The 55,267-nt window shown below is 70.6% G+C and carries 53 protein-coding genes and 1 riboswitch; of the genes, 25 read left to right on the top strand and 28 right to left on the bottom strand.

Annotated elements, in window-relative coordinates; translation table 11 throughout:
• Positions 1-20: 20 nt before the first annotated feature.
• The 3 genes from ACFWPQ_RS11910 to ACFWPQ_RS11920 are packed head-to-tail and all read left to right on the top strand — an operon-like array spanning position 21 to position 2,738.
• Complete coding sequence (locus ACFWPQ_RS11910; RefSeq protein WP_384032426.1) at positions 21-980, top strand: ABC transporter substrate-binding protein; 960 nt, start codon at positions 21-23, stop codon at positions 978-980.
• 31 nt (positions 981-1,011) lie between these two features.
• Positions 1,012-1,941: an amino acid ABC transporter permease gene (locus tag ACFWPQ_RS11915; RefSeq protein WP_384032428.1), complete on the top strand. Its 930-nt coding sequence runs from the start codon at positions 1,012-1,014 to the stop codon at positions 1,939-1,941.
• Complete coding sequence (locus ACFWPQ_RS11920) at positions 1,938-2,738, top strand: amino acid ABC transporter ATP-binding protein (protein WP_383714407.1); 801 nt, start codon at positions 1,938-1,940, stop codon at positions 2,736-2,738. Before ACFWPQ_RS11915 ends, ACFWPQ_RS11920 begins: the two co-directional genes overlap by 4 nt.
• A gap of 86 nt (positions 2,739-2,824) precedes the next feature.
• On the opposite strand, the gene ACFWPQ_RS11925 is transcribed toward ACFWPQ_RS11920, so the two are convergent.
• Entirely contained in the window at positions 2,825-3,631 is an 807-nt protein-coding gene (locus ACFWPQ_RS11925; protein WP_384032430.1) for a class I SAM-dependent methyltransferase, read from the bottom strand.
• 100 nt (positions 3,632-3,731) lie between these two features.
• On the opposite strand from ACFWPQ_RS11925, the gene ACFWPQ_RS11930 reads away from it, so the two are divergent.
• A complete protein-coding gene (locus ACFWPQ_RS11930; protein ID WP_361290040.1) occupies positions 3,732-4,373 on the top strand; it encodes a CGNR zinc finger domain-containing protein in 642 nt (213 codons plus the stop codon).
• Here the strand turns inward: ACFWPQ_RS11930 and sodX are convergent.
• Positions 4,265-4,711 (bottom strand): nickel-type superoxide dismutase maturation protease, encoded by a 447-nt coding sequence (gene sodX / locus ACFWPQ_RS11935; protein WP_361290451.1) that lies wholly within the window; start codon positions 4,709-4,711, stop codon positions 4,265-4,267. The two genes, ACFWPQ_RS11930 and sodX, sit on opposite strands and share 109 nt — an antisense overlap.
• Before the next feature lie 145 nt (positions 4,712-4,856).
• On the opposite strand from sodX, the gene sodN reads away from it, so the two are divergent.
• Positions 4,857-5,252, top strand: coding sequence for a superoxide dismutase, Ni (gene sodN, locus ACFWPQ_RS11940; RefSeq protein WP_055634112.1), 396 nt, complete (start codon positions 4,857-4,859; stop codon positions 5,250-5,252).
• Positions 5,253-5,373: 121 nt separating this feature from the next.
• Here sodN and ACFWPQ_RS11945 read toward each other — a convergent pair whose 3' ends face one another.
• The 5 genes from ACFWPQ_RS11945 to ACFWPQ_RS11965 all read right to left on the bottom strand — a co-directional run bounded on the left by ACFWPQ_RS11945 (position 5,374) and on the right by ACFWPQ_RS11965 (position 9,777).
• The gene (locus ACFWPQ_RS11945; protein WP_384032433.1) at positions 5,374-5,853 is read right to left on the bottom strand and encodes a GNAT family N-acetyltransferase; all 480 of its coding nucleotides are present in this window, start codon (positions 5,851-5,853) and stop codon (positions 5,374-5,376) included.
• Positions 5,854-5,868: 15 nt separating this feature from the next.
• Positions 5,869-7,233 carry an MATE family efflux transporter gene (locus ACFWPQ_RS11950; protein WP_384032435.1) on the bottom strand — a complete coding sequence of 455 codons (1,365 nt, stop codon included), beginning with the start codon at positions 7,231-7,233 and terminating at the stop codon, positions 5,869-5,871.
• A gap of 208 nt (positions 7,234-7,441) precedes the next feature.
• Positions 7,442-8,344: a polyphosphate kinase 2 gene (gene ppk2, locus ACFWPQ_RS11955; protein WP_384032437.1), complete on the bottom strand. Its 903-nt coding sequence runs from the start codon at positions 8,342-8,344 to the stop codon at positions 7,442-7,444.
• Between the two features lie 33 nt (positions 8,345-8,377).
• A complete protein-coding gene (locus ACFWPQ_RS11960; protein ID WP_384032439.1) occupies positions 8,378-8,608 on the bottom strand; it encodes a hypothetical protein in 231 nt (76 codons plus the stop codon).
• A gap of 14 nt (positions 8,609-8,622) precedes the next feature.
• Complete coding sequence (locus tag ACFWPQ_RS11965; RefSeq protein ID WP_384032441.1) at positions 8,623-9,777, bottom strand: anion permease; 1,155 nt, start codon at positions 9,775-9,777, stop codon at positions 8,623-8,625.
• 106 nt (positions 9,778-9,883) lie between these two features.
• Between ACFWPQ_RS11965 and ACFWPQ_RS11970 the strand changes: the two genes are divergently transcribed.
• The 4 genes from ACFWPQ_RS11970 (at position 9,884) to ACFWPQ_RS11985 (ending at position 12,383) form a co-directional block, all read left to right on the top strand.
• The gene (locus tag ACFWPQ_RS11970; protein ID WP_089098831.1) at positions 9,884-10,282 is read left to right on the top strand and encodes a helix-turn-helix transcriptional regulator; all 399 of its coding nucleotides are present in this window, start codon (positions 9,884-9,886) and stop codon (positions 10,280-10,282) included.
• A 132-nt stretch (positions 10,283-10,414) separates the two neighbouring features.
• Positions 10,415-10,834 carry a VOC family protein gene (locus ACFWPQ_RS11975; protein ID WP_361290020.1) on the top strand — a complete coding sequence of 140 codons (420 nt, stop codon included), beginning with the start codon at positions 10,415-10,417 and terminating at the stop codon, positions 10,832-10,834.
• Between the two features lie 18 nt (positions 10,835-10,852).
• On the top strand, positions 10,853-11,593 hold the full coding sequence (locus tag ACFWPQ_RS11980) for a VOC family protein (protein WP_384032443.1): 741 nt from the start codon (positions 10,853-10,855) through the stop codon (positions 11,591-11,593).
• A 223-nt stretch (positions 11,594-11,816) separates the two neighbouring features.
• Entirely contained in the window at positions 11,817-12,383 is a 567-nt protein-coding gene (locus tag ACFWPQ_RS11985; RefSeq protein ID WP_384032445.1) for a dihydrofolate reductase family protein, read from the top strand.
• Positions 12,384-12,423: 40 nt separating this feature from the next.
• Here the strand turns inward: ACFWPQ_RS11985 and ACFWPQ_RS11990 are convergent, their stop codons facing one another.
• The 4 genes from ACFWPQ_RS11990 to ACFWPQ_RS12005 all read right to left on the bottom strand — a co-directional run bounded on the left by ACFWPQ_RS11990 (position 12,424) and on the right by ACFWPQ_RS12005 (position 15,796).
• Positions 12,424-12,771, bottom strand: coding sequence for a DUF952 domain-containing protein (locus ACFWPQ_RS11990; protein ID WP_384032447.1), 348 nt, complete (start codon positions 12,769-12,771; stop codon positions 12,424-12,426).
• 9 nt (positions 12,772-12,780) lie between these two features.
• Entirely contained in the window at positions 12,781-13,005 is a 225-nt protein-coding gene (locus ACFWPQ_RS11995) for a hypothetical protein (protein ID WP_384032448.1), read from the bottom strand.
• A gap of 170 nt (positions 13,006-13,175) precedes the next feature.
• Positions 13,176-14,276, bottom strand: a complete 1,101-nt coding sequence (locus ACFWPQ_RS12000) for a family 2 encapsulin nanocompartment cargo protein polyprenyl transferase (RefSeq protein ID WP_384032450.1) — start codon at positions 14,274-14,276, stop codon at positions 13,176-13,178.
• Positions 14,277-14,389: 113 nt separating this feature from the next.
• A complete protein-coding gene (locus ACFWPQ_RS12005) occupies positions 14,390-15,796 on the bottom strand; it encodes a family 2B encapsulin nanocompartment shell protein (protein ID WP_384032451.1) in 1,407 nt (468 codons plus the stop codon).
• A gap of 319 nt (positions 15,797-16,115) precedes the next feature.
• On the opposite strand from ACFWPQ_RS12005, the gene ACFWPQ_RS12010 reads away from it, so the two are divergent.
• Together ACFWPQ_RS12010 and ACFWPQ_RS12015 are read left to right on the top strand one after the other, a co-directional pair.
• On the top strand, positions 16,116-16,706 hold the full coding sequence (locus ACFWPQ_RS12010; RefSeq protein WP_384032453.1) for an N-acetylmuramoyl-L-alanine amidase: 591 nt from the start codon (positions 16,116-16,118) through the stop codon (positions 16,704-16,706).
• Positions 16,707-16,739: 33 nt separating this feature from the next.
• Positions 16,740-17,621, top strand: coding sequence for a 1-aminocyclopropane-1-carboxylate deaminase/D-cysteine desulfhydrase (locus ACFWPQ_RS12015; protein WP_384032455.1), 882 nt, complete (start codon positions 16,740-16,742; stop codon positions 17,619-17,621).
• Between the two features lie 31 nt (positions 17,622-17,652).
• On the opposite strand, the gene fxsT is transcribed toward ACFWPQ_RS12015, so the two are convergent.
• Together fxsT and ACFWPQ_RS12025 are read right to left on the bottom strand one after the other, a co-directional pair.
• Positions 17,653-20,526: an FxSxx-COOH system tetratricopeptide repeat protein gene (gene fxsT / locus ACFWPQ_RS12020; RefSeq protein WP_384032456.1), complete on the bottom strand. Its 2,874-nt coding sequence runs from the start codon at positions 20,524-20,526 to the stop codon at positions 17,653-17,655.
• Positions 20,527-20,617: 91 nt separating this feature from the next.
• Entirely contained in the window at positions 20,618-22,213 is a 1,596-nt protein-coding gene (locus ACFWPQ_RS12025) for a Na+/H+ antiporter (protein ID WP_361289994.1), read from the bottom strand.
• 61 nt (positions 22,214-22,274) lie between these two features.
• Here ACFWPQ_RS12025 and ACFWPQ_RS12030 point away from each other — a divergent pair, with 61 nt between their 5' ends.
• From ACFWPQ_RS12030 to ACFWPQ_RS12040, 3 genes are all read left to right on the top strand, one after another.
• Positions 22,275-22,535, top strand: coding sequence for a UBP-type zinc finger domain-containing protein (locus ACFWPQ_RS12030; protein ID WP_089098840.1), 261 nt, complete (start codon positions 22,275-22,277; stop codon positions 22,533-22,535).
• Positions 22,536-22,807: 272 nt separating this feature from the next.
• Positions 22,808-23,221: an anti-sigma regulatory factor gene (locus tag ACFWPQ_RS12035; RefSeq protein WP_004925829.1), complete on the top strand. Its 414-nt coding sequence runs from the start codon at positions 22,808-22,810 to the stop codon at positions 23,219-23,221.
• Complete coding sequence (locus tag ACFWPQ_RS12040; protein WP_384032459.1) at positions 23,218-24,330, top strand: RNA polymerase sigma factor SigF; 1,113 nt, start codon at positions 23,218-23,220, stop codon at positions 24,328-24,330. Before ACFWPQ_RS12035 ends, ACFWPQ_RS12040 begins: the two co-directional genes overlap by 4 nt.
• A 79-nt stretch (positions 24,331-24,409) precedes the next feature.
• Here ACFWPQ_RS12040 and ACFWPQ_RS12045 read toward each other — a convergent pair whose 3' ends face one another.
• Positions 24,410-24,850, bottom strand: coding sequence for a hypothetical protein (locus tag ACFWPQ_RS12045; RefSeq protein WP_384032461.1), 441 nt, complete (start codon positions 24,848-24,850; stop codon positions 24,410-24,412).
• A gap of 116 nt (positions 24,851-24,966) precedes the next feature.
• On the opposite strand from ACFWPQ_RS12045, the gene ACFWPQ_RS12050 reads away from it, so the two are divergent.
• On the top strand, positions 24,967-25,935 hold the full coding sequence (locus ACFWPQ_RS12050) for a diacylglycerol kinase family protein (RefSeq protein WP_361289985.1): 969 nt from the start codon (positions 24,967-24,969) through the stop codon (positions 25,933-25,935).
• Positions 25,936-26,255: 320 nt separating this feature from the next.
• Positions 26,256-26,513, top strand: a complete 258-nt coding sequence (locus tag ACFWPQ_RS12055; protein ID WP_010353616.1) for a WhiB family transcriptional regulator — start codon at positions 26,256-26,258, stop codon at positions 26,511-26,513.
• Between the two features lie 202 nt (positions 26,514-26,715).
• Here the strand turns inward: ACFWPQ_RS12055 and ACFWPQ_RS12060 are convergent, their stop codons facing one another.
• A complete protein-coding gene (locus ACFWPQ_RS12060) occupies positions 26,716-28,191 on the bottom strand; it encodes a sensor histidine kinase (protein ID WP_384032463.1) in 1,476 nt (491 codons plus the stop codon).
• A 622-nt stretch (positions 28,192-28,813) separates the two neighbouring features.
• Here ACFWPQ_RS12060 and nagB point away from each other — a divergent pair.
• Positions 28,814-29,599, top strand: coding sequence for a glucosamine-6-phosphate deaminase (gene nagB / locus ACFWPQ_RS12065; protein WP_384032465.1), 786 nt, complete (start codon positions 28,814-28,816; stop codon positions 29,597-29,599).
• A gap of 143 nt (positions 29,600-29,742) precedes the next feature.
• A complete protein-coding gene (locus tag ACFWPQ_RS12070) occupies positions 29,743-30,279 on the top strand; it encodes a GNAT family N-acetyltransferase (protein WP_384032467.1) in 537 nt (178 codons plus the stop codon).
• Positions 30,280-30,299: 20 nt separating this feature from the next.
• On the opposite strand, the gene ACFWPQ_RS12075 is transcribed toward ACFWPQ_RS12070, so the two are convergent.
• From ACFWPQ_RS12075 to ACFWPQ_RS12090, 4 genes are all read right to left on the bottom strand, one after another.
• The gene (locus ACFWPQ_RS12075; RefSeq protein ID WP_384032469.1) at positions 30,300-31,808 is read right to left on the bottom strand and encodes a glycoside hydrolase family 3 protein; all 1,509 of its coding nucleotides are present in this window, start codon (positions 31,806-31,808) and stop codon (positions 30,300-30,302) included.
• Positions 31,809-31,817: 9 nt separating this feature from the next.
• The gene (locus ACFWPQ_RS12080; RefSeq protein ID WP_384032471.1) at positions 31,818-32,660 is read right to left on the bottom strand and encodes a carbohydrate ABC transporter permease; all 843 of its coding nucleotides are present in this window, start codon (positions 32,658-32,660) and stop codon (positions 31,818-31,820) included.
• Entirely contained in the window at positions 32,657-33,631 is a 975-nt protein-coding gene (locus ACFWPQ_RS12085) for a carbohydrate ABC transporter permease (RefSeq protein WP_384032473.1), read from the bottom strand. Before ACFWPQ_RS12085 ends, ACFWPQ_RS12080 begins: the two co-directional genes overlap by 4 nt.
• A gap of 175 nt (positions 33,632-33,806) precedes the next feature.
• Complete coding sequence (locus ACFWPQ_RS12090) at positions 33,807-35,093, bottom strand: extracellular solute-binding protein (protein ID WP_384032474.1); 1,287 nt, start codon at positions 35,091-35,093, stop codon at positions 33,807-33,809.
• A 359-nt stretch (positions 35,094-35,452) separates the two neighbouring features.
• On the opposite strand from ACFWPQ_RS12090, the gene ACFWPQ_RS12095 reads away from it, so the two are divergent.
• The 3 genes from ACFWPQ_RS12095 (at position 35,453) to mctP (ending at position 38,274) form a co-directional block, all read left to right on the top strand.
• A complete protein-coding gene (locus tag ACFWPQ_RS12095; protein ID WP_089098851.1) occupies positions 35,453-36,217 on the top strand; it encodes a GntR family transcriptional regulator in 765 nt (254 codons plus the stop codon).
• A gap of 174 nt (positions 36,218-36,391) precedes the next feature.
• Positions 36,392-36,667 (top strand): DUF3311 domain-containing protein, encoded by a 276-nt coding sequence (locus tag ACFWPQ_RS12100; protein WP_384032475.1) that lies wholly within the window; start codon positions 36,392-36,394, stop codon positions 36,665-36,667.
• The gene (mctP, locus tag ACFWPQ_RS12105) at positions 36,664-38,274 is read left to right on the top strand and encodes a monocarboxylate uptake permease MctP (protein WP_384032477.1); all 1,611 of its coding nucleotides are present in this window, start codon (positions 36,664-36,666) and stop codon (positions 38,272-38,274) included. Before ACFWPQ_RS12100 ends, mctP begins: the two co-directional genes overlap by 4 nt.
• Before the next feature lie 30 nt (positions 38,275-38,304).
• Here the strand turns inward: mctP and ACFWPQ_RS12110 are convergent, their stop codons facing one another.
• Entirely contained in the window at positions 38,305-41,928 is a 3,624-nt protein-coding gene (locus ACFWPQ_RS12110; RefSeq protein ID WP_384032479.1) for an ATP-binding protein, read from the bottom strand.
• A 175-nt stretch (positions 41,929-42,103) separates the two neighbouring features.
• Between ACFWPQ_RS12110 and ACFWPQ_RS12115 the strand changes: the two genes are divergently transcribed.
• The 3 genes from ACFWPQ_RS12115 to ACFWPQ_RS12125 all read left to right on the top strand — a co-directional run bounded on the left by ACFWPQ_RS12115 (position 42,104) and on the right by ACFWPQ_RS12125 (position 46,295).
• Complete coding sequence (locus ACFWPQ_RS12115; protein WP_384032481.1) at positions 42,104-42,610, top strand: GNAT family N-acetyltransferase; 507 nt, start codon at positions 42,104-42,106, stop codon at positions 42,608-42,610.
• Between the two features lie 77 nt (positions 42,611-42,687).
• Positions 42,688-42,766, top strand: a riboswitch (cobalamin riboswitch).
• 146 nt (positions 42,767-42,912) lie between these two features.
• On the top strand, positions 42,913-45,282 hold the full coding sequence (locus ACFWPQ_RS12120) for a ribonucleoside-diphosphate reductase subunit alpha (RefSeq protein WP_384032483.1): 2,370 nt from the start codon (positions 42,913-42,915) through the stop codon (positions 45,280-45,282).
• Positions 45,282-46,295, top strand: a complete 1,014-nt coding sequence (locus ACFWPQ_RS12125; protein WP_384032485.1) for a ribonucleotide-diphosphate reductase subunit beta — start codon at positions 45,282-45,284, stop codon at positions 46,293-46,295. Before ACFWPQ_RS12120 ends, ACFWPQ_RS12125 begins: the two co-directional genes overlap by 1 nt.
• 15 nt (positions 46,296-46,310) lie before the next feature.
• Here the strand turns inward: ACFWPQ_RS12125 and ACFWPQ_RS12130 are convergent, their stop codons facing one another.
• Together ACFWPQ_RS12130 and ACFWPQ_RS12135 are read right to left on the bottom strand one after the other, a co-directional pair.
• Entirely contained in the window at positions 46,311-46,460 is a 150-nt protein-coding gene (locus tag ACFWPQ_RS12130; RefSeq protein WP_384032487.1) for a hypothetical protein, read from the bottom strand.
• 32 nt (positions 46,461-46,492) lie between these two features.
• The gene (locus ACFWPQ_RS12135) at positions 46,493-46,687 is read right to left on the bottom strand and encodes a hypothetical protein (protein WP_361289939.1); all 195 of its coding nucleotides are present in this window, start codon (positions 46,685-46,687) and stop codon (positions 46,493-46,495) included.
• Between the two features lie 93 nt (positions 46,688-46,780).
• On the opposite strand from ACFWPQ_RS12135, the gene ACFWPQ_RS12140 reads away from it, so the two are divergent.
• Positions 46,781-47,746, top strand: coding sequence for a helix-turn-helix domain-containing protein (locus ACFWPQ_RS12140; RefSeq protein WP_384032489.1), 966 nt, complete (start codon positions 46,781-46,783; stop codon positions 47,744-47,746).
• Positions 47,747-47,785: 39 nt separating this feature from the next.
• Here ACFWPQ_RS12140 and ACFWPQ_RS12145 read toward each other — a convergent pair whose 3' ends face one another.
• The 6 genes from ACFWPQ_RS12145 to ACFWPQ_RS12170 form a co-directional block, all read right to left on the bottom strand.
• Entirely contained in the window at positions 47,786-49,165 is a 1,380-nt protein-coding gene (locus ACFWPQ_RS12145) for a cytochrome P450 (protein ID WP_384032491.1), read from the bottom strand.
• Positions 49,162-50,247, bottom strand: a complete 1,086-nt coding sequence (gene cyc1, locus ACFWPQ_RS12150) for an epi-isozizaene synthase (RefSeq protein WP_384032493.1) — start codon at positions 50,245-50,247, stop codon at positions 49,162-49,164. Before cyc1 ends, ACFWPQ_RS12145 begins: the two co-directional genes overlap by 4 nt.
• A gap of 304 nt (positions 50,248-50,551) precedes the next feature.
• Positions 50,552-51,202, bottom strand: a complete 651-nt coding sequence (gene def, locus ACFWPQ_RS12155; RefSeq protein WP_384032495.1) for a peptide deformylase — start codon at positions 51,200-51,202, stop codon at positions 50,552-50,554.
• A 123-nt stretch (positions 51,203-51,325) separates the two neighbouring features.
• Positions 51,326-52,306 carry a tetratricopeptide repeat protein gene (locus ACFWPQ_RS12160; RefSeq protein WP_384032711.1) on the bottom strand — a complete coding sequence of 327 codons (981 nt, stop codon included), beginning with the start codon at positions 52,304-52,306 and terminating at the stop codon, positions 51,326-51,328.
• A gap of 114 nt (positions 52,307-52,420) precedes the next feature.
• Positions 52,421-53,632: an HD-GYP domain-containing protein gene (locus ACFWPQ_RS12165; RefSeq protein ID WP_384032713.1), complete on the bottom strand. Its 1,212-nt coding sequence runs from the start codon at positions 53,630-53,632 to the stop codon at positions 52,421-52,423.
• A 179-nt stretch (positions 53,633-53,811) separates the two neighbouring features.
• Positions 53,812-55,242: an HD-GYP domain-containing protein gene (locus ACFWPQ_RS12170; protein WP_384032497.1), complete on the bottom strand. Its 1,431-nt coding sequence runs from the start codon at positions 55,240-55,242 to the stop codon at positions 53,812-53,814.
• Between the last annotated feature and the right edge of the window lie 25 nt (positions 55,243-55,267).

Genomic DNA, 55,267 nt, shown 5'->3' on the forward strand with positions numbered 1-55,267 from the left:
CACCGCCGGAGGAACCCACCATGACCGCAAGCTCCACCCGTCGTACCAGCACCTCGCGCTCCAGGATTGCCGCGGTCGGTGCGATCGCGGTCGCCGGCACCCTGATCCTCACCGGCTGCGGTGACCAGACCGACAAGGGCGGCGACGGCGGCTCCTCCTCGACGTCCTCGGCCCCGCTGGCGAGCAAGCTGCCGGCGGACATCCGCAAGGCCGGCGTGATCAAGGTGGGCTCCGACATCGCCTACCCGCCGGTCGAGTACATGGAGAACGGCAAGGCCGTCGGCGTCGACCCGGACATCGCGGACGCGCTGGGCAAGCAGCTGGGTGTCAAGTTCGAGTTCCAGAACGGCAAGTTCGACCAGCTCATCGTGGGTCTGCAGGCCAACCGCTTCAACGCGATCATGTCGGCGATGAACGACACGAAGTCCCGCCAGGACGGCGTCGACTCCGACACCGGCCAGAAGGTCGGCAACGGCGTCGACTTCGTCGACTACTTCACCGCCGGCACCTCGATCCTGGTCCAGAAGGGCAACCCGAAGGGCGTCCAGTCCCTGGACGACCTGTGCGGCCAGGTCGTGGCCCTGCAGAAGGGCACCACGTCCGAGGGCATCGCCAAGGCGCAGAGCACGAAGTGTACGAAGGACGGCAAGAAGGCCATCACGCTGCAGACCTTCGACACCGACCCCGAGGCGCTGCTCCGTCTGAAGCAGGGCGCCTCCGTCGCCGACCTGAACGACTTCCCGGTGGCCGCCTACAACGCCAAGACGTCCGGCAGCGGCAAGGACTTCGAGGTCGTCGGCGAGCAGATCGAGGCCGGCCCGTACGGCATCGCGGTCAGCAAGGAGAACACCCAGCTGCGCGACGCGATCCAGGCCGCCGTGGCCGCCATCATCAAGAACGGCGACTACCAGAAGATCCTGGAGAAGTGGAACGTCACGCAGGGCGCGGTGACCGAGTCGAAGATCAACGGCGGCTCCTGACCACCCCGGTCGCGACTGAAGGGCCGTCACTGTGACTGACACGGTCGACAAGACTCCGGCGCCGTCCGTGCCGCCGGAGCAGATCAAGGCGATCCCGGTGCGCCACTACGGGCGCTGGGTGGCCGCCGCGGTGGTCATCGCCGTCCTGGTGCTGATCGGCATCGCGTTCTCCAACGCGGACATCAACTACGGGATCATCCCGGACTACGTCACCGACGGGACGATCCTGTCGGGTGCCTGGCACACGCTGTACATCTCGGTACTGGCCATGGTGCTGGGCCTGGTCCTGGGTGTGATCCTCGCGATCATGCGGATGTCGTCGAACCCGGTCACCAGCACGGTGTCCTGGTTCTACATCTGGTTCTTCCGGGGCACCCCGGTCCTGGTCCAGCTGCTGCTCTGGTACAACATCGCGCTCGTGTTCCCCATCCTCAACCTGGGGTTCTACAAGGACGAGATGAACCAGGTGATGACGCCGTTCCTGGCGGCGCTCCTGGGCCTGGGCCTGAACGAGGCCGCGTACATGTCGGAGATCGTCCGGGCCGGCATCCAGTCGGTCGACGAGGGCCAGACGGAGGCCTCGCACGCGCTGGGCATGACCCAGGCCCAGACGCTGCGCCGGGTGATCCTGCCGCAGGCGATGCGGGTCATCGTGCCCCCGACGGGCAACGAGTACATCAACATGCTGAAGACGTCGTCGCTGGCGTCCGTGGTCCAGTTCCCCGAGCTGATCAAGCGGGCCACGGACATCTCCAGCACCTCGCTCGCGGTGGTCGAGATGTATTTCGTGGCGTGCATCTGGTACCTGTTCCTCACCACGATCTTCAGCATCGTCCAGTACTACATCGAGCGCCATTACGCCCGCGGTTCGTCGCGCAGCCTGCCGCCGACGCCGCTGCAGCGACTGCGGAAGAACCTGTCCCGGTGGGGCTCGTTCCGTCGCCCGGAGGTGGCCCGATGAGCGGTCTCGCGAAGGACATCACCCCGCCGAGCAGCGGGGCGCCGATGGTCAAGGCCGAGGGCGTGCACAAGTCGTTCGGTCTTGCGCACATCCTCAAGGGCATCGACCTGGAGGTGCTGCCGCGCGAGGTGTTCTGCCTGATCGGCCCGTCCGGTTCCGGCAAGTCCACCTTCCTGCGGTGCATCAACCACCTCGAGAAGATCAGCGCCGGCCGGCTCTACGTCGACGGCCACCTGGTCGGCTACCGCCAGCACGGCGACAAGCTCTACGAGCTGAAGGAGAAGGAGGTCGCGGCGCAGCGGCGGGACATCGGCATGGTGTTCCAGCGCTTCAACCTCTTCCCGCACATGACGGCCCTGGAGAACGTCATGGAGGCGCCGGTCCAGGTCAAGCGCGAGACCAGGGCGGTGGCCCGGGAGCGGGCGCAGCGCCTGCTCGACCGGGTCGGCCTCGGCGACCGTACCGGGCACTACCCGGCGCAGCTCTCCGGCGGCCAGCAGCAGCGCGTCGCGATCGCCCGCGCGCTCGCCATGCAGCCGAAGCTGATGCTCTTCGACGAGCCGACCTCCGCGCTCGACCCGGAGCTGGTCGGCGAGGTCCTGGACGTGATGCGGGACCTGGCCGAGGACGGCATGACGATGATCGTCGTCACCCACGAGATGGGCTTCGCCCGCGAGGTGGGCGACAGCCTGGTCTTCATGGACGACGGCGTGGTGGTCGAGTCCGGCCACCCGCGCGACGTCCTGACCAACCCCCAGCACGACCGGACGAAGTCGTTCCTGTCGAAGGTGCTGTAGCCGTACGACGCGGAAGGGGCGGTACGAGACTGCTCGTACCGCCCCTTCGGTCCGTCTGCCCGAGAGCTGCTCGGGGCTACTCGGGGCTACTTGAGGGCGAGCAGCAGCGTGTCCGAAGGCGAGCACCACACCGCCCGGGCCTCCTCGAACCCCTTCTCGCGCAGCACGCGCGCGTGCCAGGCCGCCGAGGGCATGTCGCCGTCCGCGTGCTCCCCGTAGATCCCGAAGCGGCGGGCCGTCGGCCCGGCGAGCGCCGGGTCCTGCGCCGCCAGCTGCCACCACTCGGCCCAGTCCAGCGCCCCCGCCGCCTTGGCCTGATCCATACGCAGATGCCGCTGCGCCCGTTCCGCCGCATTGATCCGGGGCGTGCTGTCGTCGATCATGTGGTCCGCGTTCATGAAGAGACCACCGTCGCGGACGAGTCCCGCGACCTGACCGTAGAGGGCCGCGAGGGGTTCGCTGTGCAGCCAGTGCAGGGCCGTGGCGGTGAGGACCGCGTCGTACGAGTCGTACGGCAGCCTCGCGGTCCACTCCGGGTCCTTGAGGTCGGCGGTGACGAGCGTGACCCGGTCGTCGCCCGCGAAGGTGCCCTCGGCGATGGCGAGGAGGGCCGGGTCGAGGTCGACCCCGGTGCTCAGCGCGTCCGGGAAGCGGGCGAGCAGCCGGGCGGTGATGCTGCCGGTGCCGCACGCGAGGTCGAGGACCCGCGGTGCCGTACCGACGAGCGCCTCCACCATGTCGAGCATGATCCGGAACCGCTCCTCACGGTCCGGCATGTACCACTCCTGCTGCCGGTCCCAGCTCTCCTGCCAGGCACCCCAGTCGGTCCCGGCCCCGGCCCCGGCGCCGGTCGTGCTCGTAGTCGTGGTCGTGGTCGTCGGCGCGTCCGTCATGGCAACCCTCCACCGCACAAGGCTCGTAATACCCTGGAAGCACGACCGGCTATTACCCGACCGCACGACCGACCATAGAGTGCCCGCGTAAGGACTACAAGTGGAATTGGCCTATTACTCGGATTACGCCGTCCGGCTCGTCAACAGCGAGGAACCGGCCCGGGGCAAGGACTCCCTGACCTCGGTCGAGGCCGTCCGCGATCTCTTCGGCGGCAACCAGCAGGCAGCCCGGCGTGCCACCGACGCCGACCTCACCCGCTTCCGCTCGGTCCGGGCCCGGCTGCGCGCGGTCTTCGAGGCGGCCGACAAGGGCGAGGAGACCCTCGCCGTGGACCTGCTGAACTCACTCCTGCTGGAGTTCCCGGTCAGCCCGCAGATCTCCGGGCACGACTTCCGGGACGAGGACGGCCGCCCGCTGTGGCACATGCACCTGGCCGACCACCCCTCCAACGCCACCGCCGGCTACACGGCGATCGCGGCGATGGGCCTGGCCTTCCACCTCACCGAGTACGGCGTCGACCGCCTCGGCCTGTGCGAGGCGGCACCGTGCCGCAACGCCTACCTCGACACCTCGACCAACCGGTCCCGGCGCTACTGCTCGGACCGCTGCGCGACCCGCGCCAACGTGGCCGCCTACCGGGCCCGCAAGCGCCTGGAGGCGGAGCGGCCCGAACGGTCCGACGACAGCACCGGCCTGGCGGCCGAGAGCGCCCAGCGCACCAGCGCGAGCGGCGAACGCTGATCCGCCCGGCGCGGCCGCCAGCGGAACAGGGCCCGGCCGAGGATGAGTTCCTCCGGCACGGTCCCGTAGTCCGTGCTGTCCCCGCCCGCGTACGCGTTGTCCCCGAGCACCCACCAGCCGCCCTCGCGCGGCTCCACGGCCCGTTTGACGACCAGCAGGTCCTGCTGGAAGGGGTGGCGCAGGACGACGACGTCACCGGCCCGTACCCGGGCCCCGTACCGCACCAGGAGCTGATCCCCCTGGTACAGCGTGGGCACCATGGACGGGCCGGTCACCTCGGCCAGTCCATAGGGCGCGGCGCCCCTCCCCCGCTCGGTCTCCTGCGACAGCTCCGGCATCCCCGGCACCTCCCCGGTCCGTTCCTCCACCAGTCTCAGTCTGACCCTGGACTTTTGTCCTAAGCCCATGGGGGCACTCGCGAAATCGCGCTTCCCAGGGAGTAATGTCCCACCTGAGAAGACGATCACGAGGAAGGAATGCTCCATGCTTTCCCGCCTGTTTGCCCCCAAGGTCAAGGTCAGCGCGCACTGCGACCTGCCCTGCGGTGTGTACGACCCGGCCCAGGCCCGCATCGAGGCGGAGTCGGTGAAGGCCGTGCAGGAGAAGATGGCCGCCAACGACGACCCGCACTTCCAGGCGCGCGCCACCGTCATCAAGGAGCAGCGTGCCGAGCTCGCCAAGCACCACGTCTCGGTGCTCTGGAGCGACTACTTCAAGCCCCCGCACTTCGAGAAGTACCCCCAGCTGCACGTGCTGGTGAACGACACCCTGAAGGCCCTGTCCGCCGCCAAGGCGTCCACGGACCCGAAGACCGGCGAGAAGGCCCTGGAGCTCATCGCCGAGATCGACAAGATCTTCTGGGAGACCAAGAAGGCCTGACCCGCATCCGCACCGGTTGCCAAGGTCTTTTTCCGACCGCACCCGGCCCGACGGACCGCCGTTCACGGTGTTCCGGAGGGTTCGGGTGCGGTCTTTTTTCCGGCAGGGCGACTGTGACGGCCTATGAGGCGGCGGCCAGTTGCTTGAGCGGGGCGCCGGTCAGGCGGCAGATCCGCCACTCGTCGAGGAACTCCGCCCCGAGCGACCGGTAGAAGCCGACCGCCGGTTCGTTCCAGTCCAGCACCCACCACTCGAAGCGCTCGAAGCCGCTGTCCAGGCAGAGCGCGGCGAGGGCGGCGAGCAGGGCCCTGCCGTGGCCGCCGCCGCGGGCGTGCGGGCGTACGTAGAGGTCCTCCAGGTGCATGCCCCGGGTTCCGGTCCAGGTCGAGAAGCTCGGGAACCACAGGGCGTAGCCCGCGAGTTCGCCCGTGGTGTCGTCCTCGGCGACCAGCGCGTAGGCCGCCGGGTGGGGGCCGAACAGCGCCTCGCGGAGCTGTGCCTCGGTGGCCCGGGCCTGCTCCACGGCCCGTTCGTACGCGGCGAGTTCGCGGATCATGGCGCGGATCCCGGTGACGTCGTTCTCGGTGGCGGCGCGGATCATGCAAGGGATCATGGGTCACCGGGCCGGTTCCTGTCCATCCGCCCGCACCCGCCCCGCCGCCGGCACGGCGACCGCGGCGAGGCGGCCGGCGTGGCGCCGGAAGGAGATCGTCTTGGTGACGGCCTGGAGCAGGTTGGCCACGGCCAGGGCGGTCCACAGCCCGGGCAGTCCGGCCGCGTCGGCGACCGGTACGGACACCGCGGCCAGGATCCCGAACCACACCGCCGTCGACACCAGGCTCGGCCCGGCGCGCTTGAGCCCGACGAGCCCGAAGCCCGCGACCGCCTGGAGGGCGTCGGTGACCACCACGGCCAGGACCAGCGGCAGCAGCCGGGCCACCTGGTCCGCCACGGCCGGGGTCCCGGTGAACAACCGCACCACCGGGTCCCGGAAGACCAGGAGTACGGCCCCGAGCACGCCGACCGCGCACAGCGCCACCCGCATTCCGGCCCACACGCTGCCGCGGACGCGGACGGCGTCCCCTGTCGCGGCGTACCCGGCGATCAGCGGGACCGTGGCCTGGCCGACCGCCACCGCCGCGGTGAAGACCACGTTCACCAGCGCCTCCGAGACACCGTGCACGGCGGCGCTGTCCGTGCCGATCCGCGCGGCGGCGAGGGTCAGCACCCCGAGCACCGAGAACTTCACCAGCACGGTCACGCCGAGCGGGATCCCCACCCGGGCCAGCCGCAGGACCATCCGCGGATCCGGCCGGCCGGGACGGATGCGCCGGTCGGCCAGGACGGTACGGCGGCGCAGCGCGTGCTGGTTGAGAACGGCGCCGACCAGGGCGGCGGCGAGCACGGCCAGGCCGGCGCCGGTCAGGCCACGGCTCGGCAGCGGTCCCGGGCCTCCGACGAGCAGCACCGACAGCGTCACGGAGACCGCGGTGCCCACCAGCCCGGACCGCATCACCTGGCCGGACCGACCGAGGGCGACCAGCACGGAGGTCGCCGACGAGCCGACCGCGATCAGCAGCACCGCGCCGGCCAGCAGCCACGGGAACACCCCGAGCGCGTCGAGGACCTCGGGCCGGACCCCGAACGCGCCGCCGAGCAGCGGCACGGCCGCCACCGCCGCCGCACAGACCCCGCCCACCGCGAACGCCAGCCACATGCCCCCACGGACCAGCGGCAGCAGTTCCTCGGGGTCGTCCCGGTGCGGCGCGACGAACGGCATCACCCCGCGCAGCGCACCCGCCACCGCGGCCGTGGCCGGGCTGAAGACGGCCACCGTGACGGCGAACGCGGCCAGGGAGACGGTGGCGTGGCGGCCCAGGAGCGCCGTGTCGACGAGCGCGGCCGCCGCCGCGGCGAGGGTGGACACGTACAGCGGCAGCGCCGCCCGGGCGATGGTCGTGGACGCGCGGCGAGCGCTCACGCCCGCGTCGCCCGCCCTGTCGTACGGTTCTCACCGATCTCGCCTCGGCCGTTCACGAGCGCAATCTGGATCACGGGCTCCATCATTGGTGAGCCCGTCGGCCGTGTCGGGCCGATTTTGCGCCAAGTCGGCGGGCGGACCCGGCGTTGCCGGGGCACGTACGCGGAAGGGCCGGTCGGACGACCGACCGGCCCTTCGTCAGGTGGCACTAATGTCCGCCGTGGTCGTCCTCGCCCGCCTCCAGCAGGCCGGCCGCCGCACCCACGATCCGCGGGTCCGGGCTGCCGACGACCTCCTCGTCCTTGTCGGCGTAGTCGAAGCGGGCCAGCACGCTGCGCATGGCCTCGACCCGGGCCCGCTTCTTGTCGTTGCTCTTCACCACGGTCCAGGGCGCGTACTCGGTGTCCGTCTCGCGGAACATCGCGACCTTCGCGGCCGTGTAGGTGTCCCAGAGATCCAGCGAGGCCAGATCCATCGGGCTGAGCTTCCACTGCCGTACCGGGTCGACCTGGCGGATGGTGAAGCGGGTCCGCTGCTCGCCCTGCGAGACCGAGAACCAGAACTTCACCAGGTCCACCCCGTCGTCCACCAGCATCCGCTCGAACAGCGGGGCCTGCCGCATGAAGCGCCGGTACTGGTCGTCCGAGCAGAAGCCCATGACCCGCTCGACGCCGGCCCGGTTGTACCAGGAGCGGTCGAACATGACGATCTCGCCGGCGGTCGGCAGGTGCTCGACGTACCGCTGGAAGTACCACTGGCCGCTCTCGCGCTCCGTGGGCTTCTCCAGCGCCACCACCCGCGCGCCACGGGGGTTCAGGTGCTCCGTGAAGCGCTTGATGGTGCCGCCCTTGCCCGCGGCGTCCCGGCCCTCGAAGACGATGACGATCCGGCGTCCCGTCTCCTTGATCCAGGTCTGCAGCTTCAGCAGCTCGATCTGCTGGAGCCGCTTGTGCCACTCGTACTCCTTGCGCTCCATGCGCTGCGGGTACGGGTAGTTCTCCCGCCAGGTGTCGATCGGGGATCCGTCCGGGCGGATGAGTACGGGGTCGTCCGGGTCGCTGTAGTCGACCTTCAGGTCGGCCAGGTCGGACAGCAGGTCCGGCGTCGTCATCCAGTCCTCCTCAGCGGCTTGTGGGTCGGTGGGTCAGTGGAACTGCGGCACGATCAGGTAGATGCCGTACGCCACCACCGCCACGCAGGCGAGGAAGCACAGCCCTGCCTGGGCGGCGCCGACCGCGCTGGTGCCGCCCTGCTCCTTGGCGCCCTCATGACGGGCGAGCCCGAGGACGCCGAGGGCGAAGACAACCACCACTGCGAATGTAACTCCGATGCTCACCGCGGTGACCTCGCCGAGTGCGGTCCAGTCGATGTTCATGGAAACTCCCTCACTCAGGCGGCGGTGCCGACGTTGGACGGGGGCGTGGAGCGGACGGCGACCTCGTGGCCGTCGTTGACGTTCTTCGCGTCGATCGGGTTGCGGCGCGACAGCAGGACGATGCCGGTCGCGAGCGCGGCGCCGACCAGCGCGACCACGACCGTGCCGAAGTTGCCGCCGTGCTTGACGGCGGCCGCGGAGAGGCCGCCGACCAGCCCCGCGCAGGGCAGCGTGATCACCCAGGCGGCCACCATACGGCCGGCGATGCCCCAGCGGACCTCCGCGAGCCGCCGGCCGACGCCCGCGCCGAGGATGGAGCCGGACGCAACCTGCGTGGTGGACAGGGCGAAGCCCATGTGCGCGGAGGTCAGGATGACCGCCGTGGAGGCGGTCTCCGCCGCGAAGCCCTGCGGGGACTGGATCTCGGTCAGGCCCTTGCCCATGGTGCGGATGATCCGCCAGCCGCCGATGTAGGTGCCGAGGGCGATGGCGAGACCGGCGGTGAAGATCACCCAGACCGGCGGGCCGGCGTCGCCCGGGAGCGCGCCGACGGAGATCAGGGTCAGGGTGATGATGCCCATGGTCTTCTGGGCGTCGTTGGTGCCGTGGGCGAGCGAGACCAGCGAGGCCGAGCCGATCTGCCCGAGCCGGAAGCCCCTGGTCACGGACTCCTCACGGCTGCGGGCGGTGAGCTTGTAGGCGCAGTACGTCGCGATCAGCGCGGCGACGCCCGCCACCACCGGCGAGGCGAACGCCGGGATGATGATCTTCTCGACGACCTTGTCGAAGTTGATCGCGCCGGAGCCCGCGCCGACCCACACGGCGCCGATCAGCCCGCCGAACAGCGCGTGCGAGGAGCTGGAGGGCAGCCCGACCAGCCAGGTCACCAGATTCCACAGGATCGCCCCCACGAGGCCCGCGAAGATCATCGCCGGGGTCACCTTGGCGTCGTTCACAATGCCGCCGGAGATCGTCTTGGCGACCTCCGTCGAGAGGAAGGCTCCGACCAGGTTCAGCACACCGCTGATCGCAACGGCTGTCTTCGGTTTCAGCGCGCCGGTGGCGATGGACGTGGCCATCGCGTTCGCCGTGTCGTGAAACCCGTTGGTGAAGTCGAACGCAAGCGCAGTGACGATCACGACCGCCACGAGGAACGTGATGTGGTCCATTCCTTTATGCAAACAAGGACGGACCAATTGCGCGATAACCAGAGGCAAACGGCCGTCCAAAAACAGGCCCCGCTCGTGTGGGTGATGTGCATGCCATGCTGGGCGGATGACCCTGGAGGATCTGCGGCGGCTGCGCCGGGCGCGCGACCGCATGGACCGCGAGTACGCCGAGCCGCTCGACATGGCCGAGCTCGCCCGTACCGCGGTGATGTCCCCCGGCCACTTCCAGCGCAGCTTCCGCAAGGCCTTCGGGGAGACGCCGTACAGCTATCTCATGACCCGGCGGGTCGAGCGGGCCAAGGCGCTGCTGCGCCGCGGCGACCTCACGGTGACGGAGGTGTGCATGGCGGTCGGCTGTACGTCACTGGGGTCCTTCAGCTCGCGGTTCACCGAACTGGTCGGGGAGACGCCGAGCGCGTACCGGGCGCGGGACCACGAGGAGAGCACGGTGATCCCGTCCTGCGTGGCCCGGACGTTCACCCGCCCACGTCGCCGGCCGTACTGACCGCACGGGACCGGCCTCACGAAACCGACCGCACGGGACCGGCCTCACGAAACCGACCGCACGGGACCGACGAAGCCGACCGGACGAAACCGACCGCACGCGCGGCCGGAGGTTTCCTCCTAGCCTGACCCCATGGACGTACAACTCGCGCAGTGTTTCATCGCCGTCGACGACCACGACAAGGCGCTGGCCTTCTACCGTGACGTCCTCGGCCTGGAGGTCCACAACGACGTGGCGTTCGAGGGGATGCGGTGGGTGACCGTCGGGTCGCCGCAGCAGCCGGGTGTGGAGATCGTGCTGGAGCCGCCGGGCGCCAACCCGGACGCCTCCCCCGCCGACCGGCAGGCCATGGCCGAGCTGCTCGCCAAGGGCATGCTGCGCGGCGTGATCTTCTCCACCTCGGACTGCGACGCGCTGTACGAGCGGGTGCGGGAGCACGGCGGCGACGTGATCCAGGAGCCGACGGACCAGCACTGGGGAGTGCGGGACTGCGCGTTCCGGGATCCCGCGGGCAACCTGCTGCGCTTCACGGAACGCCGGGCGGCCGGGTAGCGCATTTACGATCACCGCATGAGCATCCGCTGGACGTACGCCTTCGCCGACCGCCCCGCCGCGCACCTCGCCTCCGCCCAGGCGTTCTGGACGGCCGTCACGGGCACCTTCCTCTCCGCACCCCGTGGCGAGGACGACGAGTTCGTGACCCTGCTGCCGACCTCCGGCGTCGACGCCTGCGTCAAGCTCCAGGGCGTCGGGGCGGGCCCCGGCGGAGCCCACCTCGACCTCTGCGTCGAGGACGTGCCCGGCCTCGTGAAGCGGGCCCGGGAACTCGGCGCCGAGCCGGTCGCCGAGCACGACGGCTGGGCCGTCCTGCGGTCGCCCGCCGGGCAGTTGTGGTGCGCCGTGCCCTGGCACGGGGAGTCGGTACGGCCGCCGGTCGTGGCGGGCAGCCGGCTCGACCAGGTCAGTCTCGACATCCCGCCGTCCGCGTACGAGACGGAGACCGCGTTCTGGGCGGAGCTGACCGGCTGGGAGCTGCTGACCGGCTCGCTGCCGGAGTTCCGGGTGCTGCGGCCGCTGGCCGGCCTGCCCGTGCGGATCCTGCTCCAGCGGCTGGACGACGAACGGCCCGCCGCCGCCCACCTCGACCTGGCCTGCGCGGACATCCAGGCGACCCGTGCCCGGCACGAGGAACTCGGCGCCGTGCACGTGACCGACGGCCGCCACTGGACGGTGATGCGCGACCCGGCGGGCGGCGTCTACTGCCTGACCGGCCGCGACCCGGAGACCGGCGGCCTGCCGAGCCGGGGCTGAGAGCAGACGGTGGGGGCCGGGGACTGTCCGGTGTTGTGATCGGTGGCTGGGGTCGGAGGCTGCGGATCTCGCGGCCCTGTCACCCGTGATCAGTCTCAGATCCGTGGCATTTTCCTCACGAGGGCGAGCACGAGGCCTACCGGCGAGCCCAGATCGCGCACCGATGAGTTTCCCGCGCCGCGCCGGTCTGTACGCCGGACACCCACGGACGGAAGGCTGGGCCATGCGGAAACTGATCTACGGCATGAACCTGACCCTGGACGGCTACATCGCCGCGGTCGGCGACGACATCGGCTGGAGCGGACCGCCGAGCGACGAGCTGTTCCAGTGGTGGCTCGACCTCGAGCAGGCGAGTGGCCTGTCGCTGTACGGGCGCAAGCTGTGGGAGACGATGAGCTCTTACTGGCCGACCGGCGACCAGCAGCCGGGCGCCACCCCGGCGGAGATCGAGTTCGCGCGGAACTGGCGGGACATGCCGAAGGTGGTGTTCTCCTCGACGATCGACAAGGTCGACTGGAACACCCGCCTGGTCACCGGCGACGCGATCGCCGAGATCACCCGGCTCAAGGCCGAGGACGGCGGCCCGATGAACATCGGCGGCGCAACGCTCGCCGGGGCGGCCATGCGCGCCGGGCTGATCGACGAGTACGCGATCGCCGCCCATCCGGTCCTGGTGGGCGGCGGCACGCCGTTCTTCACCGCGCTGGACAGCTGGGTGAACCTGAACCTGGTGGAGACGCGGACGTTTCCCGGCGGCGTGGTCCTGACCAGGTACGAGACGAGGCGCTGAGCAGCAGCACCCCACGCGCCGACCCGACCGCGCCGTCGCCCTAGGCGGCCGGGTGCCGGGGCCAGGGCTCCACGTCCACCACGGCCGTGACGGGTATCGGTCCGTACACGTGCGGGAACTCCTCGCCGCCCGGCTCCGGCGCCTCCCACTTCACCGGGGCGCCGACCCGGGCCGGGTCGACGACCAGGACCACCAGGTCGTCCGGGCCCTCGTAGGAGCCGTACAGGAAGGCCGCCACGCGCGGGAGTTGGTCGCGGGTGGAGCAGTGGATGAAGCCCTCCTCCTGGAGGGTGCGGCCGCGGGTGGACATCTCGTAGCCGCCCCGGGCGCGGGCCTCGTCCCACAGGGAGCGTTCGGTGATGTGCAGGATGTTCGGGAGTCCGGTCATGCGGACACGCTACGGTCTGCGCCCGGCGGGTCCGGGCGGCGGGGGCTGGGGTGGCGGGGGCCGGGGCGGTGACGCCTCCTGCGGGCCCGGCGGGCCGGTCTGCTCGCCGCAGTGGGGGTTGCGGCAGGGACCGGGTCCCCAGACCGGAACCCAGGCACCCAGCGTCTTGTGCCGCCGCACCACGCGCTCGACAGGCTGTCCGCAGACCGGACAGACCTGGTCCTGGCTGTCCATGCCCCCAGCGTAGGCCGGGCCCGGCGGCCGCGCCCGCCGCCGGGCGGGAATCGGCGGGCGGGAATCGGCGGGCCCCGCGCACCGTGGGGATGCGCGGGACCCGTCGGGCCGGAGCCCCCGGAGAACCGTGCGGGGTCAGGAGCCGCGCGGTCCCGGGGACTCCGGGGTCTTCACCTGCTGCGCCGGGTCACGAACTCGGCGAGCGCGAGCAGTCCGCCTGCCCCCTCCGGATCGGGCACGGCACGGGCGAGCTCCTGCATCGCCCGTGCCATCCGGTCGGCCGCCTCGGACTGCGCCCAGTCACGGCCGCCCGCCCGCTCGACGGCCAGTGCGGTACGCGCGATCTCGTCGGCGTCGGCCCGCACATGCGGCTCGGCGTACAGCTCGGCGAGTTCGGCGGCGGCCGGGGTGCCGGAGGTGAGGGCCGCGACGACCGGCAGGGACTTCTTACGGGCGGCCAGGTCCGCGCCGGCCGGCTTGCCGGTGCGCCGTGGATCACCCCATATCCCGATGACGTCGTCGATCAGCTGGAAGGCCAGCCCGGCCTGGCGGCCGAAACCGTCGAGCGCCGCCACCTCCGCCGGCCCGGCCCCCGCGTACAGCGCGCCCAGGGCGCAGGCGCAGCCGAGCAGCGCTCCGGTCTTGGCCTCGGCCATGGTGAGCACCTCGTCGAGGGTGACCTCGTCGGGCGCCCGGTCCTCCATGGCCGTGTCCGTGTGCTGCCCGGCGCACAGTTCGAGGACGCAGTCCGCGAGCCGGGCGGCGGCCGTCCCGGACGCCGGGTGCGGGTCCTCGGCGAGCAGCCTGAGGGCCAGCGCCTGGAGGGCGTCCCCGGCGAGGATCGCGTCGGCGTCGCCGAACACGGTCCACGCGGTGGGCCGGTGCCTGCGCGAGGTGTCCCGGTCCATGACGTCGTCGTGCAGCAGCGTGAAGTTGTGCACCAGCTCCACGGCGGCCGCGGCCCGGACGGCGGCCGCGCGGGCCGCCGGTCCGCCGAGCGCGTCGGCGGCGGCCAGGACCAGCGCGGGCCTGATGGCCTTGCCCGCGTTGCCGTCCGCCGGGGTGCCGTCCGCGTGCTCCCAGCCGAAGTGGTAGCGCGCGATCCGCCCCATCGAGGCGGGCAACGAGGCCACGGCGGTGCGCAGTTCGGGGTCGACGGACGCCCGGACCCGCTCCAGTATCGCCGCCGCCTCGGACCCGTCGGGCGGCTCCGTCCTCCCCGACGGCAGCTGCGTGGCACGCTGCTGCCGCTCCGTCACGAACTCGGCCATGGCCTCCCCCTCGCGGAGTGCGCGTACCGTGGCGTCTCCGCCCCGGCTCGGCACGTACCCCGAGGGTGTACCCGCCCCGGAGGGCGGGGACACGGCCACCAAGTGCGGAAACGTCACCTCCAGCGACCGATCTCGACGTTCTCCAGCACTCCGAGGGCGTCCGGGACCAGAACGGCGGCCGAGTAGTAGGCCGTGACCAGGTAATTGATGATCGCCTGCTCGTTGATGCCCATGAAGCGGACCGAGAGGCTCGGCTCGATCTCGTCGGGGATCCCGGACTGCCTCAGGCCGATGACACCCTGGTCGTTCTCGCCGGTGCGCATGGCGATGATCGAGGTGGTCCGGGCCTCGGTGACCGGGATCTTGTTGCAGGGGTAGAGCGGGACTCCGCGCCAGGTCGGGATGCGGTTGCCGCCGATCTCGACGGTCTCCGGGACCAGTCCGCGCTTGTTGAGCTCACGCCCGAAGGCGGCGATCGCGCGCGGGTGGGCGAGGAAGAGCTTGGTGCCGCGCCGGCGACTGAGCAGCTCGTCCATGTCGTCCGGGCTGGGCACGCCGTCGTGCGGCTGCAGCCGCTGGTCGTACTCGCAGTTGCTGAGCAGGCCGAACTCCCGGTTGTTGATGAGTTCGTGCTCCTGGCGCTCCTTCAACGCCTCGACGGTGAGCCGCAGCTGATGCTCGGTCTGGTTCATCGGCTGGTTGTAGAGGTCGGCCACGCGGGTGTGGATGCGCAGCACGGTCTGGGCGATGCTCAGCTCGTACTCACGCGGCCGGGCCTCGTAGTCGACGAAGGTGTGCGGGATGTCGGGCTCGCCGCTGTGGCCGGCCGCGAGGGCGACCTCCTTCTCGCCGTACTTGTTGGTGCGCTGCTCGGGGATCGCGCGCAGCTGCTGAAGGTGCTCGCGCAGGGAGTCGGCGCGCTCGGCGACCTGCTCGAAGTCCTGCCGGGACAGGGTGAGCACGGTGCAGGCCGTGTCCGCGCGGGCGGTGTACTCCCAGATCGCGTCCGGGTCGATGAGGCCCTGCTCGCCGAAGTAGGCGCCGTCGGCGAGGACACCGAGCACCGCGTCGTCGCCGTAGGGGCCGGTGCCGATCTTCTCCACGCGGCCGTGGGCCAGCAGGTGGACCTCGTCGGCCCCGTTGCCGAACGAGGCGATGACCTCGCCCGGGGCGAAGTCGCGCTGCCGGCAGCGCTGGGCCAGCTCCGCCAGCACCTCGCCGTCCTCGTACGACCGCAGGACGGGCAGCTCGCCCAGCTCCGCGGGGATGACCTCGACCCGGTCGCCGGTCTTCAGGAAGGTGATACGGCCGTCGCCGACCGTGTAGGTGAGCCGGCGGTTCACCCGGTACGTGCCGCCCTGTACATCGACCCAGGGCAGCGTCCGCAGCAGCCAGCGGGAGCTGATCTCCTGCATCTGTGGCGCGGACTTGGTCGTGGTGGCCAGGTTCCGCGCTGCCGCCGTGTCCAGAGACTGCTGCGGCTTGCCCTGATCCGTGCGGACCTCTTCGCCTACCGACATAAGGAAATGCCCTCCCATACCTGCGCGGGCGCCGAACTGCCCACGCATCGGTCTCACGGGCCACCCTTTCATCACGGAGCGTGCCTGGACCATTACCCGAAAGAGCGGGAATAGATCATCGGACTACTGGGCATGCCGACACATCCCACCACTCACCGGACCCCGATATGCCGACTTGTCCGGATCGAATCGCACAGAATCCGAACACGTTCGAACGAGACTGGCCCGGAAAGCCCGACTTCTGTAGAAAGCCCAGAAGATCTGGAAGATCCAGATAGTTCAAGACGGTGCAGACAGTTCGGATGCGAAGGAGGCGGTCATGGCCCCACCCATGTCCGCGGGAACTTTCCTCGACGTGTTGCGGGACGAGGGCGTCACGGTCGTCGAGGTCGGCGAATGGCGGGAGCACAACCGGAACCACAAGGGCCCCTGGGGGCCCGTCCACGGCGTGATGATCCACCACACGGTGACCCACGGCGCCGAACGCACGATCCGGCTCTGCTACGACGGCCGCCCCGACCTCCCCGGACCGCTGTGCCACGGCGTCGTCACCAAGGACGGCACCGTCCACCTCGTCGGCTACGGCCGCGCCAACCACGCGGGAGCGGGCGACGACGACGTGCTGCGCGCGGTGATCGCCGAGAAGGCCCTGCCCCCCGACAACGAGGCGAACACCGACGGCAACCGGCACTTCTACGGCTTCGAGTGCGAGAACCTGGGCGACGGCGCGGACCCCTGGCCCGAGGCCCAGCTGGAGGCGATCGAGAAGGTGGCCGCCGCGGTGTGCCGGCAGCACGGCTGGTCGGCGCGGTCGGTGATCGGGCACCTGGAGTGGCAGCCGGGAAAGGTGGACCCGCGCGGCTTCTCGATGTCCTGGCTGCGCGAGCGCGTCCGGGACCGGCTGAAGTGAGTCCGCGCGGCCGCCCCGGGCGACAATGACGACGTGACCAGCGCCGACATACTCACCCCCCGGCTCCCCTCCCCGCTGCAGGAGGTGACCGACGACCGTTTCGCCCGGCACGGCGTCCGTCTCCTGCTCAAGCGGGACGACCTGATCCACCCGGAGCTGATCGGCAACAAGTGGCGCAAGCTGGTCCCCAACATCGAGGCGGCGGCCGGCCGGCCGCTCGTCACGTTCGGCGGGGCGTACTCCAACCACCTGCGCGCCACGGCCGCCGCGGGCCGTCTCCTGGGCTTCCCGACGGTGGGCGTGGTGCGGGGCGAGGAGCTGGCCGGCCGGCCGCTGAATCCCTCGCTGGCGCGGTGTGCGGCCGACGGGATGCGGCTGCACTTCGTCGACAGGTCGACGTACCGACGCAAGGCCGAGCCGGACGTGCTGACCGGTCTGCTGCGGGCGGCGAGGGCCGAGGACGCGTACGTGGTGCCGGAGGGCGGCAGCAACGCGGCCGCGGTACGCGGCTGCCTGGCCCTCGGCGCGGAGCTGCGGGGGCGGGCCGACGTGGTGGCGATCGCCTGCGGGACCGGGGGCACCCTGGCCGGACTGGCGGCCGGACTGGGGGCGGCACAGCGGGCGTTGGGCGTGCCGGTGCTGCGGGGCGGGTTCCTGGCCGGGGAGATACGGCGGTTGCAGGAGGAGGCGTTCGGGGGGCGGCACGGGCAGTGGTCGCTCGACGAGCGGTTCCACTTCGGCGGGTACGGGCGTACGACACCGGAACTCGACGCCTTCGCGGCGGACTTCGAGGGGCGGCACGGGATCCGCGTGGAGCGGCTCTATGTCGCCAAGTTGCTGTACGGGCTGGTCGAACTGGCGCGCGAGGGCGGCCTGGGGCGGGACGTGGACGTGGTGGCGGTGCTGACGGCCTGATGGCTGATGACCCGATGGTCTGATGGCCTGATCAGGGGGCGGACCTCGGGGTGAGGAGTTTCTGGAGCTTGTGGGCCTGGCGTTTCCTGTTCATCGCCGAGTAGGTCCCGACCAGGGCGCGGATCGTGTTCTGGATGTCGGGCAGGTCGGTCCCGCGGTGCAGCCGCTGCCGCTTCAGGGTGGCTTCGAGCAGCTGGGCCGCCGCGGGATAGGCGCGCTGGGCGTGCAGGGTCATGGCGAGGCTGGTGGCCGCGGCGAGGGTGTCGGGATGGTCGCCGCCCAGCGTGCGGCGGGACCGATCGAACGTGTCCTCGTCCAGCCGGCGGGCCTCGGCGAGCTCGCCGCGCTCGCGCAGGATGCCGACCAGGGTGACGGCCGTGGCGAGGGTGGCGGGGTGGTCCTCGCCCAGCACCGCGCGGCGCCGCTCGTAGGTGTCCGCGGCCACCCGCCGGGATGCGTCGCTCTCGCCCAGCCCGCAGAGAGCGAGCACGAGCGCGAGCGCGATCTCCAGCGTGTCGGGGTGGTCGTCGCCGTGGTTGCGCCGGCAGCGGGCGTGCGCCTCGTCGAGCAGGTGCCGGGCCTCACCGCACCTGCCCAGCTGGACCAGGGTGCTGGCGAGGCCGTGCATCGCCCTGAGCGTGTCCAGGTGGTCGTCGCCGAGGATCCGGCGGCAGTGGGCGAGCGTCTCCTCCAGGAGCCGCCGGGACTCGGCGTACTCGCCGAGTACGCGCAGGTTGGTGGCGAGGGCGCCCACCACCTGCAGGGTGTGCGGGTGGTCGACCCCGCGCACCCGGCGCAGCCGGGCCACGGTGTCCTCGTTGATGCGGCGGGCCTCGGCGTACCGGCCGGACAGGGTGAGCGCGGTCCCCCGGTGACTGGCGGACTGCAGCGTGTCGGGGTGGTCCTCGCCGAGGACGCGGCGCCGGCGGTCGAAGGCGTCCTCGCTGATGCGTTCCGCCTCCTCGCGCTCGCCGAGGGCGAAGAGGATCGCCCCGAGGTCGTTGGCCGACTGGAGGGTGTCGGGGTCGTCGTCCCCGCGCAGCCGCCGGCGCCGGGTGTAGGTGTCCTCGATGAGCGGCCGCGCGGCCCGGAAGTCGCCGAGATCCGAGGTCGCGTGGCCCAGGTACTGGGCGCAGAACAGGACCTCGGGGTCGTCGGGCCCGAGCTTGGACACCCACTTCTCGCGCAGCCCCGCGGCGAGTGCGGCCGCCCGCCCGGGCTGTCCGCTGCGGATCAGGAAATGGACGGCCTCGATGAGCGTGGGGCGCAGTTCGGGCCGGTCGGCGACGTCGAAGTGGGCTGTGGTGAGGTGGGCGGTCAGGCTCGCCCAGGCGCCCCAGTTGCCGGGGTCCAGCGCGTCGCCCGGCGCGGCGGCGGCCAGCACGGCCGCCGCGTCGCTCCGGACGGCCTCGCCGCGCGCCGGGTCGGCGTGGTCCCGCAGGACCGCCTGGGTCAGCCGGTGCACCTGGAACGCGTGGGAGTCGGTGCGGGCCAAACCGTAGTCGCTCAGGTGCCTGAGGCTCCGCCCGGGTCCCATCAGGTCGTCCGGATCACCGGGGATCGTGGTCATCCGGGGGCGCGCCTCCTCCAGCCACCTGGTGGGGATCGGCTCGGGCCCGAGGAAGGCGGCGACCCGGAGCAGTGCGGCCGCGTCGGGGTGGTGGTCGGCGAGGCGCCTCGCGGCGATCCCGACGGTGCCGGCGAGCGAGGCCGGGTAGTCCGGGGCGTCACCCGCCTCCAGCACCCGTACCGTCTTCTCGTCCAGGAGCCGTCGGTACCGCTCGACCGTGGTCCCGCCGCCGATCACGCCCGCCGCCTGGGCGAGGGCCAGCGGGAGGTCGCCCAGGTCCTTGGCGAGGGCCTCCGCCTGGTCGTCCGTGATGCCCCGGAGCCGGGTGGTGAGGTAGGCGAGGGAGTCGTCCCGGGTGAACACGTCGAGGTCCGTCCGGCGGGCGATGTGACGCCAGTTGGGGTTGCGCGAGGTGATCAGTACGTGCCCCGGGCCCTCGGGCAGCCAGCGCACGATCCGGTCCGGGTGCTCCACGTTGTCGAGGACGAGCAGCCACCGGGGTCTGCCGCGGAGGTCGTCCAGGAGGAGCCGGGCGTTGCGCTCGGCGCCCGCCTCGGCGCGGGCGACGCCCAGCCGCTCGGCCAGCTCCGCGTAGTAGACCGGCAGCTGGTCGGACTGCTCGGCGTCGATCCACCACACCACGTCGTACTGGCTGGCGAAGCGGTGCGCGTACTCGACCACGATCTGCGTCTTGCCGATGCCGCCCATCCCGTGCAGCGCGTGCACCACGGACGGGCCGCCGTCGAGCAGCCCCTCCCGCAGCGCGACGATCAGCGTCTCGCGGCCGGAGAAGTCGGGATTGCGCCGGCGTACGTTCCACACCCCGGGTCGGTCGGTGCGCCCCGGCAGCTGGGGCTTCTCCTGGTCCGGTGCCGCCGGGGCGGCGCCGTCCGGCGGGAAGGCCGGTGAACTGCTGGGCCGTACCGACCCGTTCACCGCCTCCCGCAGGGCGTCCAGGGCGGCGGGCTCCGCCCTGCCGTGCAGGTCGGTCCGCACCTTCGACGCGAGCAGCGGGCCGACGTCCGCGTCGGTCAGCGGCTCGACGGCGAGCGGGATCATCCGGTCCCGCCGGGCCAGCGCGGCCGTCCGCTCGTCGTGCGACCGGCGGCCGTCCGCGAAGTAGGCCCGGGACAGCACCGCGACCACCGCGTCCGCCGAGGTCAGCGCCTCGTCCATGCGCTGGACGAAGTCGTCGCCGGTGCGCCAGTCCCAGACGTCCAGGATCACGGTGTGCCCGGCCTGCTCCAGGTGCCACCCGATCCACTCGGCCCATGCGCGGTCGGCGCCCGCGTAGCTGATGAAGAACCGCTGCGCGTGCGCGTCGGTGTCGGTCATCGATCCCCCCGGGCCACCCTGTCCCCACGTTCCGGCCGCGTCGGTCCAATGATCCCCCGCCGGACCGGCGACAGGGGGTGAATACGCCGACTCACCCGGCCTCGCGGTACGCGGCGGCCTCCTCCAGGTCGAGCCGGCGCAGCAGTGTGCGCAGCATCTCGTCGTCGATGTAGCGGTGGTCGCGGAGGCGGACGAAGACCGTGCGTTCGGCGCTGATCATCTCGCGGGAGAGGCGGCGGTAGGTGTCGTCGACCGACTCGCCGGTGACGGGGTTGGTCTGGCCGAGGCGTTCCCAGACGGCGTTGCGGCGGCGCTCCAGGACCGTGCGGAGGCGGTCGGCGAGCGGGGGCGGGAGTTCGTTGCGGTCGTCGGAGAGGAGTTCGTCGAGCCGGGCCTCGGCCCTGCGGGAGGCCTGGGCCTGGGCGTTCGCCTCGGCGAGGGTCTCGGCCTGCGGGTCGCGGCCGGGGAAGTCCAGCCGGCGGATCAGCGGGGGCAGGGTCAGGCCCTGCACGACCAGCGTGCCGATGACGGTGGTGAAGGTCAGGAACAGGATCAGGTTGCGGTGCGGGAAGGCGCCGCCGCCGTGCACGGTGACCGGGATCGAGAAGGCGATGGCCAGGGAGACCACCCCGCGCATCCCCGCCCACGCCGTCACCATCGCGCCCTTCCAGGTGGGGTTCGCCTCCCGGTCGCGGATCCGCGACGAGAGGATCCGGGGCAGGAAGGCCGCCGGGTAGACCCAGGCGAAGCGGGCCGCGACCACCACCAGGAAGACGGCCACCGCGTACCAGGCGGCCTGCGCGCCCGCGTACTGCCCGAGTCCCTTGAGGACGATCGGCAGCTGGAGGCCGATCAGGGCGAAGACGGCCGACTCCAGGATGAAGGCGACCATCTTCCACACCGCTTCCTCCTGGAGCCGGGTGGCGAAGTCGACCTCCCAGGCTCGGTGGCCGAGGTAGAGGGCGACGACCACGACGGCGAGGACGCCGGAGGCGTGGAACTGCTCGGCGACGCCGTAGGCGACGAAGGGGATCAGCAGGGACAGCGTGTTCTGGAGCAGCGGCTCCTTCAGGTGGGTGCGCAGCCAGTGCAGCGGCGCCATCAGGATCAGGCCGACGCCCACCCCGCCCACCGCCGCGAGCAGGAACTCCTCGATACCGCCGACCCAGGTGGCGCCCTCGCCGACGGCCGCCGCGAGGGCGACCTTGTAGGCGGTGATCGCGGTGGCGTCGTTGAGCAGCGACTCGCCCTGGAGGATCGTCGTGATCCGGGACGGCAGACCCACCCGCCGCGCGACCGCCGTCGCCGCCACCGCGTCCGGCGGGGCCACCACCGCGCCCAGCACCAGGGCGGCCGGCAGCGGCATGCCCGGGACGAGCAGGTAGACCGCCCAGCCGACCACGAAGGTCGCGAAGAGCACGTATCCGACGGAGAGCAGCGCGACCGGCCGCAGCTGGGCACGCAGGTCGAGATAGGAGCTGTCGGACGCCGAGGTGTAGAGGAGCGGGGGCAGCAGCAGCGGCAGGACGACCTCGGGATCGAGGGTGTAGTCCGGGATGCCGGGGATGTACGACACCACCAGCCCGACGGCCACCAGGAGCAGGGGCGCAGGCACCGGAGTGCGCCGGGCCGCGGCCGCGATCGCAGCGCTCCCCGCCACCAGCAACAGCAGTGGCATCACATCCATGATCCTCGCCCGCCCTCGTTTTTCGCGCGGCCACCCGCACACCCGTCGTAATCTGGCAATCATGAAACAGTGCACGCACCGCGAAGCGCTGCCGCACCCGGAACCCGACCCGCTGAACGAGACGTGCCCGGAGTGTCTCGCCAAGGGGTGGCACCCGGTACAGCTGCGGCTCTGTCTGACCTGTGGCCATGTCGCCTGCTGCGACTCGTCGCCGGGAAGACATGCGACAGGCCACCACGAGACGTCGGGCCACCCCATAATGCGGACGTTCGAACCCGGCGAGGACTGGCGCTGGTGCTTCGTCGACCACGTGCTCGTGTGACACTGCACTACGGCTGCTGAAGACCACAGCACCGACGGTTCGACGGTTCGACACCGGGGTACGTCAACCCGGCGCGCGCTCTTCCCAATTGGGCAAGGCAGACCTCTAGACACGGAGCGTATCCACAGGTTTACTGTGAGTGACGCCAGGGGGTTGGGGTCCCGGGGACAGAAAAGTTCGGAGCGCGGTAGCGTCACCGCTGAACCACGTAGTGCGTTACCCCGGGGGGCGACCCTCGGCCCCGAAAAGCTTGTACCACCATGGAGGTGAGGGTGTCCCAGATCGCAGGCGAGCCCGCGACCCAGGACTTCGTGGAAGTCCGGCTGCCGGCTGCGGGTGCCTACCTGTCGGTGCTGCGCACGGCCACGGCCGGTCTCGCCGCCCGCTTGGACTTCACCCTGGACGAAATCGAGGATCTGCGCATCGCGGTCGACGAGGCCTGCGCGATCCTGCTCCAGCAGGCCGTTCCCGGCTCGGTGCTCAGCTGTGTCTTCCGCCTCGTCGACGACTCGCTGGAGGTCACGGTCTCCGCCCCGACCACGGACGGCCACGCCCCCTCGCGCGACACTTTCGCCTGGACCGTGCTCTCGGCCCTGGCGGGCAAGGTCTCGTCGGCCGTCGACGAGGACAAGACCGTGTCGATCAGCCTCTACAAACAGCGCGGCGCGGGACCCGGGCCGGCGTGAGGAACGGGGACGGGCCGGTGCGGGACGAAGAGCGCGGCACACGGGAGCTGCCGGCCGGGGGCGAAGGCCCCGAGGCCGGCTCCCGCCGCATGGCTGACGGCATCGACGGCATCCCGGAACAGGCCAGGCCGCACCCGGAGGACCCCTCCGCGCAGGCCGGTCTGGAGGGTGCCGTGCAGAGCGCGCCCCCGGACGGTCGGAACGGGGTCGCGGCCCCGCACCGAGCCGGGGCGAAGGCTCGTGGAAGGGCGACGGGCGGGACGATGAGCGAGCACGAGCGATACGCCGAGGACCAGGCGCTGGCCGCGGAGGTGGTGCAGGCGACCCAGCACGAACCTCAGGTCCGCAGCGAACCTCAGGACCGCAGCGGCGCGCGCGCCCTGTTCGTCGAGCTGCGCGGCCTGAAGGAGGGCAGCGCCGAGTACGCGGAGCTGCGCAACCGGCTGGTCCGCATGCATCTGCCGCTCGTGGAGCACCTCGCGCGCCGGTTCCGCAACCGCGGCGAGCCGCTGGACGACCTGACCCAGGTCGCCACCATCGGCCTGATCAAGTCGGTGGACCGGTTCGACCCGGACCGGGGCGTGGAGTTCTCGACGTACGCCACTCCCACCGTGGTGGGCGAGATCAAGCGCCACTTCCGCGACAAGGGCTGGGCGGTCCGCGTCCCGCGCCGCCTCCAGGAGCTGCGCCTCGCGCTCACCACCGCCACGGCGGAGCTGTCCCAGCAGCACGGCCGCTCCCCCACGGTCCACGAGCTGGCAGAGAAGCTCGCGATCTCGGAGGAGGAGGTCCTGGAGGGCCTGGAGTCGGCCAACGCCTACTCCACGCTGTCCCTGGACGTCCCCGACACCGACGACGAGTCCCCGGCGGTCGCCGACACCCTCGGCGCGGAGGACGAGGCCCTGGAGGGCGTCGAGTACCGCGAGTCCCTCAAGCCCCTGCTGGAGGACCTCCCGCCCCGAGAGAAGCGAATCCTTCTCCTCCGCTTCTTCGGCAACATGACCCAGTCCCAGATCGCCCAGGAGGTCGGCATCTCCCAGATGCACGTCTCACGGCTGCTGGCCCGGACGCTGGCTCAGCTCCGGGAGAAGTTGCTGGTGGAGGAGTAAAGCGCCGCAAAGGGGCGCGGGGCTGTATGAATATGCGGCTCCGCCGCGTGGGCGCGCTCAGCCCCCATCCAGCCGCAGATCAGCTACTGCGCCCAGGCCCCTTGATTCCCAGGGCCTGGGTGGTAGCAGAGTTGACCAGCAGCACCAGCGCGGCCACCGCCACCACCGCCAGCGCGATCCCCACCGGAATCGCCACACTGTCGGCCTGCAACAGGTTGTACGCCACCGGCAACGCCATGATCTGGGTGATCACCGCCGGCCCCCGGCTCCAGCTCCTCCGCCGCAGCAGCCCCCGCGCAGCGATCAGCGGCAACAGCGCAAGCACGACCACGGTGACGCCCCCGGTGATCGCCTGCCCACGGTCGTCCGGATCCCCGGTGACCCCGAGCACGGCCAGCCACACCCCGCCGACCAACAGGGCGAGCCCTTCCAGCCCGACCAGCGCGGCGGCGTACGTCAGCCGCGGCGGACGGGGCGCCTCGATTCCGTCGGTCTTCTCAGCCGCAGGTGCTTCACTCACCCCAGCAGGGTAGCCCTCGGCTGACACCCGTAAGTGTTCAGGCTCACGCCCCTATCTCTTACCGGATCCCTAACTCGGTCTGGGCCCGGTACTTCCCAGTAGGTACGCTGCAATCCATGCGTGCACTTCTCGTGGTCAATCCGGCGGCAACCACCACAAGCGCACGTAGGCGCGACGTCCTCATCCACGCGCTCGCGAGCGAAGTGAAGCTGGAGGCGGTCACCACCGAGTACCGCGGCCACGCCCGCGACCTGGCCCGGCTCGCGGCGGAGAGCGACGACATCGACCTCGTCGTGGCGCTCGGCGGCGACGGCACGGTCAACGAGGTGGTCAACGGCCTCCTCCACAACGGCCCCGACCCGGACCGGCTGCCCGGCCTCGCCGTGGTCCCCGGCGGCTCGACCAACGTCTTCGCCCGCGCCCTCGGCCTGCCCAACGACCCGGTCGAGGCCACCGGCGCCCTGCTGGACGCGCTGCGCGAGAAACGCGAGCGCCTGGTCGGCCTGGGTCTGACCGCCGGCACGCCCGGCACCGAGGACGAGGCGGTCCCGGCCCGCTGGTTCACCTTCAACGCGGGACTCGGCTTCGACGCGGGCGTGGTCGGCCGGGTCGAGCAGCAGCGCGAGCTCGGTAAGAAGTCGACGCACGCGCTGTACGTCCGTCAGGTGGTCCGGCAATTCCTCGGCGAGCAGCACCGCCGGCACGGAACGATCACCCTGGAGCGGGCCGGCGCCGACCCGATCACGGATCTTGTCGTGGCGATAGTCTGCAACACCTCGCCCTGGACGTATCTCGGCAATCGCCCGATGTACACGTCACCTAAGGCCTCGTTCGATAAGGGCATCGACGTACTCGGTCTCAGCCGTCTGTCGACCGCCGCGGCTGCCCGTTATGGCACGCAGTTGCTCACTTCGTCCCCCGAGCGCGGACCCCACGGCAAGCATGCGGTGTCGCTGCACGACCTGGACCAGTTCACCTTGCATTCGAAGGTCCCCCTCCCCCTTCAGATGGACGGCGACCACCTAGGACTGCGTACGAGCGTGACGTTCACAGGCGTACGCAGTGCACTGCGTGTGATTGTGTGAGCGGAACGGGCTAAAGTCCTTTCACTCGAACGTTTAGGCCAGGATCCACCCCATGGAAGTACGGCTGTGACCCAGTCGACACCGAGGAATCAAAAAAAACTTTCCGGAAGGGGTTGTATCCGTCGCTGAGGTTTGCGAGGCTCTACGTGGCGATCGGGACGGCCCGCAAGACCGGCCTCCACTGATCACCGGAATCCCACTTCAACTCACAGGACCCCTGCCAGGGAACCTGGCGGTCGGCCCTTCACTTGTTGAGGGATTCGTGAAAGCGTTCACATTCACAAGCAACGTGCATGTAATACCAAGGAGAGGTAGCAGCCATGGACTGGCGTCACAACGCCGTTTGCCGCGAGGAAGACCCCGAGCTCTTCTTCCCCATCGGCAACACCGGTCCTGCGCTGCTGCAGATCGAGGAAGCCAAGGCCGTCTGCCGTCGCTGCCCCGTTATGGATCAGTGTCTGCAGTGGGCGCTCGAGTCCGGCCAGGACTCCGGCGTCTGGGGTGGTCTCAGCGAGGACGAGCGTCGCGCGATGAAGCGCCGTGCCGCCCGCAACCGGGCCCGTCAGGCCACCGCCTGACAGTCCCACCCCTGGTGACAGCCTGAGCTTGGCGGCGCGTACAGCGAGTACGCATCTCCCGCCCCCGAGCCGCAGCGCGCAGTACCCCCGATGCGCTTAGCAGTAAGAGCAGCAACGAGCGAGCAGCCCCGGACCCACCAGGTCCGGGGCTCTTTGCTGTGCGCAACACCCTTCGCCGGGCACAACTCCCTCCCGGGACGCGCTACTTCTGCGGCCGCACCGGCACGTCGAGAATCACCCGGGTCCCCCGCTCCGGCGCCGGCACCATGTCGAACGTGCCGCCCAACTCGCCCTCCACCAGCGTCCGTACGATCTGCAGACCGAGGTTGCCGGAGCGGTGCGGGTCGAAGCCCTCGGGCAGGCCGACGCCGTCGTCCTGGACGGTGACGAGGAGCCGGGCCTCCTTGGTGGTGCCGCCGCGGACCGCCGTGACCTCGACCGTGCCGGTGTCGCCCTCGCGGAAGCCGTGTTCGAGGGCGTTCTGCAGGATCTCGGTGAGAACCATCGACAGCGGGGTGGCGACCTCGGCGTCGAGTATCCCGAAGCGGCCGGTGCGCCGGCCGGTGACCTTCCCCGGCGAGATCTCGGCGACCATCGCGAGCACCCGGTCCGCGATCTCGTCGAACTCCACCCGCTCGTCCAGGTTCTGAGACAGCGTCTCATGCACGATGGCGATGGAGCCGACCCGCCGTACGGCCTCCTCCAGGGCCTCCCGGCCGCGGTCCGACTCGATGCGCCGGGCCTGGAGGCGCAGCAGCGCGGCGACCGTCTGGAGGTTGTTCTTCACCCGGTGGTGGATCTCCCGGATGGTCGCGTCCTTGGTGATCAACTCCCGCTCGCGGCGGCGCAGTTCGGTGACGTCCCGGAGCAGTACCAGGGCACCGATGCGGGTGCCCTTGGGCTTGAGCGGGATGGCCCGGAACTGGATGACGCCGTCGTCGGACTCGATCTCGAACTCGCGCGGCGCCCAGCCGCTGGCGAGCTTGGTGAGCGCCTCGTCCACCGGCCCCTTGGTCGGGGCGAGTTCGGCGGTGGTCTGGCCCAGGTGGTGGCCGAGCAGGTCGGCGGCGAGGCCGAGGCGGTGGTAGGCGGAGAGGGCGTTCGGGGAGGCGTACTGGACGATGCCGTCGCCGTCCACCCGGATCAGGCCGTCGCCGACGCGCGGCGAGGCGTCCATGTCGACCTGCTGGTTCGGGAAGGGAAACGATCCGGCAGCGATCATCTGCGCCAGGTCGGAAGCGCTCTGGAGGTAGGTGAGCTCAAGGCGGCTCGGGGTGCGCACGGTCAGCAGGTTGGTGTTGCGGGCGATGACGCCGAGGACCCGGCCCTCGCGTCGCACGGGGATGGACTCGACCCGTACGGGGACCTCTTCGCGCCATTCGGGGTCACCCTCGCGGACGATCCGGCCCTCGTCGTGAGCGATGTCCAGCATGGGCCGGCGGCCGCGCGGGACCAGGTGGCCGACCATGTCGTCCTGGTAGGAGGTGGGCCCGGTGTTGGGGCGCATCTGCGCCACCGAGACGTACCGGGTGCCGTCCCGGGTGGGGACCCACAGGACCAGGTCGGCGAAGGAGAGGTCGGAGAGCAGCTGCCACTCCGAGACCAGCAGATGGAGCCACTCGAGGTCGGAGTCGTCGAGGGCGGTGTGCTGGCGGACCAGTTCGTTCATGGAGGGCACGTCTGTGAGCGTACCTGGCGGTATGTGGATGGCCGAAAAACAGCGGCTCAGGGGAGCACGGAGGGCCCGGAAACACCCGCGGGCCGCGGCGCCTGGGAGGGACCCTCAACCCTCCCGGCACCGCAGCCCGGAGCAGCAACGGCCACGGGGTGTGCGGTCCCGATCGGCCGAAGGTGAGGATCCGGGGCAGTCAGGGCAGAGAGCTCCGGTTCCTCGGTCCGCCTTCCTGTGCGGGGAAGACGGAAGAGTGTGACTGTGCCGTACGGCTGATGCCGTACTCGTTCAGCCCTCGTACGCAATTGTGGACTAGACCACGGTGTGTGTCCATGCGTTGGAGACTGTTCACAGTTGATGCGATCGCAGCCTAGCCCGCCGGGATGGGCCGTGGGGGCGGATGGCCGGGGCAATTTTCCCCGACCAGGGGAGGGGGCCGCGGCGGGCCGCGGAAATTTTCCTTAATTCACCCCATCTGACGTATTCACGTAACCTCACACTTGTCCCCTTTCCCTGCGCCCGACCCGCAGGGACAGGGTCCGGTTCTGTTAGATTGGTCCCATCAGATTGGTCTAAACCACATAGACGTTCCTGACCCTCCAGCCCTCTTCAGAACGGCAGGCCCAGCGTGGAAGTTGTGATCGTTCCGGACGCCGCCGCGGGTGGCGAGCTGATCGCCGAGGCCATGGCCCAGCTGCTCCGGCACAAGCCGGACGCGCTGCTCGGGGTGGCCACGGGCTCGACCCCGCTGCCCATCTACCAGGCGCTCACCGCCAAGGTACGGGCCGGTGCCGTGGACACCTCGCGGGCTCGCATAGCCCAGCTCGACGAGTACGTGGGGCTGCCGGCCGAGCATCCGGAGTCGTACCGGTCGGTGCTGCGGCGCGAGGTGCTGGAGCCGCTCGGGATCGGGATGGGCGCGTTCCTCGGCCCCGACGGCGCGGCCAAGGACGTACAGGCCGCCTGCAAGGCCTACGACGCGGAGCTGACGCGGGCGGGCGGCGTGGACCTGCAGCTGCTCGGGATCGGGACGGACGGGCACATCGGCTTCAACGAGCCGTGCTCCTCGCTGGCCTCGCGGACCCGGATCAAGACGCTGACCGAGCAGACCCGCGTCGACAACGCGCGGTTCTTCGACGGGGACATCGCGCAGGTGCCGCACCACGTCATCACCCAGGGGATCGGGACGATCCTGGAGGCGCGGCACCTGGTGCTGCTGGCCACGGGTGAGGGGAAGGCCGACGCGGTCGCGGCGACGGTGGAGGGGCCGGTCGCCGCGGTGTGCCCGGCGTCGGCGCTGCAGCTGCATCCGCATGCCACGGTGGTCGTGGACGAGGCCGCCGCGTCGAAGCTGAAGTTCGCGGACTATTTCCGGTACACGTTCTCCAACAAGCCGGATTGGCAGGGGATTTAGCGGATTCGTCTGCCGGGTTCGGTTCGATTCGGACTGATCGCGGGTGGGGGTTGCTCGCGCCCACGCGGCGGAGCCGCACATCGACACAGCCCCGCGCCCCTTCCGGGCGCGGGAGCGCGGGGGCGTGGGATAGGTTGCCCGGCATGACTGTGTTGGGATCCGATGTTTGGCCGCCTGACCCGATCAGGACCGAGCGGCTCGTGCTCCGTGAGTCCGAGGCGCGGGACCGTGCGGCGGTCATCGAGCTGGACGCCTCGCCGGAGGTGGGCACCTACCTCGGTGGCCCCCGGCCGCGTGCCGATCTCGAACGCCTGGTGCCCGAGGTGCCCGGGCGGCGCCCCGGCTTCTTCGCGGTCGAGCTCGACGGAGCGACGATCGGCACGGTCCAGCTCGACCCGCAGGACCCCGAGCGTCCGGCCGACCGCCTGGCCGCCGGCGAGACCGAGCTCGGCTACCTGTTCCTGCCGGAGGCGTGGGGGCACGGGTACGCCTTCGAGGCGTGCGCGGCCGCCCTCGACTGGTTCTCCGGCGTGCTTCCCGGTGAGCCGGTGGTGCTCTACACCCAGACCGCCAACGTCCGCTCGATGCGCCTCGCGGCGAAGCTCGGCTTCACCGAGCAGGAACGATTCGAGGCGTACGGCGCCGAGCAGTGGTTCGGGGTGTGGTCACCCGGCCGGTGACCACACCCCGCCGGGATCCGCTACGCACTCACGCCCGCGATGACCTCGGCCGCCGCCACACCGCACACCCTCGCCGCGCCGTGCGTGGCGATGTACAGGGCGCCCCGGGGCGCGGCCTGGGGCAGGCCCATCTCCACCACGATCGTGTCGGGGCGGGCCTTGAGCAGGGTGTCCAGGGCGCCGGCCATCCAGGGGTACCGGTGTTCGTCCCGCACCACAGCGACGATACGGCGCTCCCCCGCCGCCACGATCGCCGCGTGTCCCGCGTCCTCGCCCGCGAAGCTGCCGGTCTCGGTGCCGGGCACGAGGCGGGTCAGTTCGGCGGAGACACCCCACGGGGTCTCCGTGCCCACCGCGATGTTGGTCTCGGGGGTGAGGGAGGCGACGAACAGGGGCTCGGCCGGGGGTGTGTAGGGGTCGACGCGCGTCACATGAAGCGCGCGGCGGGCGGCGACGAGGCCGATGTCCGTGAGGGCGGGGTCCGGCTGGGCCACTTCCGCCGTGGCCGTCCAGGTCGCCATCGCCCGCACCCGTTGCGCCGCGTCCGCCAGTCGCTCCTCGGGGAGTTCGCCGGAGCGGACCGCCGCGACCAGGGCGTCGCGCAGCCGTCGTACCGTCTCGTCGTCCGAGAGGCCGCCGCCCACGCAGATCGCGTCGGCTCCGGCGGCGAGCGCCAGGACGGTGCCGTGTTCGATGCCGTAGGTCCCGGCGATGGCCTGCATCTCGATGCCGTCGGTGACGATCAGGCCGTCGTAGCCGAGTTCGCCGCGGAGCAGTTCGGTGAGGACGCGGTGGGACAGGGTCCCGGGCCGGGCCGGGTCCAGGGCGGGGACCAGGATGTGGGCGCTCATCACGGCGCGGGTACCGGCGGCGATGGCGGCGCGGAAGGGGACCAGCTCGCGGGCGCGCAGGACGTCGGTGGTCGCGTCGATGCGGGGCACGGCGAGGTGGGAGTCGACGGCGGTGTCGCCGTGGCCCGGGAAGTGCTTGGTGCAGGCCGCCACCCCGGCCGCCTGGAGGCCGCTGACGTAGGCCGCCGTGTGACGGGCGACCAGGTCCTGGTCGGCGCCGAAGGAGCGGACGCCGATGACCGGGTTGGCGGAGTTGGAGTTCACGTCGGCGACCGGGGCCCAGCTGAAGTTGACCCCGCAGGCGGCGAGGCGGCGGCCCAGTTCCAGGGCGACCTGCCGGGTCAGCTCCGGGTCGTCGACGGCACCGAGGGCGTGGTTGCCGGGGAAGGAGGAACCGGTGCGCACCTCGAGACGGGTGACGTCACCGCCCTCCTCGTCGATCGCCACCAGGACGTCGTCCCGCTCGGCGCGCAACTGCGCGGTGAGAGCGGAGAGCTGCTCGGCCGAGATGATGTTGCGGCCGAACACGCCCACCGAGGCGAGGCCCTCGCCGAGCCGGCGCAGTACCCAGTCGGGGGCGGTGGTGCCGGTGAAGCCCGGCTGGAGGACGGTCAGCGCGTCGCGCGTGACTCTGTCTTTTGAATTGAACGCAGCCGTACCGCTGGCGAATGTCGTCATCGGATGGGGTTATCCCTTCACGGCGCCCGCGGTGAGGCCCGCGGCCATCTTGCGCTGGACGAGGAGGAACAGGACGACGATCGGCACGGCGAGCATGGTGGCGCCGGCCATCATCGGGGCGTATTCGGTGCCGTGCTGCGTGGTGAAGTTGGCCAGCCAGACGGTCGCCGTCTGGTGGTCCTGGCTGAGCAGCATCAGGGCGTAGAGGTACTCGTTCCAGGCCTGGATGAAGCCGTAGACCGAGGTGGCGACGAGGCCGGGGGCGAGCAGCGGGAAGACCACCCGGACGAAGGCGCCGGTGCGGGAGCAGCCGTCGACCATGGCGGCCTCCTCCAGCTCCTTCGGGATGTTGACGATGAAGCCGCGCAGGGTCCACACCGTGAACGGCAGGATGAAGGTCAGGTAGGTGATGATCAGGCCGCTGAGCTTGTCGTACTGGTCCAGGTCGTTGAGGAGCAGGAAGACCGGGATGATCATGGCGACCAGCGGGATCATCTGGACGGCGAGGATGCCGACGATCACGATCTTCCGGCCGCGGAAGGCGAACCGGGAGATGGCGAGGGCGGCCAGCAGGCCGACGGCCATGCCGATCACCACGACGGAGAGGGACACGATCAGACTGCGGCCGACCGGGCCCCAGAAGTCGGCGATGTCCAGCGCGCGGCTGAAGTTGGACAGGGTGACGCCGGTGGGCAGCAGGCTCGGGTCCGGGTCGATGGCGTCCTTCGCCGGCTTGAACGCCGTGTTCAGCATCCAGTAGACGGGGAAGCCCGAGATGAGGAAGACGAGGAGGCCGAGGAGGTTCCAGCCGGCCTTGGCCTTCCTGCGGCCGGGGGTGGCGACGGTGCTCATTCGACCTCTCCGATCTTCAGCATCTGGCGCATGTACACGGCGACGACGCCGAGCAGGAGGAGCACGGTGAGCAGGGCGATCGCGGAGCCCTGCCCGTAGTCGTTGACCACGAAGGCGCGGTCGTAGGACCAGGTGGTCAGCAGCTGGAACTCGGCCTCGGGGTGGCCACCGCGCATCACGAAGACCTGCGGGAAGACGCCCATGTCCCAGATGACCGAGAGCGTCGTGAGCATCACGATGACCGGCTTGAGGATGGGCAGCGTGACGTAGCGGAAGACGCCCCAGGGGCCGGCGCCGTCGAGCCGGGCGGCCTCCTCCAGTTCCTTGGGGACCTGGGTGAGTCCGGCGCTGAGCGTGATGACCACGAAGGGGACCGCTCCCCAGACCACCAGGAGCATGATCACCGCGAGTCCCTCGGGTCCGCTGGCGAACCAGTTGTGGCCGACCATGTCGACCCCGGGGAGCTTGCTGAGCAGGGCGTTGAGGATGCCGTAGTCGGAGTCGAAGAGCCACTTGAAGACCGTGGTGGCGACGATGACCGGCATGCCCCAGCTGGCCACCAGCGCGATGTTGACCAGGGTCTTCACCCAGCCGGAGACGCGCTGCAGCAGCAGGGCGACGAGCATGCCGACGACCATGGTGAAGACGACGCAGCCGGCCGCGAAGAAGATCGTGCGCAGCACGACCTGCCAGAACTCGCTGTCGCCCAGGACCTTGGAGAAGTTCCCGAACCCGACCCACTCGGCCGGCTTGAACCCCCACAGCTGGGTCTGCCCGAACTGCTGGAAGGAGAGGGTGACCAGCCGGTAGAGCGGATAGCCGAGGACGAGCGCCAGGATCAGCAGGCAGGGGGCGAGCAGCAGCCAGGGGACGGCGGGGCCGCCCGAGCGCCGGTTCGCGCGTGGTCTTTGCGGGGAGTCCGGTGGAGGTGCCGGCACCTTGGCGGGTGTGGTCGTATCAACGGCACTCATCGTGCGCTCCTAAACAGATCAAGAAACGTCAGGTGCCGCGCCCCCAAGGGGGCGCGGGGAACTGCGCGACCAGCCACAACGCACCCGCAGCAGCCCCACAACCCAACGCGGCACTTTCTTCTGAAACCCCCCGGCCGGACCTGACCCCCCGTCGGTCAGGCCCGGCCGCAGACCGTTACGGGGTGTTGATGACCTTGTCGATCGCCGCGTCGGCCTCCTTGGCCGCCGCCTCGACGCTCTCCTTGCCGGTGCCGATGTTCTGCAGCATCGTCTGCAGCACCTGGGCCTTCTCGACCTGGCCCCAGCCCGGCGCCATCGGCACGAACCAGTTGGACTCGGCCGCCTCGGCCGGCACCGCGGTCGCCGGGTCGCTCTTCAGCGTGGCGAGGTCGGTCTTGTTGTTCGGCAGGTTGCCCTTGGCCATCAGGCCCTTCTGGCCGGACGGGCCGGTGAACGCGTTGATCCACTCGGCGGCGACGGCCTGCGCCTTGGACTTCACCGGGATGGCGAGGTCGGAGCCGCCCAGGAAGACCGGCATGTTCTTGCCGGACGGGCCGGGCATCACGAAGTTGACCAGGTTGTCCTTCAGCTTGCCGCCGGTCTTGTCGTTCTTCGGGTCGGCCGCGGTCGCGCCCTCCCAGGCGGCACCGAAGATCATGGCCGACTTGCCCTGGCCGTACACGATGTAGCGGTCGGACTCGTCCTTGGTCTTGTCACCGTGCATGTACTTGTCGATGACGCTCTTGAACTCGGTGAGGCCCTTGATGGACTCGGCCGACTCGAGATTGCCCTGCCACTTGCCGCCGTTCTCGACCGCGATGGAGCCGCCGGCGTCGTAGACGAAGGACATGGCCGCGTACCAGTCGCGGGTGGGCTGGTACCAGGCGCTGAACTTGCTGCCTTCCTTCTTCTGGATCTTGTCCAGGTCGGCGGTCAGCTCGGTGTAGGTCTTCGGCGTGGTCTTGATGCCGGCCGAGGCGGCGATGTCCTTGCGCCAGTTGGCGACGCGGCCACCGGCGTAGTACGGCACGCCGTAGGTCTTGCCGCTGTAGGTCACCGAGGCCTTGAGGCCGTCGAGCCACTGGCCGGAGTTGGTGAACTGGGAGGCGTCCACGGGGGCGAAGGCGCCCTTGACCATGTAGCCGAGCATCTCGGTGTTGCCCATCTCGACCACGTCGGGGGCCTTGTCCGTGGCGAGGACGGCGTCCAGCTTGGTGTTCTTGTCCGGCCAGCCGTAGTACTCGTGCTTGATCTTGATGCCGGGGTGCTTCTTCTCCACGGCGGCGTCGGCGGCCTTCACCAGGTCGGGCCAGTTGTTCTGCGCGTCCACCGTGAGCCAGACGGTCAGCGCCTTGGCGTCCGAGCCCTGGGACTTGTTGTCGTCCTTGTTGTCACTGCCACACGCCGCGACCGAGAAGACCATGCCCGCGATACCAATCGCGGCTATCAGCTTGCGCTTCACGCCACCCTCCTCAGGGATGCCACAAACCCCCCTGCCTCCCCGCACGAGCGTTGGGCCGGGACCTGGACCAATGGTGTAGACCAGTGCCGGAAGCTTGGCCCAGACCACCGGGCCTGTCAAGGGTGGCCGAATAGGCTCCGACCAGCCGTTATGCGACCTACATATGCAGGAACCTTTAAGTAAGAACCCCTCGAAAACCCGAGGCCCGGACGAGACAATTCCGGTAGACCACTTCAGCGATGGACTAGACCAGAAGGGCCCGCGACGGTATACAGAAGGGATCACGCAGCGTGCAGGGCAAATCCCGGTACGCTGCCGTGCCACGTGGCGAGCAGGACCAGTAGCCGGGAAGGCGGAGCATGAGCACCGACGTCAGCAGTGCGGAGAACGAGAGCGGGACAGCCGTCCGTACGGCGCGCGTGCCCAAGTACTACCGCCTGAAGAAGCACCTGCTCGAAATGACCGAGACACAGGCCCCCGGCACCCCGGTCCCGCCCGAGCGCACCCTGGCCGCCGAGTTCGACACCTCCCGCACCACCGTCCGCCAGGCCCTCCAGGAGCTGGTCGTCGAGGGCCGCCTGGAACGCATCCAGGGCAAGGGCACCTTCGTCGCCAAGCCCAAGGTCTCCCAGGCGCTGCAGCTCACCTCGTACACGGAGGACATGCGCGCCCAGGGCCTGGAGCCGACCTCGCAGCTGCTGGACATCGGCTACATCACCGCCGACGACCGGCTGGCCGGCCTGCTCGACATAACGGCAGGCGGGCGGGTGCTCCGGATCGAGCGGCTGCGCATGGCCAACGGCGAGCCGATGGCGATCGAGACCACGCACCTGAGCGCGAAGCGCTTCCCGGCCCTGCGCCGCTCCCTCGTCAAGTACACGTCCCTCTACACCGCCCTCGCCGAGGTGTACGACGTCCATCTCGCCGAGGCCGAGGAGACCATCGAGACCTCCCTCGCGACCCCGCGCGAGGCCGGCCTGCTCGGCACCGACGTGGGCCTGCCGATGCTGATGCTCTCCCGCCACTCCCTGGACCGCGAGGGCCAGCCGGTGGAATGGGTCCGCTCCGTGTACCGCGGCGACCGCTACAAGTTCGTCGCACGGCTCAAGCGGCCCCAGGACTGAGGCCGTTCCCACCCCGCCCCTCCTGACGGCTCATCACCCTTCTGCACCAAATCGACATACCGATATGCGGATGAGGTCTTCCACTGACCTCACGCGTTCGCCATGATTGCCTGCGCATTACACAGGTGAACAACGGTGATCGCCGTGCGGTCAGTGAGGGGACGGAGCCGCGAGATGTCAGATGCGTCCGAAGTGACCAAAGCGGCGGTGGTGACGCCTGTGCGCGTTGCCATCGCCCTCTGCCTGATAGCGCCCTTCGTGGCGATGCTGTGGGTGGGCTCGTACGCCAAGACGGACCCGGTGTTCATCGGGATCCCGTTCTTCTACTGGTACCAGATGCTGTGGGTGCTGCTCTCGACCGCGCTCACCATGACCGCGTACCAGCTGTGGGAGCGTGACCGGCGTGCCCGCAAGGCCGCCACGAGCGTGGACGGGGGTGCGTCGGAGTGAAGGACGGCGTGAACGGCGTCGCGCTCGGCGTCTTCATCTTCTTCTTCCTGGCCGTCACGGTCATCGGCTTCCTGGCCGCCCGCTGGCGCAAGGCCGAGAACGAGCACTCGCTCGACGAATGGGGCCTCGGCGGCCGGTCGTTCGGAACCTGGATCACCTGGTTCCTGCTCGGCGGCGACCTGTACACGGCCTACACCTTCGTCGCCGTACCGGCGGCGATCTATGCGGCGGGCGCGGCCGGCTTCTTCGCCGTGCCGTACACGATCCTGGTCTACCCGCTGATCTTCACGTTCCTGCCCCGCCTGTGGTCGGTCTCCCACAAGCACGGCTACGTGACGACCTCGGACTTCGTGCGCGGCCGCTTCGGCTCGCGGGGCCTGTCCCTCGCCGTCGCCCTGACCGGCATCCTGGCAACGATGCCATACATCGCGCTGCAGCTCGTGGGCATCCAGGCGGTGCTCGACGTGATGGGCATCGGCGGCAGCGACGGCACCAACTGGTTCCTGAAGGACCTCCCGCTCCTCATCGCCTTCGGCGTGCTCGCGGCCTACACGTACTCCTCCGGCCTGCGCGCCCCCGCCCTGATCGCGTTCGTGAAGGACGCGCTGATCTACATCGTCATCGCGGTGGCGATCATCTACATCCCGATCAAGCTGGGCGGCTTCGACGACATCTTCGCCAAGGCCGGCGACAAGTTCACGGCGGCGGGAGCGGGCGGCCTCGTCCCGGCCCCGGCCGGCCAGTGGACGTACGCCACGCTCGCGCTGGGCTCCGCGCTGGCCCTGTTCATGTACCCGCACTCGATCACCGCGACGCTCTCCTCGAAGAGCCGTGACGTGATCCGCCGCAACACCACGATCCTGCCGCTGTACTCGCTGATGCTGGGCCTGCTCGCCCTGCTGGGCTTCATGGCCATCGCGGCCGGCGTCAAGGTCACCAACGGACAGCTGGCGATCCCCCAGCTGTTCGAGAACATGTTCCCGGACTGGTTCGCCGGGGTCGCCTTCGCCGCGATCGGCATCGGCGCCCTGGTCCCCGCGGCCATCATGTCCATCGCGGCCGCGAACCTCTTCACCCGCAACATCTACCGGGACTTCATCAAGCCCGACGCCACGCCGAAGCAGGAGGCCCAGGTCTCCAAGCTGGTCTCCCTGCTGGTGAAGGTCGGCGCGCTGGTCTTCGTCCTCACCATGGACAAGACGGTCGCCATCAACTTCCAGCTCCTCGGCGGCATCTGGATCCTGCAGACCTTCCCGTCCCTGGTGGGCGGTCTGTTCACCCGCTGGTTCCACCGCTGGGCCCTGCTGGCGGGCTGGGCGGTCGGCATGGTCTACGGCACGGCCGCGGCATACGGGGTGGCCTCCCCCACCCAGGCGCACTTCGGCGGCTCCTCGAAGGAGATCCCCGGCATCGGCGAGATCGGCTACATCGGCCTGACGGCGTTCGTGCTGAACGTGTCGGTCACGGTGGTCCTGACCTTCGTCCTGAGGGCCCTGAAGGCCCCCGAGGGCATCGACCAGACCAGCCCCGAGGACTACACGGCGGACGCGGGCGACCCGGGCGTGGAGGTCGAACTGCCTCCGGCCGTCGCGGGATCCGCGCACTGACGAGACCCGGCCGGGCGCACACGCGGCTCCCTAGTCGCGCGTGCGCCCCGACATCGCGTCCCAGAAACGGTCCAGTTCGCGGACGCGCATGCTCACCCAGGGCGGCGTCTTTCGGTGCACGAGCCGGGGAAAGCACCGCCGTACGGGTCCCGGCAGCAGCACCTGCTGCTGCCGGCAGAAGGGCTCACGGACCTCGCCCCGGGGCACTGTGCCCCGGGGCGGGTACGGGCACAGCTGGAACTTGCAGTCGGGCAGACAGGTGGTGCCCGGTGCGGGCGGCGCGGCGGTGCCCGGCCGCAGACCGGGCCGGAGCGGCTCACGGCTCACGCGGATGCACGGCGGGAGCGGCGTCCCCGAGCGCTCGGCGCGGGCCAGGCGCTCCTCGACCTCGTCCGGGTACCCGTCCCGCTCCACCAGGTTCAGCATGAGCAGCACGTCGGCGACGAGGCGCTGGGCGCGTCCGTCGAGGGTGCTCCACCCGGCCGACGGCGGTATCCACAGGTTGTGCCTGCGGTAGCCCCCGTTCTGTTCGATGCGCGAGCCCACTTTGTCGGTGACGGTCTTCTCGTCGATCCACAGGAAGCGCTCGGGCTGTCCGGTCTCCAGCGCCATGGCCACCAGGTCGGCGGCCTCGGCGACGAACGGATGGAGCGTCCGCCGAGGCGCGTCGCCGTTGGTGCCGGGCGGGCCCGGCGGGCCGTTCACCGTGCCCGCCATCGAGAGCCACCGCTGCACCGCCTGCACCGCGCTGGTGCCGGCGATCGCGCGGGACGGCCCGTGCCGTCCGCCGGAGCCGTTCTCCCGCCACGCCGCGCCGTCCGCCTCCCGTTCGTGGTGGCCGGCACTGTCCGGAAGCTCCCACAGGCACAGCGCCTGAAGCAGCGTCAGCTGCGTGTACCAGCACCGGGACCGCTGCAGCACCGTCTCCGCCTGCCGGATCAGGTCGACCCGGCTGCCCGGATACGAATACGGGTGGCGTTTGCGCCGATTGGCCGCGAACTTGAAACCCTGGGCCAGCGCGGCCTCCAGGGCGAGCGGCAGGTCGGGGGCGCCATGGGTGTACTCCGGATCGAGATGGCGCATCCACTTGGTGAGACGTTCGCGGGCCTCGTCACGGTGGGCGTCGTCGACGGAGCCCACGTACATGGGAATCGTCCAGGCCCGCATCACGAACTCTCTGGACAACTCGATGCGGTCCTTCCGGTACCGCTGCTTGGTCTCCTTCCTGCGCTGCTGCAGGTGGTCGACCTCCGCGGCCGACCTGTCCCACGAGGACGTGCGGGCCGTCATCGCGTCCCGCATCCACCCGTTCCAGTCGCGGTCCTGCTTCCTCTTGCGGTCCCTCAGGCCGCTGACCGTCTCGTCGTACTCCCTGATGGGGTCGACGCTCTGGCTGTACTTCTCCCTGATGACCGCGAACGCCGGGTTTCCGCCGCTGCCCAACTCCTGGCTGACGGCCAGGCGCACGGCATACGAGGGATCCGCCTTGCCGATCTGGAAGAGGTAGTAGTAGAGGAGCATGGTGTCGGTCTTCGCGGAGGCCGCGCGCAGTGCGGTGCCGAGCTGCCTGGCCAGCCTGCGCTTGGCGTCCTCGACGGTGCGCCGGTCACCCTTGATGTCGGGCCAGCGGTCGTACACCTTCTTGACGATGTCGCTCAGCAGGCGCGGTCTGGCCTCGGCGCTGTCGACCTCCAGGGCCGCCGCGTACAGGTCGAGGGCCTTGGGATCGTCCGTGCGGCGGTTCGCCGCCGTGAAGAGCCGGTCGGCCATGGGACGCCCGTACACCGGAGCCTGCCGCCACAGCTCGTCCCGGTACTTGCGCAGTTCGGCCCCGACACTGCCGCCCTTGGCCGAGTGCTCCGCCGCCCGGCGACGGGCGAGCAGCACCAGGGCGATGAGCAGCTCGCGGCTGGGGCCCGGCGGCCGCAGCGCCAGCTCGATCAACTCGCCGGCCTCGCGCTCGCCGAGGTGACTCAGCATGCGGAAGCCGAAGTAGGCCTGGAGGGTGCTGTGCGGGAAGCGGACCCTCTTCTCGAAGCTCTCCGCCAGACGGAGCTTGTTCGCGTTGGCCGCGAAGCGGGCGAACGCGATCTGGCACTGGCCCATGTCGCCCTCGCGCAGACGCTTGCTCTCCCTGGGGCTCAGACGGTCGCAGAGCGCGTTCCAGATCCGTTCCCGGTGCCACTCCGAGAAGGTGTTCCCACGCTTGCCGTACCGGTCGAAACGGCGCGCCGTGGCCCACAGATGGTCCGCCCGGGCCGTTGTCCGCCGCGTCGGACCCGGGTGGACGTCATCGCCCAGCAGCTCGGCGAAGCCGACCTCCAGCCTGTCCTGGAGCAGTCCGATGCACGCGAGCGCGGAGACCACCTCGACGGTGTCGTCGCGTTCCTGGGGGCTCAGCTCGACGTCCTCGCGCAGCCGGCCCTCGCGCACGGCACGGTCCCACGTCTCCAGCAGCCACAGCCGCAGCGTGCTGCGGTCCCAGCTGCGGGTGTCCAGCCGATGGGCGTCGTTGCGCAGACGGCTGCGTTCCAGGCCGCCGTGGCGGTGCAGTTCGCGGGCGATCTGGAGGTAGATGGGCGATTCGGTGACCTCCGCGGTCTCCACGATCCAGTCGACGCGGCGCTCGTCGGTCTCCGGGTCCCGCGCCTCGACGAAGCGCAACGCCTCCTCCTCGCTCAGCGGTTCGAGCTCCACGATCGCGGCGGGGGTGCTCTCCAGCGGGCTGTGCGGCCGGGACGCGATGACGAGCGGCAGCTTCTCCTCGTGGGCGCGCTCGATGGCCTTGCGGATGATGTTGTCCCGGTCCTCCTGGAACCTCTCGTCGAGCACCGCCTCCTCCAGGCCGTCGGCGATGACCACCACCTTGTCGTCGGCGAGGAGTTGCTGCCAGACCCGGTCGTTCTTGCCGCGCGCCAGGATGCCCCGGGGCGCCTCCTCGGCGAACCGTTCCCTGGCCATGCGCTCGAAGTTCAGGTCGCCGCCGACGGCGTCCCGCAGCCGTATCGGCACGGGAACGGCGTGCTGATCGGCCAGGAGTTCGGTGAGCCGCACCAGAACGGCGGTCTTGCCCGTGCCGATACCGCCGACGAGAAGATAGGGCCTGCGGGTCTCGCGCTGCCGCAGTCGCTGGGCGATGACCCGGGCGATGTCCTCGCGGCCCACGATCTCGGAGATGTCCGGCCCCGCGGTGCGCACCAGTCGGTGCGGCTCCTTGCGTGCCTTGGCGAGGTAGCGCCTCTTGGTCCAGTGGTACCAGAAGAACAGGAACGCCGCCGCGGCGACCGAGGCGGCGAGGAGCGGACCGAGGAACCGCAGGACGGCGTCGAATCCGTCCTCGGACCGGTGCCGCCACTGCTCGAAGGGGGTCGTGCGGTGAGTGATCAGGATCCAGATGCCCTCACCGACCCAGGCGAGGAGCAGGATCAGGAGGGTCAGCCAGACCACCCGGTTCAGATTGGTGTACGACCACCACCGGCGCCAGTTCTTGGGGCGGGTGGTGTTGCGGCGGGCCTCCAGCCAGATGGTCAGACCGTGCCAGTGGCCCAGGAAGAACCGCCGGAGCCGGCGCCACGCCCGCCTCGCGTCCAGCGTCGCCATCGGCGCACTGCGTGGCCGGACCTTGCCCGGCGGGTGACGGACGATTCTCGACATGGTGCCTCTCCTTCCGAGACCGGATCTCGGCACGGAGGACCCGCGGGCACCTAACTCCATGGAAAGCACTCCCGTCGCAGTCCGCAACTCGACTGCCCGCAGGGCGGAAAGGGACGGGACATCCCGCAGAAAATCCGGGCGCACGTGGTCGGAGCCCTCCGGCAGACTCGGCACCATGGACATCACGATCCGGCCCGCGGAGCCGGCCGAGTACGCACCCCTCGGCGAGATCACCGCCCGGGCCTACCTCCAGGACGGCCTCCTCGACTACGGCGAGGGCGACGAGTACCTGCCCGTGCTGAAGGACGTGGCGAGCCGGGCGGCCGCCGCCGACGTGCTCGTGGCCGTGGACGGCGAAAGACTCCTCGGCGGCGTCACCTTCGTCGCCGGCCCCGGCCCGGTCGCCGACATCGCCCGCCCCGGCGAGGCCGAGATCAGGGCGCTCGCGGTCGCGCACGAGGCCCGCGGCCGAGGCGCCGGCGAGGCCCTCGTACGGGCCTGCATCGACCGCGCACGGGCCACCGAGGGCTGCACGGCCGTCGTCCTGTCGAGCCAGCGGAGCATGCACACCGCCCACCGCATCTACGAACGTCTGGGCTTCGTCCGCACACCGGAGCGGGACTGGAATCCCGTGCCGCACCTGGACGACCTCACTCTCCTCACCTATCAGTTGACGCTCTGACACCACCGCGACACAACATCTGGGGGTGACACGACAACCCGGCACTAGATGTATGCTCATGCTCGCTGTCGCCGCAGGGGAATCCGGTGCGAATCCGGAACTGTCCCGCAACGGTGTACTTGTGCATGTTCGTGCACAGGAGTCAGTCCGAGGACCTGTCGACAGCACACCCGGCCGTCCGGCCCGGGTGTTCTGACGTCCGGGCCTCGTGGAGTGGGCCGGGGACGCGACACGCGTGCGTGCGCCCGTGTGCTGCCCCCTGCCCTCCGCCAGGCCCCGAGCCCAGCGAGGGAGAGCCCCACGTGACCATCGCGCCAGCCGACCCGGCCTCAGCGACCAGCTCTGTGGAATCCGTGGCGGACGACGGTCCCGGTACCGCGTTGCTGCGGACCCTGACCGAGTTGACCGCCGACCTCCCCGACGCCGACCCCGGCCGGGTCGCCGCCGCCGCGTTGCGTGGCCGGTCGGCGCGGGCCGACGAGGCGGAGTTGCGCGAACTGGCCACCGAGGCCGCCGCCGGTCTCATCTCCGAGGACCCCGCCTACTCCAGGCTCGCCGCCCGGCTGCTGACGATCTCCGTCCGTGCCGAGGCCGCCTCGCAGGGCGTGACGTCCTTCACCGGGTCCGTCGCCGTGGGGCACCGGGAGGGGCTCATCGCCGACCGGACCGCCGAGTTCGTACGGCTGCACGCGGCCCGCCTCGACGCCCTCGTCGACCCTGCCGCCGACGACCGCTTCGGCTACTTCGGCCTGCGCACGCTCCACAGCCGTTACCTGCTGCGGCACCCGATCACCCGTCGCGTGATCGAGACGCCCCAGCACTTCATGCTCCGGGTCGCCGCCGGTCTCGCGGAAGACGACACCGTGCGGTCGGTCGACGAAGTCGCCGCGCTCTACGGCCTGATGAGCCGCCTCGACTACCTCCCGTCCTCCCCCACCCTCTTCAACTCCGGCACCCGGCACCCCCAGATGTCGTCCTGCTACCTCCTGGACTCCCCGAAGGACGAGCTGGACTCCATCTACGACCGCTACCACCAGGTGGCCCGGCTCTCGAAGCACGCCGGCGGCATCGGTCTTTCGTACTCCCGGATCCGCAGCCGCGGTTCGCTGATCCGCGGCACGAACGGGCACTCCAACGGCATCGTGCCGTTCCTGAAGACCCTCGACGCCTCGGTCGCCGCCGTGAACCAGGGCGGCCGGCGCAAGGGCGCGGCCGCGGTCTACCTGGAGACCTGGCACTCCGACATCGAGGAGTTCCTGGAGCTGCGCGACAACACCGGCGAGGACGCCCGCCGTACCCACAACCTCAACCTCGCGCACTGGATCCCCGACGAGTTCATGCGCCGGGTCAACGCCGACGAGCCGTGGTCGCTGTTCTCGCCCGCCGACGTGCCGGAGCTGGTGGACCTGTGGGGCGCCGAGTTCGACGCGGCCTACCGCAAGGCCGAGGCCGACGGGCTCGCGCGCAGGACCATCCCGGCCCGTGACCTGTACGGCCGGATGATGCGCACCCTCGCGCAGACCGGCAACGGCTGGATGACCTTCAAGGACGCGGCCAACCGCACCGCCAACCAGACGGCCCTGCCCGGTCACGTCGTCCACTCCTCGAACCTCTGCACGGAGATCCTGGAGGTCACGGACGACGGCGAGACGGCGGTCTGCAACCTCGGTTCGGTCAACCTCGGCGCCTTCGTGGACACCGCGAGCGGCGACATCGACTGGGAGCGGCTGGACGAGACCGTTCGCACCGCCGTCACCTTCCTCGACCGGGTCGTCGACATCAACTTCTACCCGACCGAGCAGGCGGGCCGGTCGAACGCCAAGTGGCGGCCGGTCGGACTGGGCGCCATGGGCCTCCAGGACGTCTTCTTCAAGCTGCGGCTGCCCTTCGACTCCCCCGAGGCCAAGGCCCTCTCCACCCGGATCGCCGAGCGCGTCATGCTCGCCGCGTACGAGGCCTCCGCCGACCTCGCCGAGCGCAGCGGCCCGCTGCCGGCCTGGGAGAAGACCCGGACCGCGCGGGGTGTGCTGCACCCCGACCACTACGGCGTCGAGTTCACCTGGCCGGAGCGCTGGGCGGCGCTGCGCGCCCGGATCGCGTCGACCGGTCTGCGCAACAGCCTCCTCCTCGCGATCGCCCCCACCGCGACCATCGCGTCGATCGCCGGTGTCTACGAGTGCATCGAGCCGCAGGTCTCGAACCTCTTCAAGCGCGAGACGCTCTCCGGCGAGTTCCTCCAGGTCAACTCCTATCTGGTGCAGGAACTCAAGGACCTCGGCGTCTGGGACGCCCGCACCCGCGAGGCGCTGCGCGACGCGAACGGCTCGGTGCAGGACTTCGTCTGGATCCCCGAGGACGTACGGCGGCTCTACCGCACGGCGTGGGAGATCCCGCAGCGCGGCCTGATCGACATGGCCGCCGCCCGGACCCCGTACCTGGACCAGGCCCAGTCCCTGAACCTGTTCCTGGAGACGCCGACCATCGGCAAGCTCTCCTCGATGTACGCGTACGCCTGGAAGTCGGGCCTGAAGACGACGTACTACCTGCGCTCGCGCCCGGCGACCCGGATCGCCCGCGCGGCCCAAGCCACCGTCCCCGTGCAGCAGACGGCTCCCGAGGACGCCGTCGCCTGCTCCCTTGAGAACCCCGAGTCCTGCGAGGCCTGCCAGTGATGTCCACCCGTAACCAGAACCTTCTCGACCCGGGCTTCGAGCTGACCCTGCGCCCCATGCGCTACCCGGACTTCTACGAGCGCTACCGGGACGCCATCAAGAACACCTGGACCGTGGAGGAGGTCGACCTCCACTCGGACGTGGCCGACCTCGCGAAGCTCACGGCCGCCGAGCAGCACATGATCGGCCGTCTGGTCGCCTTCTTCGCGACGGGCGACTCGATCGTGGCGAACAACCTGGTGCTCACGCTGTACAAGCACATCAACTCCCCGGAGGCGCGCCTGTACCTGTCGCGCCAGCTCTTCGAGGAGGCCGTGCACGTCCAGTTCTACCTGACCCTGCTGGACACCTACCTCCCCGACCCGGACGACCGCGCCGCCGCGTTCGCCGCCGTGGAGAACATCCCCTCCATCCGCGAGAAGGCCGAGTTCTGCTTCCGGTGGATGGACTCGGTGGACAACCTGGACCGCCTGGAGTCGAAGGCCGACCGCCGCCGCTTCCTGCTCAACCTCATCTGCTTCGCCGCGTGCATCGAGGGCCTGTTCTTCTACGGCGCCTTCGCCTACGTCTACTGGTTCCGCAGCCGCGGTCTGCTGCACGGCCTCGCCACCGGCACCAACTGGGTGTTCCGTGACGAGACGATGCACATGAGCTTCGCGTTCGACGTCGTGGACACCGTCCGCAAGGAGGAGCCGGAGCTCTTCGACGACGAACTGCGGCAGGAGGTCACCGACATGCTGCGGGAGGCCGTCGAGGCGGAGCTGCAGTTCGCCCGGGACCTGTGCGGCGACGGCCTGCCCGGCATGAACACCGACTCCATGCGCCAGTACCTGGAGTGCGTCGCCGACCAGCGGCTCGGCCGCCTGGGCTTCGCCCCGGTGTACGGCTCGGAGAACCCGTTCTCCTTCATGGAGTTGCAGGGCGTCCAGGAGCTGACGAACTTCTTCGAGCGGCGCCCGTCCGCATACCAGGTGGCGGTGGAGGGCACCGTCGACCTGGACGAGGACTTCTGAGCCGCCGTACGCCGGCTACTTCAGGTCGAGCACGTCCCCGGCCGACACCTTCCGCGAGGTGGTCGTCGTGCCGGGGAAGTACCAGCGCCAGCTGCCCGCCGAGGTGACGGTCAGCACCAGGGCCGCCGCCCCGCCGGCCGCGGCCCAGGCCGTTCTGCCTCTCATGATCCTCCCCTTGTCGTGCGCGCCAGGGGAGGCTATGCGATCAGGGACCTTCCCCGGTGGGCGGTGTCCCGGGCGCGCCCGGCTTCCGCGGTCCGCCGCGCCTCCCTGATCTGCCGGTCGATGCGCCGGTCGCGCAGGACGCCGAGCGCGGACGGGAGGGACATGAGGACCAGGATCCCGAGGACCAGGACCATTCCGATGAGACCTTCGATCTGGTTTCCGTTCATGGACACTACTGTGGCGCCGAATACTCCTTACCGTCAGTGGCAGCACTGCCACACACCCTCGAATTACTGCCAGCGGCGAGGCACACTGGCAGCATGCTGAAGAACGTGGCCACGGTGCTCCTCGACGGTGTGCACCCCTTCGAGCTCGGAGTCGTCTGCGAGGTCTTCGGCCTCGACCGCTCCGACGAGGGGCTGCCGGTGTACGACTTCGCGGTGGTCTCGGCGGAGGGGCCGGCGCTCGGCACCCATGTGCCCGGCCTCACCATTTCCACGCCACATGGCCTGGACCGCCTTGAGGAGGCCGACCTGATCGCGGTGCCGGCCTCGGACGCCAACATCGCCCGGGACTACCCGCCCGAGCTGCTCGCCGCACTGCGCCGGGCGGTGGACCGGGGGGCCAGGGTGCTCAGCGTCTGCTCGGGCGTCTTCGTGCTCGGCGCGGCCGGGCTGCTGGACGGGCGCCGCTGTGCCGTGCACTGGCGCCACGCGGACCTGTTGGCCCGCCGCTTCCCGCGGACCCGGGTGGAGCCGGACGTGCTGTACGTCGACGAGGACCCGGTGATCACGTCGGCGGGCACCTCGGCCGGTATCGACGCCTGTCTGCACATCGTGCGCAAGGAGCAGGGCCCGGAGGTGGCGACGAAGATCGCCCGGCGGATGGTGGTGCCCCCGCACCGGGACGGCGGCCAGGCCCAGTTCATCGAGCGGCCGCTGCCGGAGGGGCCCTGCGACACGGTCGGCGGGGTGCTGGCCTGGATGACGGAGCACCTCGACGAGGAGGTCACCGTCGAGCAGCTGGCCGCCCGCGCCCTGATGGCCCCGCGCACCTTCGCCCGCCGCTTCCAGCAGGAGACCGGCACCACGCCGTACCGCTGGATCCTGCGGCAACGGGTGCTGCTGGCACAGGAGTTGCTGGAGGGGACGGACGAGACGATGGACGCCATCGCGGGCCGGACCGGCTTCGGGACGGCGGCCGCGCTGCGGCACCAGTTCGTACGGTCGCTGGGTACGACGCCGAACGCCTACCGGCGCGCGTTCCGGGGCCCTGAGGCCGCCTGAGCGCGCGCCGGTATCAGGCGTGATCCGCCGGTCGGCAGGTCACCAGGGCACGGGTGCGAGCAGCAGCCGGTGCGGGCGCAGGGTGATGCCCACCCGGGTGGTGTCGTTCGACCCGGCGACCTGTTCGAAGCGGTACCTGGCGCACAGGGCCGCGGTGATCAGGCTGAGCTGGGTCATGGAGAAGTGGTCGCTGGGGCACTTGCGGTTGCCGACGCTGAAGGGGCTCATGGCGTACTTGGGTACGTCCCCCGCCCGCTCCGGAAGCCAGCGGTCCGGGTCGAAGTCGAGGTGTCCGGCGTACGAGTGCGGGTCGCGCTGGATGGCGTAGGGGCTGTAGACGATGTCGGCCCCGGCCGGAATGCGATAGCCGCCGAGCTCGGTGTCGGCCTTGGCGCGCCGCGTCAATATCCATACGGCGGGCCGCAAACGCATCGCCTCGACGACGACATTGTTGGTGTGCGTGAGCCGGCGAACGTGCTCAAAACCAACCGGCTGACCGCCCGTCACCGATTCGACCTCGGTCCGTACCTTCTCGGCGTGTTCCGGGTGTTCGGCGAGCACCTGGAGCAGCCACATGATCGTGGAGGCGACTGTTTCGCTTCCGGGGGTGAGTATCGCGACCACCTGGTCGTGGATCTCCTGTTCCCCGATCGGGTCGCCATTCTCGTCCTTCGCCGCGAGCAATGCCGTCAGCAAATCGTCCGGCTTTTGACCAGATGCCCGCCGCTCGGCGACGATCTCGTCGACGAGGAGATGCAAATCGGCCAGGGCACGGTTGAATTCGCGGTTGGCCGGCAACGGCAGCTTGTACAGCGGGCCGAGTGGTACGACCATCCGCCGGTACATACCGCGGAAGACGCTCGCGAGGTCGACGCTGAGCCGCTCCGCGCGCTCGTCCATGTACTCGCCGCGCAGCAGGCAGCGGGCGGCGATGCGGACGGCTACCCGGAAGGACTCCGAGGTGCAGTCGACGGTGGCGCCGGGCTGCCAGCGCTCGGTCAGCGCGTGCGCCTCCTCCTCCATGACCGGCCCGTAGTCCGGGATCGCGGAGAGGTTGAACGCAGGCTGGATGGTGCGGCGCTGACGCCGGTGGCGCGGGCCGTTGGCGGTGGCCACGCCCTCCTTGCCGAGCAGCCCCTCCAGGGACTCCCACAGCGGGCCGGCGATGACGAAGTCGGGGTTCAGGGCGAGGGCCCCGGTGAGCTCCGGAGTGGTGACGGCGTACACCTCCTTGGGGCCGAGCCGGAGGCGCACCATGTCGCCGTGGGCGCGCAGCCGGGACATGAAGGCGAGCGGGTCGCGGACCAGCCGCCAGCCGTGCCCGAGTATCGGCACACCGCCGCCGGCGAGGGGCGGTTCGCGCAGTTCGGCGTGGCCGGAAGCCTCCGGGGTCGCGGGGTTCACGGACTCGACGGTCATTTCTCACCTGCCGCTTCGTTGTTGACGTACGGGGGCGTGGACCGGTCGTCCCAGCTGTCGACCATGTAACGGCCGGATTCGTGGTGGAACCAGTAGACGGAGCTGAACCAGTTCCGCATATTGCCGACGCAGGCCGTGACGGCGGCGCCTAGTTCCTTTCCGCGCACGGTGCCGTCGTCGAGCTGCTCGGCGAACAGCAGCGCGGTCCGCTCGGCGTCCAGGAATTCGCTGATGCATTCCTCGACGCGTCGCCTGACTTCCTCGACCGCCTGTTCCAGGCTCATTCCCTCATGGGTGACGAGACTGATTCCGAGATTGTGCACCTCGTCGCCCGCTATTTCCTTGGGAAGTGAGCAGAGGTCGTTGTACCAGGCGGCGAATTCCTGGCTGAGCAACGCCGGCCGGCGGTACGCCGGGTTTTTCCTCACAGCGTCCGGGAGTTCGGTCCCGGCGCTCGGCTCCAGCAGGTCCGTCCATATCCAGTGGGCGAAGGTGAGGCGCCGCAGGGCCAGGTACTCCTCGACCCCGGGAACGTGTCCCGACCTACGGTTGCGGAACTCGCGGTCGTAGGCCTCGATCACCGCGTGGAAGTGCCGGGCGAATCGCTGGTTCCAGGTCACCGGCAGGAACGAGTACAGCCGCGCGACGCTGTCCGCGAACCCCGCGACCAGGGTGTCCGGGTGGTGCAGGTGGTGCAGGGGCGCGTCGAGGGCCGCGTGCAGCCGGAACCGCAGCCGCCGCCAGTCGGCCGGCCTGCGGTGCACGACGTCACGGTCGTGCCGGTCGTCCCAGACGAAGAACCAGGCGCTGTAGTCGCATATCGCCTGGATGACCTCGTCGGACGCACCCAGGTAGTACCCCGCCATGAGGTCCGTGTAGCAAAGGCCGTCGGCATATTCCTGAACCTTGTCGGCCGGCATCAGTCGCTTTTCCAGCAGCCAGAGGCGGGTCTTCTCCTGCAGCTGGGGCCAATACGGATGCAGTTGCCGGGGAAACTCGGCCTCGATCACCGGGAGGGCGAGTTGTGGTGGAACCGCGACCGCCGTCGGCGTCGATGTGGTGCTGTGTGGGAAAGCATGCACGAACAAACCCCTCTCAGCCGAGCCAGGTGCGCACGCCCCTCCCGCTGTGCCGGGCGTGCGCCGTTGCGTATCCCCGCAGTTCCCATTCAGCACCACAACTGACCAGTCTGGGAACGGATTTGCTTCACTCACTACCCCACAGTGCCGAGAATCTCCCCTTGTGTGACTGATTAAGGATCGCTAGAGGTGTACAAAGGATCGAATGTACGACGCACAGACGAGCGAGTCTGACCGAACATGACGAACGCCTGGTCGGATGGTTCCCGACCAGGCGTCACAGCTGTCCTGCAGCGTTCCCTGCGTATCAGTCGTTGGCGACCACGGGGTAGCGTGGCTCGTTCTCGGCCATCTGCCGCAACGCGTCCTTGCGCTCGCGCTTGGAGAGCCGGTCGATGTACAGGTAGCCGTACAGGTGGTCGGTCTCGTGCTGCAAACACCGAGCGAAGTAGCCGGTGCCGCGCACCTTGATCGGGTTGCCCTTCTCGTCCTGCCCGGTGACCTCGGCGTAGTCGGGCCGGGCGAGCGGGGCGTAGGCAGTGGGCACCGACAGGCACCCCTCGTTGCTGTCGTCCAGCCGCCGCTTGTCGGCGGGCAGCTCGACGAGCTTCGGGTTGCACACCACGCCGACGTGCCGGGCGCCCGCGTCGTCCTGGCAGTCGTAGACGAAGACCTTCAGGTCGACGCCGATCTGGTTGGCGGCGAGGCCGACGCCCTCGGCGGTCCGCTGACTCGCGAACATGTCGGCGACGAGCTGGTCCAGCTCCGCCCCGAACTCGGTGACGTCCTTGCACTCCTTGTGCAGCACCGGGTTCCCGACGACGGTGATGGGCCGCGAGGTCCCCCGCGCACGCCAGGCGTTCTCGCGCTCCTCGGTCCCCTCGGTGTCGACGACGAACCCCTCGTCGTCCACGGGGAGCACGCCCGCGTGCTGCTGATCGGTGTCCTGCTGGGCCATGACCGACGTAAGCCTTCCTAGGTAAAACAAGGGGGATGTTGCTGATACAGGGTACGTGCCTGTTTTTAGGGGCGCGGGGAACTGCGCGAGCAACCACTCACGACCCGCAGTGATCCACCGGCCTCAGCAGACCTCTTCCAAATCCCGCCAATCCCGGGAGTCAGGGCTGTCCGCGACCCACCCGTCCAGCAACCCCCTCACCAGCGAGGCCGGCGCAGCCACCCCGCACTCCCGCTCCGGCACCCACAGCTGCCCGTCCGTCCGATGCCCGAGCGGCCCCGGATGCCCCGGCTCACTGTGGTCGTGGGGATCCAGGTGCACCCCGTCGCCCTCGTCGGACGGCATCCGCGACTCCGAGCACATCCGGCACAGCAACCGCACCGAGGAGGACCAGTCCTCCGCCGCGAACCCGGCATCCCCCGCCAGCTGCTCCAGCGCGTCCCGGTCCGACTCGGTCGCCGCCTCCAGCAGCACCACCCAGGTCGGCACCGGCGACGGCGCCCACAGCTCGATCTCGTCGAAGACGGGGTACGCGTGCCCGGTCACCGTGGTCCGCTCGCCGTGCGGCACCCCGTCGTGGAGGACGACCTCGCCCCAGCGCCGCCCGGACGAGGGAAGCGGAATGGACTGCACCTCGATGCGGGCGGGGTCCAGCCGCCGCCCCCACACCACCTCGGCCTCCCCCTCCGGGGACAGCCGTACGGCGGCACTGCCCAGGTCCATGCCGTCCGGTTCCCCGGACGCGGTGGCGCCGCCCGGCACCCGCAGCCCGTACGCCTGCCAGGCCCGCCGCGCCAGCGGCCAGTCCTGCAGCGCGGTCGCCGCGATGCCGACGTTCCACCAGTCGGGCGCCCCGGTCTCCCGGTCGAGCAGGGCCACCGCCCGCAGTCCGGCCGCGCGGGCCTGCTCCCAGTCGTGCCGGAACTTGTGCAGCAGGGCGAGGTTGAACCAGGACTCCGACAGCCAGGGTTCCAGGTCGGCGGCACGTGTCAGCAGCTCGCCCGCGTCCTCGTACCGGCCGTCACCGATCAGCGTGAACGCGCGGTCGGTGGCCTGCCGCCAGGAGGCGGAGGGCCTGTGCCGTCCCTTGCCGAAGATCCTCACGATTCCCGCCTGCCAGTTCCATTTCCGCACAGTGGGCTGGCTTGTGCCCCCGGACATCACCCTCTCCCTCGCATCCAACCACGTACGACGGGAGGGCCGCTCATTACCCATGGGTTACCCAGCCGCGCGCAAGGTCAGACAGTCTCTGGAGAGCACGCGGGCCAGCGACTCCACGATCTCGGGAGCGTAGTCCCCGGCAGTGGCCAGGCGTAACTCCTCCAGTGCCGTCAACGGCCCGCCGGGCCCGGAATCCCGGGCCTTCTCCTCGTACGCGTTGACGGCCCGCACGATCCGCGCGGCGACCGGCTGCTCCCGGTACGGGTCGGCCTGCCGCTCCACGACCACGGCGACCGTCGCGTCCACCCCGGTCTGCCGTACGACGGCTCCGCCGAGCAGGGCGATCCGCCGCTGCTCGGCCGCCGGCAGCCCGGCGGTGGCCCCGGCGGGCACCGGGTCGACGAGGCTGAGCTGGCCGATGTCGTGCATCAGCGCCGCGTACTCCAGCACCGTGAGCTCCGCTTGGGACAGCCCCAGGTCCCGCCCGACGGCCTGGCTCAGCGTGGCCACCCGGCGGGCGTGCCCGGCCGGGGTGTACCCCGCTATCTCGGTGGCGCGGGCGAGCGAGGCGATGGTCTGCCGGTAGGTGGCCCGGACGGCCGCGTACCGGCGCAGGGACAGCTGGGTGAGGAGCAGGGGAAGACAGAAGACGGGCAGCGCCCACAGCCCCACGACGGCGACGGCCAGCGCCATCACCGCGCCGGTGGCGCAGACGGCGGACCCGATGCCGAGCAGCCCGCGCAGCTCGTCCCGCAGCAGCGGCCCGAACGGCCACCCCGTGCGGGAGTGGGCCTGCCCGGCGGCGAGCACGGCGTCGCAGAGCGCGGTGAGCACGAGCAGCGCGACCAGCAGCAGCGCGTACGCCGGTCCGCCCCACTGCTCCAACACGCCCCTGCTGTAGAGGGGTTGGAAGCAGACGGCGGCGAAGCCGACGGTGAGGACGCGGCGGGTGAGGTGGTCGAGGGTGGGCCGTCGCCCGCCGGCTATGTGCGGGACGTTCCCCAGCAGCGAGGCCGTGCAGACGACGGTGACGACCTGGAAGGCCCCGTCGTGCGTGGCCACCCCGGCATCGGCGCCGAGCAGGGCGTAGGCGAGTCCACCGGCGGCCCCGAGCGGGGCGGCCTCCCGCACCTCGGCGCCGGTCCACCGGGCCCACTCCCCGACGCCGACGAGCACGCCGAAGGCGAGGGCGATGCCGCGGTCGTCGAGGCCCTCCCAGAGGGTGCCGGCGAGACAGCCGAGCGCGAGGAGCAGGGCGGCGAGACGGATGCACCCGCGCGCGCCGGGACGGCCGAGGCCGAGTCCCGGGGCCGGACCGGCGGAGCCACCGCCGACGGAGCCACTGCCGACAGTGCCGCTGCCGACGGTGTCGCTGCCGGCGGGACCGCGGCCTGCCTGTGCGGAGCCGCCGCCGGCCCGTCCTGGGGCGTACGCCTGCTCACCGGGCGTCACAGGGCACCTCGCCCGACGCTTTCGCGGTCACCGCCCGGCGAACCGGAGACGGCCTGGTCGGACGAGCCGGACGGGCCCGATGAGACGGACGGGCCGGAGTGGTCGTTCTGATCGGCCTGGTCGGTCTGGTCGGTCTGGTCGGTCTGGTCGGTCTTGTCGTCGGCCTGGTCGGTCCGATGGACGTCGGCGGTGACCGCGGGGTGCCAGCCGTGTCTGGCCAGTGCTCGCGTCAGGGCGTCGACGACCCCCGCGTCGAAGTGCCGCCCGGCGCACCGCCGTAACTCCGCCACCGCGGCGGCCACCGGCCGGGCCCGGCTGTAGGAGCGGGTCGACGTCATCGCGTCGAAGGCGTCGGCGACGGCGACCACGCGGGCGGATTCCGGGATCTGGGTGCCCGCCAGTCCGTAGGGATAGCCGCTGCCGTCGATGCGCTCGTGGTGGTGCAGGATCGCCGCGCGGGCCTCGCCGAGGAAGGAGATCCCGCGCACCATCTCGTGGCCGTACTCGGGGTGCAGTTCGATGACCCGCCGTTCCTCCGGGGTGAGCGGCCCGCTCTTGCGGAGCAGCCGGGTGGGCACGCCCAGCTTTCCCACGTCGTGGAGGATGCCGGCGAAGCGGAGCACCTCCACCCGGTCGTCGTCCATGCCCAGCTCGCGGGCGATCATCACGGAGGCCTGTCCGACCCGCTCGCTGTGCCCGCGGGTGTACCCGTCCTTGATGTCGACGGCCTGGACGAGCGCGCGGATGGTGGCCTGGTGGGCGGCGCGCTCCCGGTGGTACTGGGCGAACACCCACCAGGACACGCACATCGGCAGCAGGACGAGCAGCGCGGCGACGGGACCGTAGGGGCTGCGCCAGAGCACCGCCATCATCAGCCCGGCCAGCCCGTGCACCCCGACCGGGGCGAGCGAGCGGGAGAGCAGGCCGCGCCAGGCCCGGCGTACCGGCACTCGCTCGGCGACCGCGAGGATCCCGCCGTCGAGGAGGGCGAGGACCGCGCAGAAGGCCAGCACGGCCGCGCCGCAGGGCAGCAGCGCGTAGGGGAAGTCGGAGTCCACCACCGCGTCCCGCCCGCCCAGCGCCCAGTGCACGCACCCCGCGCCCCACACCGCGAGCGCCAGTTCGGCGGCCCGCCAGGTCCGGCGCAGTGCCTGCGGCCGTTGCTCGGCGCGCGAGAACAGCGCACCCGGCAGCGGTACGAGCGCCGCGGCCGGGGGCGGCAGCAGGAAGGCGCCGGCGAGCAGCACCGGGTAGAAGGTGCCGCCCAGACGGCGCCGTACGACGTGCTCGCAGGCCGCGTACAGCGCGGCGAGGAGCGCGACGGCCCACCAGGGCGTGCGCACGCCCGGCAGCTGCAGTACGCAGAGCAGGGCGGCGAGGGCGACACAGGTCACGTACGCCCGTACGCGTGCCGGAACCGCCTCCATCTCGCCCCTCCCCCGACCATGCCCG

This window comes from Streptomyces sp. NPDC058464 (assembly GCF_042721035.1).
GTDB lineage: Bacteria > Actinomycetota > Actinomycetes > Streptomycetales > Streptomycetaceae > Streptomyces.

Excerpts from the sequence above, each read along its gene's own strand:
- ACFWPQ_RS11970 (WP_089098831.1), top strand. The coding sequence starts at position 9,884 with ATGACCCTGGAGGATCTGCGGCGGCTGCGCCGGGCGCGCGACCGCATG.
- ACFWPQ_RS11990 (WP_384032447.1), bottom strand. The coding sequence starts at position 12,771 with ATGACCGGACTCCCGAACATCCTGCACATCACCGAACGCTCCCTGTGG.
- ACFWPQ_RS12100 (WP_384032475.1), top strand. The coding sequence starts at position 36,392 with ATGTCAGATGCGTCCGAAGTGACCAAAGCGGCGGTGGTGACGCCTGTG.
- ACFWPQ_RS12140 (WP_384032489.1), top strand. The coding sequence starts at position 46,781 with ATGCTGAAGAACGTGGCCACGGTGCTCCTCGACGGTGTGCACCCCTTC.
- sodN (WP_055634112.1), top strand. The coding sequence starts at position 4,857 with ATGCTTTCCCGCCTGTTTGCCCCCAAGGTCAAGGTCAGCGCGCACTGC.
- ACFWPQ_RS11910 (WP_384032426.1), top strand. The coding sequence starts at position 21 with ATGACCGCAAGCTCCACCCGTCGTACCAGCACCTCGCGCTCCAGGATT.
- ACFWPQ_RS12125 (WP_384032485.1), top strand. The coding sequence starts at position 45,282 with ATGTCCACCCGTAACCAGAACCTTCTCGACCCGGGCTTCGAGCTGACC.
- ACFWPQ_RS11920 (WP_383714407.1), top strand. The coding sequence starts at position 1,938 with ATGAGCGGTCTCGCGAAGGACATCACCCCGCCGAGCAGCGGGGCGCCG.
- ACFWPQ_RS11945 (WP_384032433.1), bottom strand. The coding sequence starts at position 5,853 with ATGATCCGCGCCGCCACCGAGAACGACGTCACCGGGATCCGCGCCATG.
- ACFWPQ_RS12115 (WP_384032481.1), top strand. The coding sequence starts at position 42,104 with ATGGACATCACGATCCGGCCCGCGGAGCCGGCCGAGTACGCACCCCTC.
- ACFWPQ_RS11985 (WP_384032445.1), top strand. The coding sequence starts at position 11,817 with ATGCGGAAACTGATCTACGGCATGAACCTGACCCTGGACGGCTACATC.
- ppk2 (WP_384032437.1), bottom strand. The coding sequence starts at position 8,344 with ATGACGACGCCGGACCTGCTGTCCGACCTGGCCGACCTGAAGGTCGAC.
- ACFWPQ_RS12010 (WP_384032453.1), top strand. The coding sequence starts at position 16,116 with ATGGCCCCACCCATGTCCGCGGGAACTTTCCTCGACGTGTTGCGGGAC.
- ACFWPQ_RS11960 (WP_384032439.1), bottom strand. The coding sequence starts at position 8,608 with ATGAACATCGACTGGACCGCACTCGGCGAGGTCACCGCGGTGAGCATC.
- ACFWPQ_RS12050 (WP_361289985.1), top strand. The coding sequence starts at position 24,967 with ATGCGTGCACTTCTCGTGGTCAATCCGGCGGCAACCACCACAAGCGCA.
- ACFWPQ_RS12075 (WP_384032469.1), bottom strand. The coding sequence starts at position 31,808 with ATGACGACATTCGCCAGCGGTACGGCTGCGTTCAATTCAAAAGACAGA.
- ACFWPQ_RS12170 (WP_384032497.1), bottom strand. The coding sequence starts at position 55,242 with ATGGAGGCGGTTCCGGCACGCGTACGGGCGTACGTGACCTGTGTCGCC.
- ACFWPQ_RS12080 (WP_384032471.1), bottom strand. The coding sequence starts at position 32,660 with ATGAGCACCGTCGCCACCCCCGGCCGCAGGAAGGCCAAGGCCGGCTGG.
- ACFWPQ_RS12130 (WP_384032487.1), bottom strand. The coding sequence starts at position 46,460 with ATGAGAGGCAGAACGGCCTGGGCCGCGGCCGGCGGGGCGGCGGCCCTG.
- sodX (WP_361290451.1), bottom strand. The coding sequence starts at position 4,711 with ATGCCGGAGCTGTCGCAGGAGACCGAGCGGGGGAGGGGCGCCGCGCCC.
- ACFWPQ_RS12030 (WP_089098840.1), top strand. The coding sequence starts at position 22,275 with ATGAAACAGTGCACGCACCGCGAAGCGCTGCCGCACCCGGAACCCGAC.
- ACFWPQ_RS12095 (WP_089098851.1), top strand. The coding sequence starts at position 35,453 with ATGAGCACCGACGTCAGCAGTGCGGAGAACGAGAGCGGGACAGCCGTC.
- ACFWPQ_RS12000 (WP_384032450.1), bottom strand. The coding sequence starts at position 14,276 with ATGGCCGAGTTCGTGACGGAGCGGCAGCAGCGTGCCACGCAGCTGCCG.
- ACFWPQ_RS11965 (WP_384032441.1), bottom strand. The coding sequence starts at position 9,777 with ATGGACCACATCACGTTCCTCGTGGCGGTCGTGATCGTCACTGCGCTT.
- ACFWPQ_RS12055 (WP_010353616.1), top strand. The coding sequence starts at position 26,256 with ATGGACTGGCGTCACAACGCCGTTTGCCGCGAGGAAGACCCCGAGCTC.
- ACFWPQ_RS12110 (WP_384032479.1), bottom strand. The coding sequence starts at position 41,928 with ATGTCGAGAATCGTCCGTCACCCGCCGGGCAAGGTCCGGCCACGCAGT.
- ACFWPQ_RS11925 (WP_384032430.1), bottom strand. The coding sequence starts at position 3,631 with ATGACGGACGCGCCGACGACCACGACCACGACTACGAGCACGACCGGC.
- ACFWPQ_RS12135 (WP_361289939.1), bottom strand. The coding sequence starts at position 46,687 with ATGAACGGAAACCAGATCGAAGGTCTCATCGGAATGGTCCTGGTCCTC.
- ACFWPQ_RS12145 (WP_384032491.1), bottom strand. The coding sequence starts at position 49,165 with ATGACCGTCGAGTCCGTGAACCCCGCGACCCCGGAGGCTTCCGGCCAC.
- ACFWPQ_RS12085 (WP_384032473.1), bottom strand. The coding sequence starts at position 33,631 with ATGAGTGCCGTTGATACGACCACACCCGCCAAGGTGCCGGCACCTCCA.
- def (WP_384032495.1), bottom strand. The coding sequence starts at position 51,202 with ATGGCCCAGCAGGACACCGATCAGCAGCACGCGGGCGTGCTCCCCGTG.
- ACFWPQ_RS11995 (WP_384032448.1), bottom strand. The coding sequence starts at position 13,005 with ATGGACAGCCAGGACCAGGTCTGTCCGGTCTGCGGACAGCCTGTCGAG.
- ACFWPQ_RS12070 (WP_384032467.1), top strand. The coding sequence starts at position 29,743 with ATGACTGTGTTGGGATCCGATGTTTGGCCGCCTGACCCGATCAGGACC.
- ACFWPQ_RS11975 (WP_361290020.1), top strand. The coding sequence starts at position 10,415 with ATGGACGTACAACTCGCGCAGTGTTTCATCGCCGTCGACGACCACGAC.
- ACFWPQ_RS11980 (WP_384032443.1), top strand. The coding sequence starts at position 10,853 with ATGAGCATCCGCTGGACGTACGCCTTCGCCGACCGCCCCGCCGCGCAC.
- fxsT (WP_384032456.1), bottom strand. The coding sequence starts at position 20,526 with ATGACCGACACCGACGCGCACGCGCAGCGGTTCTTCATCAGCTACGCG.
- ACFWPQ_RS12005 (WP_384032451.1), bottom strand. The coding sequence starts at position 15,796 with ATGTCGGTAGGCGAAGAGGTCCGCACGGATCAGGGCAAGCCGCAGCAG.
- ACFWPQ_RS12025 (WP_361289994.1), bottom strand. The coding sequence starts at position 22,213 with ATGGATGTGATGCCACTGCTGTTGCTGGTGGCGGGGAGCGCTGCGATC.